Consider the following 56,868-nt stretch of genomic DNA (forward strand, 5'->3'; position numbering starts at 1 on the left):
AACTCGCCCAATTCGACCACTTGGCCCGCGTGCACGGGTTCCCAGCGTTCGGCGCGCTGCCCGGCGGTCTGCGGATCGCAGAACAGTCGGGCGTCCGGGTTGGCGTCGATCAGCGCCTCGATCCGCGTCGGGTCGATGTGGTCGGGGTGCTGGTGGGTGACCGCGATCGCGTCCAGGCCGGTGATGCCCTCGAATCCGTGCGAGAAGTTGCCGGGGTCGAACAGCACCTTGCGACCGTGCGACTCGACGAGCAAGCAGGAGTGGCCGAAGTGGGCTATGCGCATGGGTTCATGCTATTGGCCGCGCGCCGATCCGCACGCCACCCCGACCGTGCTCGGAACGCCCCCGACGACTACGCTTCCGTTGTAACCCCCGCATACCACTCGAGGAGTAACGCGTGGCACGAGTCGTGGTCGAAGTGATGCCGAAGGCCGAGATCCTGGATCCGCAGGGACAGGCCATCGCCGGTGCGCTCCCGCGTCTGGGATTCGCCGGGATCACCGATGTGCGGCAGGGCAAGCGGTTCGAGCTCGACGTGGACGACAGCGTCAGCGACGCCGAACTCGAGCAGATCGCCGAGGCGCTGCTGGCCAACACCGTCATCGAGGAGTGGAAGGTGGTCCGCGTCTCATGAGCGCGCGGATCGGTGTCATCACCTTCCCCGGCACCCTGGACGACGTCGACGCGGCGCGCGCGGTCGGGCGCTCCGGGGCCGAGGCGGTCAGCCTGTGGCACGCCGACGCCGACCTCAAGGGTGTCGACGCGGTCGTCGTGCCCGGCGGCTTCTCCTACGGCGACTACCTGCGCGCGGGCGCGATCGCCCGTTTCGCCCCGGTGATGGGCAAGGTCGTGGAGGCCGCGCGCGGCGGTCTGCCGGTGCTGGGCATCTGCAACGGCTTCCAGGTGCTGTGCGAGGCCGGTCTGCTCCCGGGTGCGCTGACCCGCAACGAGGGCCTGCACTTCCTCTGCCGCGACGAGTGGCTGACGGTGGAGTCGGTCGACACGGCCTGGACCTCCCGCTACGAACCGGGCGCGCAGATCCTGATCCCGCTGAAGTCCGGTGAGGGCCGCTACCAGGCGGCACCGGAGGTGCTCGACGAACTCGAGGGCGAGGGTCGGGTGGTGTTCCGCTACTCGGGCGAGAACCCGAACGGTTCGCAGCGCGGTATCGCCGGCATCGCCTCGGCCGACGGCCGTGTCGTCGGTCTGATGCCGCATCCCGAGCACGCCACCGAACCGCTCACCGGCCCGAGCGACGACGGCATGGGGCTGTTCCTCTCGGTGCTCGACGCGTTGGTCGTCAGCGCCTGAGTCACTGTCGAACACGGCCCGATCGGTGAATCCGATCGGGCCGTTCGGTTTTTTCTGCCCGCCGGAATGGTGTGATCCACGACATATGCACCGCCCTTCGGTACGCCGGCGTTTCGCTGCCGGCGCTCACTGAACGTGTTCATTCGGTACTCTGCTGATTGTTCGGGCGAATTTCTTGGCGGGTGGAAAAATGACGGCGATCGTAAGCGGATATTCCACGCTGCATGGCGCTCTGCGGGCTGCGGAGCGACGTTGGTTGCATCATCTCGATGACGCATTGTGCGCGAAACAGCTTTCGGCGGATCAGTGGACAATGCTGTGCAATTTGTCCACCGATGTCGGGGTGACGATGACGGAATTGGCCGCGCGGTCGCAGTTGCCGCCCTCCTCGGCGACGCGGCACGCGGACTATCTCGCCGAACGCGGCCTGATCTTCCGGGTAGCCGCCGAGGAGGACCGCAGGCGCATCCTCATCGGCCTGAGCAGCCTCGGGGACGAGTTGGTCGCCGCCGTGCGGGCCGAGGAGACCCATGTCGAGCAGGCCCTGCGCGCGCGGATCGGCGTGCGTCGCTATACCGAGTTGATGCGCCTGCTCGATCTCGTGGCCGCCGGACTGGGCTAGTTATCCCGTCCATTGTTTTGCCGACACGGTTTCGTTGACTCATCCACCGGAGTCGTGATTCGTCCGATGAATGCCGGGCGGAATTAACCGGCACGCGTGCTGGAAAATTCGGACACGGTGTTCACGGCCGATCGCGCGGGGTTGTGCGGAAAGCCGGCCGAAAGGGTCAACCGGACAATCGTGTCAGGATAACTGGGGTCTTGCGTTGCCGGATTTGCGCTGATTCGCAATTCTGAGAATTGCACAGCGGATCATGCATGAAGGCGAAGCGAATACCGCGCGGATCCATTCCACCGCGATCCATCCCTCGCGCGCGAGGAGTACGCCCGGCCCGCACCCCGAGCACCGCCCTAGGATTGCCGGCATGCCGGTATCGACAACCTCCGCCACCGCCGCCGGGCTCTGCTCGTTCATCGACGAATCCCCCTCGCCGTTCCACGTGTGCGCGACCGTCGCCCGCGAACTCGACGCGCGGGGATTCACCCGACTGGCCGAAGCGCAACCCTGGCCCGACGGCGAAACGGGCCGGTACTACGTCGTGCGCGGCGGATCGCTGGTCGCCTGGTCCACCGCCGCCGCCACCGCCCCGATCACCCCGTTCCGGGTCGTCGGCGCGCACACCGACAGCCCGAACCTGCGCGTCAAACAGCACCCCGACCTCGTCGTGGCGGGCTGGCGAGTCGTCGGCCTCGAACCCTACGGCGGCGCACTGCTCAACTCCTGGCTCGACCGCGACCTCGGCCTGTCCGGCCGCCTGAGCGTGCGCGCCGGAAACACGGTGCGCGAACACCTGATCCGCGTGGACGACCCGATCCTGCGGGTGCCCCAACTGGCCATCCACCTGTCCGAGGACCGACGCGGGGTCACCCTGGACCCGCAGCGTCACGTCAACGCCGTCTGGGGTGTCGGCACGGAACCGCGCTCGTTCCTGCGCTACGTCGCCGAGCGGGCCGGTGTGCCCGCGGGCGACGTCCTCGGCTGGGAACTGATGACCCACGACCTGACCCCGAGTCGGATCGTCGGCGACGGCGACGACCTCGTCAGCGCGCCCAGGCTCGACAACCAGGGCACCTGCTACGCCGGGTCGCACGCCTTCCTCGCCGCGGTCGACGACCCCGGCGCGGCCATCCCGGTGCTGGCCATGTTCGACCACGAGGAGGTCGGCAGCCAGTCCGACCGCGGCGCGCAATCGGATCTGCTGCCCGCCGTGCTGGAGCGGATCGCGCTGGCGCGTGGCGGCGGGCGCACCGAATACCTGGCCGCGCTGGCCGGTTCGGTGTGCGCCTCCGGCGACATGGCCCACGCCACCCACCCCAACTACCCGGAACGCCACGAACCCGCCCACCGCATCGAGGTCAACGGCGGGCCGGTGCTCAAGGTCAACCAGAACCTGCGCTACGCCACCGACGCCGCGGGCGCGGGCGCGTTCGCCCTGGCCGCCGCGCAGGCCGGAGTGCCGTTGCAGCGCTACGTGCACCGCGCGGACCTGCCCTGTGGATCCACCATCGGTCCGATGACGGCCGCGCGCACCGGCATGTCGACCGTCGACGTCGGCGCGCCGCAACTGGCGATGCATTCGGCGCGGGAATTGATGGGCGCGCACGACGTCCCGGCCTACGCCGCCGCCCTCGCCGCGTTCCTCACCCCCGCCGAGTAGCGATCAGTCGAACCAGTCCGGATCGCCCGCGCCGATCAGTTCGGCGAGTAGTTTCCGGTCCCGCACGGCCTCGCGCAGCACCGCGCCGAGGCCGCGCAACGCCTCCGGGTCCGAGCCGTAGGCGACGAACATGCCCGCCTCCGGATCGAAACGGACGCGGTCGGCGGCCTCGGGCAGTCGCGCTCGGATCGCCGAGCGTGCCACGCCCGCCCAGTCGTAGCCGCCGCCCTCGTAGCCGGCGGCGGCGAACACGTCCTGGGTCGCGACCATGTGGTCGTCGGTCAGCATCAGGCAGTACTCGCCCGGCCGGTGGTCGTACTCGAAGAACACCAGGGGAGCGAAGGTCTCGCGATCGGTCACGCCAGGCACTGTAGGTCCCGGGACTGACAGGCGTGGTGCCTACGACTCGTTCGGCTGTCGACGCGGCCGACAGGCGTGGTGCCTGCGACGCGATCGGGCTGTGTGGACGCGGTGGATCGGGTCAGGCGGCCGACGCGTGGTCGACGCGCGCGGGGCGGTAGGTCGCGACCGCCGCGACGAAGATCGCCAGCGTGACCAGGACGTAGCTGCTGCCGATGATCTGTTGCCACCAGGCCCACTCGAGTTCGAGATCCTTCGAGTGCGGCAGCAACCAGTGCGGCCCGATGAGGAACAGCACGGTCAGCGCGCCCACCGTCCACAGGTACCACCGCCGCCTGCGGCCGAGCGCTATGCCGTCGGCGACGACGAGCAGCGCGGGCGCGACCCACACCCAGTGGTGCGACCAGGAGACCGGCGAGACCAGCAGGACCGCCGCGGCGTTCACCAGCAGCGCCGCCACCGTCGCGCCTGCCCCGATCAGCCGGTGCATCCACACCGCGGCCAACGCGACCGCCACCGCGGCCAGCGCGATCCACAGGACGGTGGCCAGCGAGTCGGAGACGCCGAGTCGGAAGGTCATGCCCTTGATGGACTGGTTGCCCGCGAAATAGGGCGGGCCGATGCGGCCGGTGTCGGCGAGCGTGTCGAACCAGTACTCCATCGAATCGCGCGGGAACAGCAGGAATCCGACGCCGACGGCCGCCGCGGCCGAGACCACCAGGGTGCCCGCCGCCTTCCAGTCCCGGCGCAGCAGGAAGTAGAGCAGGAAACCCGCGGGGATCAGTTTGATCGACACCGCGACGCCGATGAGCATGCCGCGCGGCCAGAACGGCTTACGCACCAAGCAGTCCAGGGCGATGGCCGTCATCAGCACCAGGTTGATCTGGCCGAATCCGAAGGTCTGGCGCACCGGTTCGAGGAAGAAGGCGAAGCCGACGGCCGCGAACAGCACGCTCAGCGTGGTGTAGCGGTCCAGCGACGGACGGATGCGGGTCAGCACCAGCCACAGCGCCAGGCTCAGGCACGCGATGTTGGTCACCACCACGACCCATTCGGCCAACAGCAACGGCATCAGCGCCAGCGGCGCGAAGAACAGCGCGGCCAGCGGGGGATAGGTGAAGGGCAGTCCGATGTTCTCCACCGGCGGCAGCGGCCCGTACAGTTCGCCGCCGTCGAGCCAGACGCGGGCGCCGTTGCGATACACCTGCAAGTCGATGTATCCCGACCACCAGTGCACCAGCAGCGAGACCGCCGCCGCGACGGTGAACAACGCGATCGCGCAGGCCAACCAGCGGGAGCGGTATCGGGCGAGCGGACCGTCTCCGGGGCCGTCGACACCGTCGGCCGCGGGTTCGGCGGCGACCTTCCCCTCCGGCGAATTCGCCACGCCCGCTCGTTCGGTCACGACCGACAGCGTATCGGGGCGGTGTGGGCGGCGGGAGCGCGGTCCGGCTCCGCAATCGTCGGACCGGATACGGGAACATCACCGTGACAGGCCGGTCCGCGCGGGGATGTGACCGGGCTCGCAACCTCGGGCAACGCGGCAGCGATCACGCGGCGGGCATCGAGTTGTGCACAGGCGGCGCGGTTGTCCACAGGGCACGCCGTCCCGCGGCCCTCCGCTGCGTGCCCGCGCCGAGCCCCCTCTAGACTGGCTGCAGGCATCTCGCCGCACCCCAGTGACGCCGCTCCTCCGTGACAGTGCCGGCTCGCCGCCGCTGCCCGGCCGAAAGGACCTTGGTACTCCGTGACTCCGCAGGTCGACACCGTCAGCGCAGCCGCAGCAACACCCGATGCCCCCCAGCCCTACAAGGAACTGGGCCTCAAGGACGACGAGTACGCCCGCATCAAGGAGATCCTGGGCCGCAGGCCGACGGACGCCGAGTTGGCGATGTACTCGGTGATGTGGAGCGAGCACTGCTCCTACAAGTCCTCGAAGGTGCACCTGCGCTACTTCGGTCAGACCACCACCGACGAGATGCGCTCGAGCATGCTCGCGGGCATCGGCGAGAACGCCGGCGTGGTCGACGTCGGCGACGGCTGGGCGGTCACCTTCAAGGTCGAGAGCCACAACCACCCGTCCTACGTCGAGCCCTACCAGGGCGCGGCCACCGGTGTCGGCGGCATCGTGCGCGACATCATGGCGATGGGCGCGCGGCCGATCGCGGTCATGGACCAGTTGCGTTTCGGCGCGGCCGACGCGCCCGATACCCGGCGCGTGGTCGACGGGGTCGTGCGCGGCGTCGGCGGCTACGGCAATTCCCTCGGGCTGCCCAATGTCGGCGGTGAGACCGTCTTCGATGCCTCCTACCAGGGCAATCCACTGGTGAACGCGCTGTGCGCGGGCGTCATGCGGGTCGAGGACCTGCACCTGGCCTTCGCCTCGGGTGCGGGCAACAAGATCATCCTGTTCGGCGCGCGCACCGGCCTGGACGGCATCGGCGGCGTGTCCGTGCTCGCCTCGGACTCCTTCTCCGGCGACGAATCCGGCGGCGGCCGCAAGAAGCTGCCGAGCGTACAGGTCGGCGACCCGTTCACCGAGAAGGTGCTCATCGAGTGCTGCCTCGAGCTCTACGCCGCCGACCTGGTGGTCGGCATCCAGGATCTGGGCGGCGCCGGACTGTCGTGCGCGACCTCCGAACTCGCCGCGGCGGGCGACGGCGGCATGCGCATCGACCTGACGAAGGTGCCGCTGCGCGCGGCCAACATGACGCCCGCCGAGATCCTGTCCAGCGAGTCGCAGGAACGCATGTGCGCGGTCGTCACCCCCGAGAACGTGGACGCCTTCATGGCGGTCTGCAAGAAATGGGACGTGCTGGCCACCGTCATCGGCGAGGTCACCGACGGCGAGCGCCTGGTGGTCACCTGGCACGGCGAGACGGTGGTGGACGTGCCGCCGCGCACCGTCGCCCACGAAGGCCCGGTCTACGAGCGACCGGTGCGCCGCCCCGACGAGCAGGACGCCCTGATCGCCGACAGCGCCGACACCCTGGACCGGCCGAAGACCGGTGACGAATTGCGCGCCACGCTGCTGAGGATGATCGCCAGCCCGCAACTGTGCAGCCGCAAGTGGATCACCGAACAGTACGACCGCTACGTGCGCGGCAACACCGTGCTCGCCGAACACGCCGACGCGGGCGTCATCCGGATCGATGAGAGCACCGGCCGCGGTATCGCGCTGGCCACCGACGCCTCGGGCCGCTACACCAAACTCGACCCGTACGCGGGTGCGCAACTCGCGCTGGCCGAGGCGTTCCGCAACGTGGCCACCACCGGGGCCACCCCGAAGGCCGTCACCAACTGCCTGAACTTCGGTTCGCCGGAGGACCCGGGCGTGATGTGGCAGTTCCAGCAGGCCGTGCGCGGATTGGCCGACGGCTGTGTCGCGCTGGGCATCCCGGTCACCGGCGGCAACGTCAGCTTCTACAACCAGACCGGTCAGGTCCCCATCCTGCCCACGCCGGTGGTCGGCGTGCTCGGCGTCATCGATGACGTGCACCGCCGCATCCCCACGGGTCTCGGGCTCGAACCGGGCGAGACGCTGATCCTGCTCGGCGAGACGGCCGACGAGTTCGGCGGCTCGATCTGGGCCCAGGTCGCCCACGATCATCTCGGCGGTGTGCCGCCGAAGGTGGATTTCGCCCGCGAGCAACTGCTCGCCGACATCCTCGCCTCGGGGTCGCGCGACGGTCTGATCAGCGCCGCGCACGACCTGTCCGAGGGCGGGCTCGCCCAGACGGTCGTGGAGGCCGCGCTGGCCGGTGAGACCGGTTGCCGGATCCTGCTGCCCGAAGGGGCCGACCCGTTCGTCGCGCTGTTCTCCGAGAGCGCGGGCCGGGTGCTGGTCGCGGTGCCGCGCACCGAGGAGACCAGGTTCACCAAGATGTGCGACGCGCGCGGTCTGCCGTGGACGCGCATCGGCGTAGTGGACCAGGGGTCGGACGAGGTCGAGGTGCAGGGGCAGTTCTCGGTGCCGCTCGCGGAGTTGCGCGAGGCGTTCGAGGGCACGCTGCCGAAGCTGTTCGGGGCCGACGCTCTTTGAGCGCGTCCGGGGCTCGAGAAGTCTCGGATCGTGTCCGCGGCGACGCGGACGGAGTCGTTCGCGTCGTCGAACGGTTCTTCCATCCCGACTACGTCGGGATCATCGTCGCCACGGTGTTCTTCTCCTGGTCGCTGTCCCCGTCGCTACTACCCCGGGACTGGCTGATCGAAGGGCTGGTCAGCGGTGTCAACGGGGCCATCGGCTACGGCGTCGGCTGTCTGCTGAGTTGGGCGTTCCGCAAGGCGGTGCTGCCCTGGCTGCGGCGGAAGGTCACACTGCCCGACGCGTGGCGCGAGCGCTACGAGCGTCGGCCGTCGTGGCTCTCGGGTGCCCTGAAGACGACGATCGTGGTGGCCTGCCTGGTCATCGCGGTGGTGATGCTGCTGATCTCCGCGCGCTGGCAGCGCGAGATCTTCGACCTGATGGGCATGGAGACCGGTACCACCCCCGGCTTCCTGCGTACGGGGTTGCTGAGCGCGGCGGTGGCGGCCGTGCTCATCGGGGCGTTCCGGTCGGCACGCCGCTTCGTGCGCTGGGTGTCGGCCGAATTGATGAAATGGGTGCACATCCCACGGTCGATCGCGCAGCCCGCCGGGTTCCTGATCGTCGCGGTGCTGGCGATCCTGCTGTTCAACGGCGTGCTCAGCAAGCTGTTCTTCGACGTCGCGAATTCGGCGTTCAGCGTTCGCAACAGCAACACCTCCGAGAACGCCGTGCAGCCGCAACAGCCGGAGCGTTCGGGGAGTCCGCAATCGCTCGCGCCGTGGGACACCCTCGGGTCGGAGGGCCGCTGGTTCGTCTCCTACGGTCCGGACGCGGCCGCGATCCAGGGCGTCACCGGACGGCCCGCCCGCGAACCCATCCGCGTGTACACGGGTCTGGAGTCGGCCCCCGACCCGGAGGCGCAGGCCGATCTCGCCGTCGCCGAACTGGAACGCACCGCGGCCTTCGAGCGCGAGGCGCTGGTCGTGGTGACCACCACGGGCACCGGCTGGGTCGATTCCAGCAGCGCGGAATCGGTGGAGTTGATGTTCGGCGGTGACACCGCGATCGTCGCCACCCAGTACTCGTATCTGCCCAGCGTGCTGTCGTTCCTGTCGGACAAGGACAAGGCCACCACCGCCGGGCGACTGCTGTTCGACAAGGTCTACGAGCGCTGGTCGGCCCGCCCCGCCGAGGACCGGCCGAAACTGCTGGTCTACGGCGAGAGCTTGGGTTCGCAGGGGTCCGAGGGCGCCTTCTCCGGATTGGCCGACATCCGCAACCGCACCGACGGCGTCCTGTGGGTCGGCCCGCCGAACTCCAACCGTCTGTGGCGCGAATTCGTCACCCGGCGCGATCCCGGCACGCCGGAGATCCTGCCCGTCGTCTCCGACGGCTTCGCGGTGCGCTTCGCCGACAAGGGCCTCGACCTGGGTGCACCCGGTGCGACCTGGCTGGACCCGCGCATCGTCTACCTCCAGCACGCCTCCGATCCGGTGGTGTGGTGGTCGCCGGATCTGCTGTTCCGCGAACCGGATTGGCTGCGCGAACCGCGCGGTCCCGACGTGTCCTCGCGGATGTCGTGGTATCCGATCGTCACGTTCTGGCAGGTGGCGGCGGATCTGCCGCGGGCGCAGAAGGTGGCCGACGGACACGGCCACAATTACGGGTCGCTGGTGCTCGACGCCTGGGCCGCCGTCGCGCAGCCACCGGACTGGTCGGCCGACGTCGCCGCCCGCGCCCGCGCCTACCTGGCGGAATCCGCCGCCCGCGAACACGAACTCAAATAGCCGCGCACGGGCGGTGATGCCCACCCGACGGGTCGGGACCCCTCGTTCACCCGGCTCGCCGGGTGGGCATCGATTCGGTTGGTCAGACGGTCTTGAACGGATCGTGTTCGGAGACCAGCTTCTCCAGTCGGGCCTGATCGACCCGTACGGTCAACGACGCGGCCTCGTGTTGATCGCGCACCACCTTGGCCAGGGTGAAGGAACTGGTCACCAGGAACAGCACCGTCATCCCGAGGAAGCCGCGCTGCCAGACGTCCAGCGGGAGATAGAAGATGCCGACGCCCGCCCCGAACAAGCTGATGCCGAACGCGATCGCGGCCTGCGCCACATAGGCCGAGGTGCTGCGCGGCCGGGCGTTTGGTGTGCTCATGCCCACCAGTGTGCGGTCGCGACCCGGCCCGGCGGGCGCGTGGAACTACTCGAGCGGGCTGGGTAGTTGTCGCGCGATATCCGGGCTCCGACGGTGTGATCTGCGGCCCACCGCACCGCGTGGCGACCCCGCCTACCCGACCCGCGCGCGGACCGGCCCGCCATACTGTTCGGATGTTCGGCTCGGCAACGACCCTCGCGACGCTGCGGACCCGCGGCGTCGCGCTGGTGCGGCGCGCCGAGGACATCATCGACCTCAACTACGTGGGTCTGGTGGTCGCGACACTGTTCTTCGCCCTGTCGGTGACGCCTTCACTCGTGCCACGCGACTGGATGTTCCAGGGCCTGATCAGCGGGATCAACGCGGCGCTCGGCTACGGACTCGGCTGCCTGCTCGAGTGGGGTTACCGGGTGTGGATCCGGCCGCGCGTCCCGCTCGGCCCGCCGCCGCCCTGGGTCGCCTACGCGGTGAAGACCGCCGTGCTCACCACCTGCGCGCTGGCGGCGGCGCTGATGTTGGTGCAGTCGGCGCGCTGGCAGCGCGAGATCACCGCGCTGATGGGCATGGTCGGCACCGAGACCGCCGCCTACCTGCGCACCGGCGGGCTCAGCCTCGCGGTCGGCGCCGCGGTGGTCGCGGTCTACCGCACGGTGCGCGAGATCGTGCTGTTCCTGGCGCGTCAGCTCAACCGGTGGGTGAAGATCCCGCGCGAACTCGCACCGACCGCGGGCGTCCTGCTGCTGGTCGTGCTGACGGTCACGCTGTTCAACGGCGTCGCCTCCCGCGCGTTCTTCGCCGTCGCGAATTCGGCGTTCAGCGTCCGCAACGACCACACCTCGCCCAACGCCGTGCAGCCCCAGTTGCCGGAGCGTTCGGGCAGTCCGCAGTCGCTGGCACCGTGGGAGACCCTCGGGTTCGAGGGGCGGTGGTTCGTCTCGCACGGGCCGACCAGGAGTCGGATCGCGGCGGTCACCGGAGCGCAGGCGCTGGAGCCGATCCGGACCTACGTCGGGCTCGAATCGATGCGCGAGGGCGTCGACCAAGCCGCACTGGCGGTCGACGAACTCGAGCGCGCGGGCGGATTCGATCGGAGGGTGCTGGTCGTGGTCACCACCACGGGCACCGGATGGGTGAATTCGATGGCGGTGGGGGCCGTCGAGTACATGTACGGCGGGGACACCGCGATCGTGGCCACCCAGTACTCGTATCTGCCCAGTGTGCTGTCGTTCTTGTCGGACAAGGAGAAGGCGGCCGCCGCGGGCCGCGACCTGTTCGACGCCGTGTACCAGAGGTGGTCCGCGCGCCCGCAGGACAAGCGGCCGAAGCTGTTCGTCTACGGGGAGAGCCTGGGGTCCCAGGGCTCGGAGGCGGCCTTCGACGGGCTCGCGGACCTGCGCGCCAAGGTCGACGGCGCGCTGTGGGTGGGACCGCCCAACTCCAATCGCCTGTGGGATCAGCTCATCTCGCGCCGCGACCCGGGTTCGCGGGAGGTCGAGCCGATCTACGCCGACGGTCTGGTGGTCCGATTCGCCTCCGACAGTGACGATCTCGCGCGACCCGACACCGAATGGCGACCGCCGCGCATCGCCTACCTCCAGCACGCCTCCGACCCGATCGTCTGGTGGTCGACGGATCTGATCTTCTCCCAACCGGATTGGCTGTCCGAACCGCGCGGCTCGGATGTGTCCACGCAGATGCGCTGGTGGCCGTTCGTGACGTTCTGGCAGGTCGCCGCCGATCTCACCAACGCCCAGGGCGTCTCCGACGGCCACGGGCACCGCTACGGCAGCCTGGTGCTCGACGGTTGGGCCGCCATAGCGGAACCGCCGGGCTGGAATCCCGAACTGGCCGAACGCATCCGGTTCCAGTTGGAGTCGGCCGAGGACTACGAGCGGGAGACCAAATGAGCCGGTTGCGGCTCGCCGCCGCCGTGGTCGCGCCGCTGCTGTGGAGCAACGTCGTGCGCCCGGCCCTGCCGCTGGACCAGCGCGGACGCACCGCGGTCAACGCCGCGTTCGCCACCGGCTACGCGGCCGTACTGGGCGGTGCGCCGCGCTGGTGCGCGCCGCGCGGTCTGCGCTACGGCGCGTTCGCAGCCGCCGGGGTCACCGCGGGTTACGCGCTCGCCGTCGCCGTTCCCGCGCTGCGCGCCGGGCTGGCCGTCTTCGCCGCCCGCGACGCGGACACCGACCCGCTCGAATGGGTGACCGTGCACATCCCGCTGGGCACCGTCTACAGCGAGGAACTGATCTTCCGCGCCACCCTCGACCCCTTGCTGGACCAAGCCCTCGGCTCCCGACTCGGCCCCGTCGCCGCCGCCGGTGTCTTCGGCCTCTGGCATATCGCCCCGGCCCGAGCGGCCGGCGACAACGTCCCGCTCACCGTCCTCACCACCGGCGCGGGCGGCCTGCTGTTCGGCCTGCTCGCCCGCCGCGCGGGCAGCGCCACCGCCCCGGCCCTCCTGCACCTGGCCCTCAACGCGGGCGGAGTGCTCGCCCCCCGCCTCGCCCGCGCCCTCCTCGCGCCCGACACCCCCGCCGATCGGACGGACCAGCTGTGATGTCCGGGGAGGTTGTCCCGCCCCGGGCATCACGACCAGCGGGAGTGGGCGACACAGGCATCACTGGTGTGCGGAGCCCGAGTGCAGGAAGGTCAGCAACCTCGTCACGTAGCCTCGTTCGTCCGTGTCGGCGCACGGGCCGTCGACCGCGGCGTCCGCACCGCTGCCGCTGGGCAGGCCGGGGTATACCGAGAGGGCGACGACCGCCCCCAGTTCCGCGCCGATGTCCAGGACGGCCGATCCGGTGCCGTTGAACTGGACCATCGGCCCGTTGAAGCAATCGGGCACCACCTCGGCGCTGCCCGAGCTCGGACTGTCGACCAGTGCCAATCCCTCGGCCCGCGCGGGCGCTGTCGCGACAGCGGTGGCGGCGGCCAGGACGAGACCGGTGGTGAGAAGTCGTTTCATGCGAATTCCTCTGCGACCGAAGCATTCCGATACATCACGTCGGAGAACTCACAGTAGGCAGCGGCAAAGGTGAAACGTAATCATTTCGGAATAGTGCGCACTGTGATGCGCGCCACATAGGAACGAAGAAGGGCTCGCTGAGCGGCCGGCGCCGTTTGAGCCCACCGAGAGCCGTCGATGGGCTCGCGCCGGCGATTCGACCGGCACCCTGAGAATCGGAACCGCCCGCGACAGCGGCAATGCGCCGTCCGCGCCTCGGTAGGCTCGGCCGGGTGGCTGGACGTGGAAGTGTGGACGCGGGGGAGTTGCGGGCGGCGGTGGACGCGGTGAGCGCGTGGTTGCTCGACGGCGCGGCGGAAAAGCCGGGGCGCAGCGTCCTGGGGGCGGCGGTGCGGGCGACCGCGCGGACGTTGGCCTCGATCGCGCCCGGACATTCGGTGGAGGTCAGGGTGCCGCCGTTCGTGGCGGTGCAGTGTGTGCAGGGTCCGCGGCACACCCGGGGGACGCCGCCGAACGTGGTGGAGACCGATCCGCGCACGTGGTTGCTGCTGGCGACGGGGTTGCTGGAGTTCGACGCGGCGGTGGAGTCGGGGGCGGTGTCGGCGTCGGGAAGCCGGGCGGGGGAGATCGCGCAGTGGATGCCGATCGCCCGCCCGGCCCGTCCTTGACCGCTCAGGCGCGCGCGGGTTCGCGTCCGTCGCCGACGTAGGCGGCCCACAGATCCCGGTACGGTCCCGCTTCGGCGAGCAGGTCGGTGTGGGTGCCGACCTGGAGCAACCGCCCCGCCCCCACGACCGCGACCAGGTCGGCGTCGGCGGCGGTCGCCAACCGGTGCGCGACGACGATCGTGGTGCGACCCGCGGTGAGCACGTCCACGGCGGCGCGCACCCGCGCCTCGGTCGCCAGATCGAGGGAGGCGGTCGCCTCGTCCAGGATCAGGATGTCGGGTTCGACGAGTTGCGCGCGGGCCAGTGCGAGCAGTTGGCGTTGACCGGCCGACAGGTTGCGTCCGTGTTCGCCGATCGGTTGGTAGTACCCGTGTTCGAGCGCGGCGATCATCTCGTGCGCGCCGACCGCCCGCGCGGCCCATTCGATATCGGCCGGTCCGGCGTCGGGGCGTCCGTAGGCGATGGCGGCGCGCACGGTGTCGCCGAACAGGAACGGTTCCTGCGGCACCACGCCGAGCCGTTTGCGGAATTCCGGCAACCGGTAGTCGCGCAGGTCGGTTCCGTCGACGAGGACCGCGCCCGCGGTGGGGTCGTAGTACCGGGCGATCAGTTTGACCAGCGTGGATTTCCCCGCGCCGGTCTCGCCGACCAGCGCGACCGTGTGCCCGGCCGGGATGCGCAGGTCGACGTCGGAGAGGACCGGTTCGGCGTCGGCGTCGTAGGCGAATCCCAGTCCGCGCAGGACGATCTCGCCGCGCAGTCCGTCGACCGGTCGCGCCGACGGCGAATCAGGGGTGTCGACCTCGGTGCGGAACAACTCGCCGAGTCGGTTCACCCCGACCACGGCCTGCTGATAGCTGTCGAAGACCTGCGAGAGTTGTTGGATGGGCGCGAACAGCAGGTCGATGTAGAGCAGGAACGCGATGAGTGTGCCGACGGTGATGACGTCGGCGCGGACCTGGTGCACACCCACGGCCAGCACGGCCGCGGTCGCGCACACCGACAGCAGTTCGATGAACGGGAAGAACACCGCCATCAGGACCTGACTGCGCAGGCGCGCGTTCCGGTAGGCCCAGGACCGCCGCTCGAATTCGGCCTGGTTGCGGGCTTCCCGGCGATACGCCTGGGTGACCTCGATGGTGTCGACGTTCTCCTGGAGGTAGGCGTTGACCGCGCTGACCCGTTCGCGCGCCAGGTTGTAGGCGGGGGTGGAGGCCCGCCGGAACAGCACCGTCGCGACCGCGAGCAGCGGCAGCAGGATCAGCACGACCGGCGCGAGGTCGGCGTCGACCACCAGCAGCGCCACCACGACGCCCGCGATGGTCATCGAACTGGTCAGCGCGGTGGCAAGGCCGGTCTGGAGGAAGGCCGAGAGACCGTCGACGTCGGAGGTCATCCTGGTCATGATCCGGCCGCCGAGTTCGCGTTCGTAGTAGCGCAACCCGAGGCGTTGCAGGTGCGCGAACGCCTTGACGCGCAGTCCGTAGATCAGCCGTTCACTGGCTCGTCCGGCGACCCGCACCTGCGCGATGGTCAGCAACCAGTCGAGTACCGCGACCGCCAGTGCGGCGCCCGCCGCGATCAGCAATACGTCGCGCGCCCCGGCCAGAACCCCGTGGTCGATGCCGTAGCGGACCAGGAACGGGACCAGGATCTGGGCGAAGGCGTCCAGCGCGACCAGCGCCAGACCGGCCAGCAGCGGTGCGCGGAACGGACGCAGCAGACGACCCAGATCGAATGCGCGGTCGGGCGTGTGCGAGAAGCTCTCGGGCACCTCGGGTTCGCCGCGCAGCGGCGGCAGACTCTCGATGAGCGCGCGCACGTCGCCGCTGGGCGGCGCCGAACTCATCATGCCGCCGCCGCCCGCGCGCCCGAGTCCGGTGGGCGCGCCCGCCGCGCGTTGGGCGAAGGCGGTGGCCGCCTGTTCCAGTGCGCGGGTGGTGGAGTCGTCATCGATGCCCGCGGGTTCGACCCACAACGGCGCGGTGGGTTGCCGTGTCCGGGTGGCGTGCGCGTCGCCGATGCCGTCGACCTCGGGCGGGGTGAACAGGGCGCGGAACAGGTCGCCGGATTCGCGCAGGTGTTCCAGGGTGCCGGATTCGGCGACACGCCCGCCGTCGAGCACCACGACCCGGTCGGCGAGGCCGAGGGTCGAGATGCGGTGCGCCACGACGAGGGTGGTGCGGCGGCGCACCTCGCCCGCGATCCTGGCGAAGATCTGCTCCTCCACCCTGGCGTCGATGGCCGAGGTGGCGTCGTCGAGGACCAGCACGGGCGCGTCGGTGAGCAGGGCCCGCGCGAGCGCGATCCGCTGGCGCTGACCGCCGGAGAGTCGCTGTCCGCGTTCGCCGATCCTGGTGTCGAGGCCCTCGGGCAGGTTGCGGACGAACTCGTCGGCGGCGGCCAGGTGCAGCGTGTGCCAGACGCGGTCGTCGTCGGCGTCGGGGTCACCGTAGGCGACGTTGGCGCGCACGGTGTCGGCCATCAGTTGGGTGTCCTCGAACACCATCGCCACCCGGGCCCGGACGTCGGGCATCCGCTTGATGTCGACGCCGTCGAACAGCACCGCGCCCGCGTCCGGATCGACCAGGCGCGGGATCAGGTGCGCGAGGGTGGATTTACCGCTGCCCGCACCGCCCGCGATCGCCACGGTGTGCCCGGATTCGACGGTGAGATCGAGGCCGTCGAGCACGGTGGTGGCGTCGAAGGCGAAACGGACGCCGCGGAATTCGATGCTCGGCGGGGTCGTGTCGGTGGCGGGCGCGGCGGCCGACACCGTGGGCGGCGCCGGCGCTTCGATGACTTCGCGCACCCGGTCCAGCGAGGCACGGCCCTGCTGGCTGACCGACAGCAGCATCGAGAACTGCCGGATCGGGCTGACGAACGCGCCCAGATAGGTCATGAACGCCAGGAAGGTGCCCAGTGACACGGACTGCCGCAGCGCGAGCAAACCGCCGACGACCAGGATCAGCGCCTGGCCGATCGCGGGCACGGCCTGCATGGCCGGGGTGAAACGGCTGGTGATGCGCGTCACGCGCAGGCGCGAGCGGTACAGGTCACGCGCCGCGCCCGCGAGTCCGTCGAGTTCGTGGCGTTCCTGCCCGAAGCCCTTCACCACGCGCACGCCCGCGACGGCCGCCTCCACCCGGATCGCGACCTCGGCGGCCCTGGCCTGGGTGTCCCAGTTCGCGGGGAACAGTTCGCGCTGGCTGCGGCGGGTGATGAACCACAGCGCGGGCACCACCAACAGCGCGATCACTGTCAGCGCCGGTGACATCGACGCCATCAGCACCAGCACCGCGATCAGCAGCGTCACGTTGCCGAACACGATCGGCAGCAGTTGCAGGAACATCTGGATCAACGTGACGTCGGTGATCGCGCGGCTGACCACCTGACCGGTCTGCAACCGCGCCTGCGCGCGCCCGTCCAGACGCAACAGCGCCGCGAACAGGTCGCGGCGCAGGTCGTGCTGTACGCCCAGGGACAGTTTCGACGAACTGACCCGGCGCAGATAGGAGCAGCCGAACCGGATCAGGCCGAGCGCGAGCAGCAGCGCCGCCCACGGCACGACCGAGGCGGCGGTGGTGGTCAACGTGTCGACCACGTGCCGCACGATCAGCGGCAGCGCCGCGGTGAGCAGGGCGGCGGCCACCGCGCCCACCGCTGCCCCCGCCACCAGGCGCGGATGCGCCAGGCAGCGGCGGGCCAGATAGCCCAGCCAGCCGCCCGACGCCGGACTACAGGCTTCCGGGTCGCTCATCGGGCGTTCACGAGCGAGTTCGCGGCCTCGAACTGGTTGGCGGGGCGGTCCAGTCCGTAGTGTCCGCGCAAGGTCGTCTCGGTGTATTCGGTTCGGAAGAGGCCACGCTGTTGCAGGATCGGCACCACCTGATCGACGAATCTGTCCAATCCCGAGGGTAGTACCGCGGGCATGATGTTGAATCCGTCGGCGGCGCCCGCGGCGAACCACTCCTCGATGGTGTCGGCCACCTGCACCGGGGTGCCCGCGAAGGTGCGGTGCCCGCGCCCGCCGCCCAACCGCGCGATCAGCTGACGCAGGGGGAGCCGTTCGCGCCGGGCCAGGTTCACGATCAGGGTGAAGCGGCTCTTGGCCCCCTCGATCTCGTCCTCGGTGGGCAGCTCCGCGGGCAGTTCGCTGTCCAGGTCGAGGTCGTCCACCGGCAGCCGGAACCGTTCCGCCAGTTGCCTGCGGGCGAATTCCGGCGAGATCAGGCGCGCGAGTTCGTCGTCCAAGGCACGGGCCTGCTCCTCGGTGTCCCCGATCACCGGCACGATGCCGGGCAGGATCTTGATGGTGTCCGGGTCGCGGCCCGCCGCCGCGGTGCGCCGCTTGAGATCGGTGTAGAAGGCGATGCCGTCCTCGAGGGTCTGCTGCGCGGTGAACACCGCCTCGGCGTAGCGGGCCGCGAAATCCTTGCCGTCCTCGGAGGAACCGGCCTGCACCAGCAGCGGGTAGCCCTGCGGCGGGCGCGGCACGTTCAGCGGGCCCTCGACCTTGAAGAACTCGCCGACGTGCCCGATCGGGCGCACCTTGGCGGCGTCGGCGTGCACGCCGATCTCCTTGTCGCCGATCACGGCGTCGTCGGCCCAGCTGTCCCACAGCTTGGTCGAGACCTCCACGAATTCGGCGGCCTTCTCGTAGCGGACGCGATGATCGGGGGTGTCGTCCAGACCGAAGTTGCGCGCGGCGTCCGCGCCCGCCGTGGTGACGATGTTCCAGCCTGCGCGTCCATTGCTGACCCAGTCCACCGAGGCGAACCGGCGTGCCAGGTTGTAGGGGTCGTTGTAGCTGGTGGAGGCGGTCGCGATGAGACCGATGCGGCTGGTCTGCACGGCGACGGCGGTGAGGATCACCGTCGGCTCCAGCTTGCCGCCCGGTCGCCTGCCCGGATCGCCCATCAGCACGGGGGAATCGGCGAAGAAGATCGAATCCAGTTTGCCGCGTTCGGCGGTGCGGGCCAGTCGCACGTAGTGGTCGATGTCGATGTGGGCGTGCGGGTCGCTCTCGGGCAGCCGCCACGCCGCCTCGTGATGGCCCACCGACATCAGGAAGGCGTTGAGGTGCAGTTGTCTACTCACGGTGTTTCCTTTCGTGCCGTCACGCGGCGGCGGGCGCGACGCCGAGCGCCGCGAGCAGGGTGCGGCGCACCCGCTGGAATTCGGGCAGGGTCGGATCGGTGCGCGAGGACAGGTCGATCGGCACGTCCACGCCGATGCGGCCCTCGTCCAGGACCAGCACCCGCTCGGCCAACGCGATCGCCTCGTCCACGTCGTGGGTGACCAGCAGCACCGTCGGCTTGTGCCGGGCGACGAGTTCGCGCAGCAGTTCGTGCATCTTGATCCGGGTCAGCGCGTCCAGCGCGCCGAACGGTTCGTCGGCCAGCAGCAGATCCGGTTCGCCGACCAGCGCGCGGGCCAGCGAGACCCGCTGCTGCTCACCGCCGGACAACTCGTTGGGCCAGGCGCGTTCCCGGCCCGCCAACCCGACCTCGGCCAGGGTGCGCACCGCCGCCGCGCGCTGCGAGCGCGGCTGACCGTAGCGGACGTTGGCCAGCACCCGCTGCCACGGCAGCAGCCGCGAATCCTGGAAAACCACCGCCGTTTTCGCGGGCACACTCAACTGCCCCGACCCCTCGACGTCGTAGTCGAGACCGGCCGGCGCGCGCAGCAGTGTGCTCTTGCCCGACCCGCTGCGCCCGAGCAGCGCGACGAACTGTCCGGCGGGCAGATGCAGGTCGACACCGTCGAGCACCGTGCGGTCACCGAAGCGGCGGGTCAATCGCCGCACCCGCACGCCTACCCCGCGATCGTCCGTCGCCACGACAGCACCTTTCGTTCCAGCAGGCGGATACCGGCGTCGGAGACCAGACCGAACGTGCCGTAGACGGCGAGCCCGACCAGGATCACATCGGCTTGGCCGTAGTTCTGGGCGTTCTGCATCATCTTGCCGAGACCAGCGCAGTCCGCCACCCAGATCCACCACGGCCACCGTCGTCCGCGTCGCCGCGACGTGCACCGAGATCACCACCCCCGAGCCCGCCACCGTCTCCGGCAACTCGACCAGCAGCCCGGCCTCCACCAACGCCCGCGTCTGCCACGTGACGGTCGCCGGCGACAACCCCACCCACTTCGCGACCGCGCTGCGCGGCAACGGACCGGCCGCGAGCACCGCGCGCAGAACCGCCCCCGCGCTGCTGTCGCCCCTCGCCGTCACCTCATCACCACCTGCCGCGAGGTCACGCTACAAACCCACCCCCCACCCGCGAACCCTTAACCGCACCCTGATCCCAAGCCTTGGCCCCGCCTCCCGCGATCAGCCAGGGGGGATGGTGCCCGGGGGTGGGGTGGTGGGGGAGTTGGTGCGGCGGGTGAGGCCCTTGTGGTCGTAGTAGCGGGAGACGGTGGCGCCGAGGATCAGGCCGAGGCAGAGGCCCAAAAGGGTCATCCAGGCGGCGCGGGCGAGGCCGGCTTCGAGTTGGGCGTCGAAGTAGAGGATGGAGCGGATGCCGAGGAAGACCTGGTGCATGGGTTCGAAATTGGACAGCCAGCCGAAGTAGCGGGGTGTCGCTTCGATGGGGACGGTGCCGCCGGAGGAGGGCAGTCCCAGGATGATGAACAGGATCAGGTTGACCAGCAGACCGGCCGAGCCGATCGCGGCCAGGATGGACAGGCCGGTGACGCCGACGGCGAGGATCGCGAACGCGCCGTAGAGGTACAGGGCCAGTGGTTCCTCGAGCGGCATGCCGAGCGTGTGGGCGACCAGCACGTAGATCCCGGAGACCAGCGCCGCCACGACCGCCATCACGCCCCATTTGACGAGCAGGGTGGTGAAGCGGGAGATCGGGGTCGGGGGATAGTGCACGTACCAGGGGCCGTATTCGGTCGGGACGAATCCGAGTCCGGCGTCGACCATGGTGTGGATGGTCATCGACCCGACCACGCCGACCAACAGCAGCAGCAGCGCGTAGAAGAACGCGGTGAGTCCCTGTCCGGTGCCGCTGGGCAGCGGATGGAATTCCTCGACGACGAGGTGGAGCGGACTGGCCAGGGTCACGGCCGCCGCCCCGCTGATCTCGGGTGCGGGCGCTCCGGCGGGCGTCGCCGCGAGCTGGGATTTCACCTGGTCGGTGAGTTGCGCCCCGACCTGTTGGTTGACGCGGGGGAAGACCTGCGCGCCGATCCGGCTCACGATCGAGGTCGCGAACGCGCCGGTGCGCGGATTGGTCTGCAAGGTTATGATCGGCTGCTCCACCTGACCGGCGACCACGCTCGCGACCCCGAGGATGCCGAGGCGTTTGGTGAAGTCGCCCGGGATGACGATCGCGCCGTAGACCTCGCCGGAGCGCATCTGCCGCTCCGCTTCGGCGATGCCGAGTTCGCGCAGATCGATCTGATCGGCGGGCACGGCCTCCCGCAAACCCGCGGCGACCTGGTTCCCGAAGGTGACCTGCTGCCCCTGCGGGCCGAGCGCGTCACCGACGTCCTGGTTGACCAGGGCGATCGGGAAGTGGTGCAGGTTCTTCTCCGGATCGATGACGTAATCGAGGTACATGATGCCCAGCAGCGTGGTCAGCAGGGCGAGAACGACCACCGGCGCACCTGTCGTGCGGAGCCAGAATCGGGGTCCCGAGCGCTGTCGTCCGTCGCGTGCCGTGCTCCCACTGTCCGTAGTCGTCACAGGCGGCGACGCTAACAGTTGGTCGGTCCCGAATCGGGCAACATCGCCGGGCGATTGCTGTGCGCTCGCGGCGGCGGTGATCGCGGCATCGCTTTCACCCGTAGAATGACCTATGCCCCCAGCCCGCCCGAACAGGGAGCAAACGGTGACCAACGCCGACATGACGGTGTCCAGCGATTCTCTGCCACTCACCGCCGTCGGAACCGCGCTTTCCGCCGGTCCCGATGTCGAGGAGAACGAGCCCCGCGAGGAGTGCGGAGTCTTCGGAGTCTGGGCTCCGAGCGAGGATGTGGCCAAGCTCACCTACTACGGCCTGTATGCGCTGCAACACCGTGGCCAGGAGGCCGCGGGCATCGCGGTCTCGGACGGTTCGCAGATCCTGGTCTTCAAGGATCTGGGTCTGGTCAGCCAAGTCTTCGACGAGCAGACCTTGGCCGCCATGCCGGGCCACATTGCCGTCGGCCACTGCCGCTACTCCACCACCGGCGGGGTCACCTGGGAGAACTCCCAGCCGATCTTCCGCACCACCTCCGTCGGGTCGGGGCTCGCGCTCGGCCACAACGGCAACCTGGTGAACACCGCCGAATTGGCCAGCCGGGCCCGCGAATACGGCCTGCTCGGCAATTCGCCGGCGAGCGGACGCGCCCAGCCCGCCGCGACCTCCGACTCCGATGTGGTGACGGCGCTGCTGGCCCACGCCGCCGCCGATTCGAGCATCGAGCAGGCTGCCATGGAACTGCTGCCCACGCTGAAGGGCGCGTTCTGCCTCACCTTCATGGACGAGCACACCCTCTACGCCGCGCGCGACCCGCACGGTGTGCGTCCGCTGTGCCTGGGCCGCCTGGACCGCGGGTGGGTGGTGGCCAGCGAGACGGCGGCCCTGGACATCGTCGGCGCGGCCTTCGTCCGCGAGATCGAGCCGGGCGAACTGCTGGCGATCGACGCCGAGGGCGTGCGGTCGAGCCGTTTCGCCAACCCCGAACCCAAGGGCTGCGTCTTCGAGTACGTCTATCTGGCCCGCCCCGACACCACCATCGCGGGCCGTTCGGTGCATTCCACCCGCGTGGAGATCGGCCGCAGGCTGGCGCTGGAGAGCCCGGTCGAGGCGGACCTGGTCATCCCGGTCCCGGAATCGGGCACCCCCGCCGCCGTCGGCTACGCGCAGGGTTCGGGTGTGCCGTACGGGCAGGGCCTGATGAAGAACGCCTATGTCGGGCGCACGTTCATCCAGCCGAGCCAGACCATCCGCCAACTCGGCATCCGACTCAAGCTCAACCCGTTGCGCGAGGTCATCCGGGGTAAGCGGTTGATCGTGGTCGACGATTCGATCGTGCGCGGCAACACCCAGCGCGCGCTGATCCGCATGCTGCGCGAGGCGGGCGCGCTGGAGATCCACGTCCGCATCGCCTCGCCGCCGGTCCGCTGGCCCTGCTTCTACGGCATCGACTTCGCCTCCCGCGCGGAGTTGATCGCCAACGGCGCGGGCGCCCACGACAGCTACGAGGAGATGATCGAGGGCGTGCGCCGCTCCATCGGCGCCGACAGCCTCGGCTACATCTCCACCGAGGGCATGATCGCGGCCACCGAGCAACCGCGATCGCGCCTGTGTTGCGCGTGTTTCGACGGCAAGTACCCGATCCCGCTGCCCGCCGAGGCCGCGATCGGCAAGAACGTCCTCGAAGGTGTGCTCACCGGACAGTCCGAGGCAATGCTGTTGGGCGAGAACGCGAATGCGAGTGCCCTGAGCCGACCCTGATCGCGCGGTGAGTCGATCCGGTCCCGACCCTCTCACACTGTGCGGGACCGACCCCTCGCGCGGCCGTGGGCCGGCACAATGAATTCCTGGCCGCGCGAGCCCGGAAACCGTGGATACGCGGCTCTCACCGAGCGGGAGAGTCGCGGGTAGCGGCTGAGCCGTGAACCGGCTCCGGTAGCGTGAGCAGGCATCTATCCGCCGATTCGGTTTGGAGCTTTCCCCGAAAATGACTGAACAGACCCCCAGCGGCGCTTCCTACGCCGCGGCAGGCGTGGACATCGAAGCCGGTGACCGCGCAGTCGAGTTGTTCGGACCATTGGCGAAGAAGGCGAGCCGTCCCGAAGTGCAGGGCGGACTCGGCGGATTCGCCGGTTTGTTCGCACTCAAGGGCGGTTACCGCGAGCCGTTGCTCGCGGCCTCCACCGACGGCGTCGGCACGAAGATCGCGGTCGCGCAGGCCATGGACAAGCACGACACGGTCGGTCTCGACCTGGTCGCCATGGTGGTCGACGACCTGGTGGTCTGCGGTGCGGAGCCGCTGTTCCTGCAGGACTACATCGCCATCGGCAAGGTCGTCCCGGAGAAGGTCGCCGAACTGGTCTCCGGCATCGCCGAGGGCTGTGTGAAGGCCGGGTGCGCGCTGCTCGGCGGCGAGACGGCCGAACATCCGGGTCTGATGGATCCCGACGACTACGACCTGTCCGCCACGGGCGTCGGAGTGGTCGAGGCCGATTCGGTGCTGGGCCCCGAGCGGGTCCGCCCCGGCGACGTGGTGATCGCCATGGGCTCCTCCGGCCTGCACTCCAACGGCTACAGCCTGGCCCGCCGGGTCCTGCTCGAGATCGACCGCATGTCGCTGACCGGGCACGTCGAGGAGTTCGGCCGCACGCTCGGCGAGGAACTGCTCGAGCCGACCCGCATCTACGCCAAGGACTGCCTGGCGCTCATCGCCGAGACCGACGTGCGCACCTTCGCCCACGTCACCGGCGGCGGTCTGGCCGCCAACCTGGGCCGGGTACTGCCCGCGGGCCTGATGGCCGAATTGGACCGCGGCACCTGGAATCCCGCGCCGGTGTTCAAGATGATCGCCCAGCGCGGCCGGGTGGACCGGGTCGAGATGGAGAAGACCTTCAACATGGGCGTCGGCATGGTCGCCGTCGTCGCGCCGGAGGACGTGGACCGCGCCCTGGCGGTGCTGACCGCCCGGCACATCGAATGCTGGACGCTCGGTTCGGTCAAGAAGGCCAAGGACGACGACGCGGTGCGCGCGCTGCTGGTGGGCGAACACCCGCGCTTCTGACCGGGAGGTCGGCTGAGACGAAGAACCCCGTGGGCGCCGCCCACGGGGTTCTCGCGTGTGTCGGATCGGCCACAATCCGGTGTTCCCGCACGGGAACGGCAGAAATCACACCGGCGTCCCACATCGGATGTGGGACGCAGATGCCGTTCGGCAAGCCTCTAAGGCGATGTCCGCGCCACGGCTGTCAACGTTTGAAGGGGGAGGCCCGTCGGCCTCCCCCTTCACGCGTAGAAATCCGTGGTCAGCGGCGCCATTCGTCGTAGTCGTCGTCCTCTTCCCACCGGGATGAGGACGCGTCCGCGTCGTGCTCATCGGACAGCACACCACCACTCCGTGGGGAGTTGGGGCTACCCGACAGCTCGCGCTGAAGGCTCGCGAAGTCGGTCGGCGCTGAGCTGTACTTCAGCTCACGTGCGACCTTGGTCTGCTTTGCCTTAGCCCGGCCACGGCCCATGGCTGACCCCCTCGCGTCACTGCGGGGCGGCCTGGGGTTTGTTGGCGGCCCCGTTCGAATTAATACTCTTCCTGTCAGACACTTTAGCGTGTGTCCGGCGGTCGCGCTTCCAGGAGTGGGCGAAGAGCTCGGGAAGGGCCGCCGTTTGCCGGCCCTTCGCCGTCGATCGTGCTATTCGGACTAGCCGAGGATTCCGGGGACGGCCCTGATCACCCCCACTCGGGCCGCGCCGCCGAGCACGGGAAGGGCCGCCAATTCCGCGTGCGCGTCGGTCCAATCGATACCCATTCGATGCAGAATGGCCAGCGTCAGCGGTATGCGCGCGCGGTCGTGGCCGTCCTCGATCTTGTAGGCGAAAGCCCGACCGTCGGGCAGCGCACCCGCGTGCACACCGTCCGCGCCGATCTTGCAGAACAGGCCGGGCGTGGCCGACATCGTCAGCAGGTCGGGACCGTTGGTGCCGGAGATCACGCGCGGATTCGCCCGGATCGCCTCCGCCACCCGGCGTCCCGGCGTCCCGGGATCGCCGGTGGCCATGGCGGCGAAGGCGCGGGCGAGGTTGATCAGCGAGACCGGGATGATCGGCAGGCCGCACCCGTCGATGCCCAGATCGGTCTCGGGTTCGCCGGTCAGTTCGGTGACGGTGGCGATCACCGACTGTTGCAGCGGATGTGCGCGATCGAGGTAGCCCTCGGTGGGCCACCCGTTGATCGCGCAGGTGGCGAGCATCGCGGCGTGCTTGCCGGAGCAGTTCATGTAGATCCGGCGCGGGCCGTCGGCCAGCGCGGCCGCCCGCGCCCTGTCCTCGAACGGCAGGTCGGGCGGGCAGGCCAGGTCGTCCTCGGTGAAACCGAAACGGTCCAGCAGCCGACGGACCAGCGCGAGATGGTCGGGCTCGCCGAAGTGCGAGGCGGTGGCGATCGCGAGTTCGGCCTCGTCGACCGGTTCGAAGCCATTGCGCAGCAGGGTGATCGCCTGCAACGGCTTGTTGGTCGAGCGCGGGAAGATCGGCAGGTGCACCTCGCCGAGTTCGCGCGTGGGCTCGCCGTCGGCGTCGAGCACCACCACCGACCCGCGGTGCACGCATTCGCGGAACCCGGACCGCACCACCTCGACCAGTTCGACGCCCATCAGCTCGCCTCCGCCGCGAGTTCGCCGGAGCGCTGTGCGGCGTTCGCGTGCCTGCGGGCGTGCCGGTCGATCTGCATCCGCACGTCGTCGGAGAGCGTGGGCTCCTCGGCGAGCAGTACCGCGAGTCGGTCCATGTCCGTGCCGTGGAACAAGTCGCGCACGGTGATCCCGTGCGCGGGGGTGTGCACGATCTCGACGGTGTCGCCCGCCCCGATCGTGCCCTCGGTGAGCACCCGGAAATACGCGCCCGTGTCACCGCGCCGAGCGAACCGCTTGACCCACTGCCGCTCCCGCGACCAGTGGCCGAAGGTCGCGCACGGCACACGCGGCGCGCTCACCTCGAGCAGCGTGTCCCCGATGGCCCAGTGCGCGCCGAGCACCGCGTCACTGACCGCGATGCCCTCGATGCGCAGGTTCTCCCCGAACCAGCCCCACGGCAGTTCGCGGCCGAGTTCCTCGCCCCAACGGCGCGCGTCGTGGTCGGCGTAGGCGTAGACGGCCTGGTTGGCGCCGCCGTGGTGGGCGGTGTCGCAGACGTGGTCGCGGTCGAGTCCGAGCGCGCGGACCGCCACCCGGTCCGGCCGCGGCCGCTTGTCGATCGCCGATTTGCCGACGCGGCCCGGCACCGCGAGATCGGCGTGCACCGTGCAGACCGCGAGCACGCGGCCGGGACCGCCGGCGGACGTCGGGTCAGGGGAGGACATGGGATTTCCTCTCGTCACGGGTGGTCGGGAGGTTCGACGCCGAACGTTCGCGAGCGCGGGGGGAACGTTCGGGGACGGCGGCGCGAAGTCACCGCCCGCGCAGGCGGTCGACGGCGAGCCTGCCGGCCTGCGGGGTGTCGTCGGCCTCGACGGAATCGGGGTCGATGGAGGCGGCCGCGGGCCCCGCGACCAGTTCGGTCTCGGGGGGGACGGCCCGCTTGACCAGCGCCAACGCGATCGGACCGAGTTCGTAGTGGTCGACCACGGTGCCCAGGCGACCCACCGCGCGACCGCCCGCGGTGACCTCGCCGCCGGGTTCGGGGCGCGCGTCGGCGGAACCGTCGAGGTGCAGCAGGACCAGCCTGCGCGGCGGCTTGCCGAGGTTGTGCACCCGCGCCACCGTCTCCTGACCGCGATAGCAACCCTTGTCCAGGTGCACCGCGCCGAATTCGGTGACCCCGCCGATCCAGCGGGCCTCGTGCGGGATGGTGCGCTCGTCGGTGTCCAGGCCGATCCGGGGGCGCAGTGCCGCCACGCGCAGCGCCTCGAAGGCCCAACTGCCCGCGGGTTCCGCGCCCGCCGCCGTCAGGCGCGTCCACCAGTCGGCGAGGGAGGCGCGCGGCACGATCAGGTCGAACGAGTCGGGGGTGGGCCACGGCATCCGGCGCAGGAAACCGCCGCCGGGCAGCGGGACCGCCGCGTAGACGCCGGGCAGTTCCGCGACGCCGAGCGTGTCGAGCAGGGTGTCCACCCGGGGGCCGAGCAGGCTCAACACCGCGTGATCGCCCGCCTCGCGCGGTTGGGCGTCGGCCCAGAAGACCATCCTGGTCAGGAACGTCAGCAGGTCCGCACCGCGTTCGGCCTCGGTGTCGATCCAGACCGTGCCGTCGAGGTCGGTGAGGACGAAGTGGTGCAGCACCCGGCCGTTGAGGTCGAGGTCGAGGTTCTCGGCGGACTCCCGGTCGCCGAGGCCCTCGATGTGCTGGCTGGTGATGGTGTGCAGCCAGCTCAGACGCTCGCCGCCGCCGATGGCCAGCACCGCGCGATGCGAGCGGTCGACGATCGCGACCCGCTCCACGGCGGCTTTCTGCTCTCCGAACGGATCGCCGTGATGCCACGCGACCGCGGCGTCGGGGGATCCGGGCGCGGCCGGGACGGCCCCCGCAACGGTGAGCAGCGGACTGGGTGCTACGACGACCGACACGTGATCCACTCTAGGCGGGGTCGCCGACACGTGCCGAGAACCCCGTCCGCGGTGGGCTCGGGGCGCGGTGGCTCCATTGCGCCGCGCGGCGTCGGCGATGTCCCATTCGTCCCATCGGCGGCGGCCGGAACCGCGGCGCGCACGTCAGCGTCGGGCATCGGCGGAGACGAGGTCCGCCGTCGGCCGCCCGGGCGACGCGTCCGCGCCGATCCGGGGCCCTCGGAAGGCGCGGAGCGGCGGACGAGCGGGGCCGACTGGCCTACGCTCGACGCATGGTAGATCGGGTTCTAGTGACACTCGACGGCGAAGTCCGAGATGCGGACGCGCCGTTGCTGTTTGCCGACGACATCGGGGTGCTGCGCGGCGACGGTGTCTTCGAGACGATTCTGGTGCGCGACGGCACCGCTCGCGCGCTCGAATTCCATCTCGGCAGACTACGCAGGTCCGCGCAGGCGCTCGATCTGCCGGAACCCGAACTGGGCCGCTGGCGCGAGGCGGTGGAGACCGCGGCCAAGGAGTGGGGCAGCGAGCGCGAAGGCGTGCTGCGCCTGGTGCTGACCCGCGGCCGGGACTCCGAATTCTCCGGCGGCCGATCCAGTGTCACCTCCGGCGACCTCGCGGCGGCGGTCCCGGTACCCACCTCCTACGTCCTGGTTCTCCCGGTGCCCGAACGGGTGGCGCAGGCGCGCGCGGAAGGCGTGAAGGTGGTCAGCCTCTCGCGCGGGATCTCGATCGATCTGGCCCAGGCCGCGCCGTGGCAGTTGCTGGGCGCGAAAACCCTGTCCTACGCGACGAATATGGCGGCGCTGCGGTTCGCGCACCGGATGGGCGCGGACGACGTCATCTTCACCAGCACCGAGAACCGGGTATTGGAAGGGCCGCGGTCCTCGGTGGTGATCGCGCGGGACAAGACCTTCCTCACCCCGCCCGCGAAGAACGGTGTGCTGCCGGGCGTCACCCAGCGCGCGCTGTTCGTGGAGGCGGAGAAGGCGGGGTGGGAGTGCCGCTACGAACAGTTGTTCACGGCCGATCTGCTGACCTGCGACAGCATCTGGCTACTGTCCAGCATCACGCTGGCGGCGCGGGTCAACTCGTTGGACGGGTTGCGGATGATGGCGCCGGACAACGCGGAGGAGATCACCGCGCTGGTGGACAAGGGGATCGAACGGACGGGCACGGTCGGCGACTGGTGAGTTCCACGCGGTGCGGCGGGCCCCGATTCGGGGTGGGAAGCGGGGCTTTCGCACCAACGATTCGCTCTCTGGCTAATTGATGGCATCTCGTGTCCTAAAGCACGTTTTTCGGGGGTAGCGCCCGGCGTACGCTTTACTACGACATGTCGTAGATCGGCTGGAGGGTCGTCATGAGCGAACGCGGAGCGCGAATCATGCCCTGTCGTCACCCCGAGGTGACGGCATGAGCGTCCTGGACATCTCGCGCTGGCAATTCGGCATCACCACCGTCTACCACTTCATCTTCGTCCCGCTCACGATCGGACTCGCGCCGCTGGTCGCGGGCATGCAGACCGCCTGGGTGGTCACCGGCAAGGACCACTGGTACCGGCTGACCAAATTCTTCGGCAAACTCTTCCTGATCAACTTCGCCCTCGGCGTCGCCACCGGCATCGTCCAGGAATTCCAGTTCGGCATGAACTGGAGCGAATACTCCCGCTTCGTCGGCGACGTCTTCGGCGCGCCCCTCGCCCTGGAAGCACTCGTCGCGTTCTTCCTCGAATCGACCTTCCTCGGGCTGTGGATCTTCGGCTGGACCCGACTGCCCAAACTGCTGCACCTCGGCGCGATCTGGCTGGTCGCCATCGGCGTCAACGCCAGCGCCTACTTCATCGTCGCCGCCAACTCCTTCATGCAGCATCCCGTCGGCGCGCGCTACAACCCCGAACGCGGGCGCGCCGAACTCACCAGCATCTGGGAAGTGCTCACCAACAACACCACCCTCGCCGCGTTCCCCCACGTGGTCGCCGGCGCGTTCCTCACCGCGGGCACCTTCGTCGCGGGCATCTGCGGATGGTGGATGGTGCGCAACGCGCGCAGCGGCGACCAAGCGCGGATGGCCGAAGCGCGCACCATGTGGCGACCCGGCGGCCGCGCGGGCATGTGGGTGATCCTGGTCGCCGGTGTCGCGCTGTTTTTCACCGGCGACGTGCAGGGCAAACTCATGTTCGAGCAGCAGCCGATGAAGATGGCCTCGGCCGAATCGCTGTGCCACACCCAGACCGACCCGGACTTCTCGATCCTCACCGTCGGCACGCACAACAACTGCGACAGCGTCACCCACGTCATCGAAGTCCCCTACGTGCTGCCGTATCTGGCCGAGGGACGCTTCGACGGCGTCACCCTCGAAGGCGTGCAGGACCTGCAACAGGCTTACGTGGAGAAATTCGGCCCCGGCGACTACCGGCCCAACCTGTTCGTCACCTACTGGTCCTTCCGCGCCATGATCGGCCTGTCGGCGGGCTCGATCCTGCTGTGGGCGGTCGGCATGTGGATGACCAGGCGCGGCCGGATCACCGACAAACGCTGGTACTCGTGGCTGTGCCTGCTCGCCATCCCCACCCCGTTCCTGGCCAACAGCGCGGGCTGGGTGTTCACCGAGATGGGCCGCCAACCGTGGGTCGTCGTCCCCAACCCCACCGGCGACCAGAACCTGCGACTCGCGGTGCAGGACGGCGTCTCCGACCACGCCACCGGCACCGTGATCACCTCGCTGGTCGTGTTCACCCTGCTCTACGCCGCACTCGCGGTGGTGTGGTTCTACCTGATGCGGCGCTACGTCATCCACGGCCCCGACGACCCGCCGCGCACCCCGCCGAGCGGACCCGACATCTCCGACGACACCCCCGACCGGCATCGCGGATCGGAAGAACCCGCCGTCGAACAACTCTCCTTCGCCTACTAGGAGCCGACGATGAATCTGCAAGAGTTCTGGTTCCTGCTCATCGGCGTCCTGTTCACCGGGTATTTCGTACTCGAGGGCTTCGACTTCGGCGTCGGCATGCTCATGCCGATCCTCGGCAAGGGCAGCGACACCCGCCGCCGCGTCGTCCTCAACACGATCGGGCCGGTCTGGGACGGCAACGAAGTGTGGCTGCTCACCGCGGGCGGCGCGATGTTCGCGGCCTTCCCCGAGTGGTACGCGAGCCTGTTCTCCGGGTTCTACCTGGCGCTGCTGCTGGTGCTGGTCGCGCTGATCGTGCGGGTCTGCGCCATCGAATACCGCAGCAAGATCGACGATCCGCGCTGGCGAGCCTGGTGTGACGCGGGTATCGGCGTCGGTTCCTGGGTGCCCGCGTTGGCCTGGGGCTGGGTGTTCGCCAATGTCGTGCACGGGGTTCCCCTGGAGCAGGACAAGAACATCGGCGGATCGCTCGCCGACCTGTTCGGCCCCTACGCCCTGCTCGGCGGACTCACCACCGGACTGCTGTTCGCCCTGCACGGCGCGATCTTCCTCACCCTCAAGACCGGCGGTGTCGTGCGCGCCGACGCCCAGCGCATCGCGCGGGTGCTGCTGATCCCCACGGTGGTCGTGGTCGGCGCGTTCGGCCTGTGGACCCAACTCGCCCACGGCGTCGGCTGGACCTGGATCGCGCTCGGCGCGGCCGTCGTCGGTCTGGTCCTCGCGGGCGGCGGCGTCCTGATCCACCGCGACGGCTGGGCCTTCACCGGCACCACCCTGGCGATCGCCTCGGCCACCGTGCTGCTGTTCGGGTCGCTGTTCCCGAATGTGCTGCCCTCCACCATCAGCGACGCCTTCAGCCTCACCGTCGACAACGCCTCCTCGACCCCCTACACGCTGAAGGTGATGAGCTGGGCCGCGGTCATCGTGACGCCCGTGGTGCTGGCCTACCAGGGCTGGACCTACTGGGTGTTCCGCAAACGCCTCACCGTGGAACAGATCCCGGCCCCCGTCGGACTCCCGTTCGGTCCGGCGCGGGACTGACATGGCCCGCCCGCCCGTCGACCCCCGCCTGTGGCGCTACGCGCGCTCGGTGCGCGGTCACCTGGCGCTCAGCGTCGGGCTCTCGGTGGTGATCACGGTGTGCATCGTGGTCACCGCCGTCACCCTCGGTCGCGTGCTCGCCGGCGTCATCACCGACCCGGCGCAGCGCGCGCTCGGGGGGTGGAGCGTCGAGATCGCGGTCCTGGCCTGCGCGATCGTGGTGCGCGCCACGGCGAGTTGGGCGCAGGCCCGCTCCGCGCACCGGGCAGGCGCGCGGGTGGTCACCGAACTCGAATCCGCCGTCCTGGTCGCGGGCGCCGAACTGACCCCGCGCGAACTCGACAGCCGCCGCGGCGAACTCGCGGTCGTCGTCGGCTCGGGACTGTCCGGACTGCGCGACTACATCACCGGCTACCTGCCCGCGCTGCTGCTGGCCTGCCTCGTGCCGCCGATCGTGCTCGTCGTCATCGCGCTGCACGACCCGATCTCGGCGGGCATCGCCGTGGTCACCCTGCCGCTCATCCCGGTCTTCATGGTGCTCATCGGACTGCTCACCCAAGGCCGCGCCGAAGCCACCCTCGCCGCCACCACCCGACTGTCGGACCAAATGCTCGACCTGTTCGCCGGCATGCCCACCCTGCGCGCCCTCGGCCGCGAAGGCGACACCGCGGGCGGGCACACCATGCTGCCGCGCGTGCGCGCGCTCGGCGAAGCGCTGCGAACCCGCACCATGCGCGCCCTGCGGATCGCGTTCCTGTCCTCGATGGTGCTCGAACTGCTCGCCACGCTCAGCGTCGCGCTCATCGCGGTCTCCATCGGGTTGCGCCTGGTCTACGGCGGGATGGACCTCTACGCCGGACTCGTCGCCCTCGTCCTCGCCCCCGAGGTCTACCTGCCGCTGCGGTCGGTCGGAGAACGCTTCCACGCCGCCCAGGACGGAATGGCCGCGGCCGACCGGGCTTTCGCCGTGTTGGATCGGCCCCGCGCGTCGAGCGAGCGCGGACGCGCCGCCATTCCGGCCGAGGGCATCCGCGTCGACCTCGACGGCCTCACGGTGCGCGCCCGACACGGTCACGCGCCCGCCGACCTGTCCGCGGTGCTGCGCCCCGGCGCGGTCACCGTGCTGGCCGGGCCGAACGGCAGCGGCAAATCCACCGCGCTGCAAGCGATCCTCGGACTGCTCCCGCCCGACGCGGGCGCGGTGCGGATCGCCGGCGTCGACATCGCCGACCTCGACACCGACCTGTGGTGGTCCCGGGTCGCCTGGCTCCCGCAGCGGCCCGTGCTCGTCCCCGGCACGTTGCGCGAGAACCTGGAGATCTTCGGCGCGCGAGTGGTAGAACCACGCCGCGGTGCCGCGCGCACCGTCGACCCGCTCGAAGCCGCCTGCACCGCAACCGGATTCGATACCGTGCTGGCCGGGCTGCCCGAACGGTGGAACACCGTGGTCGGCGCCGGGGGAGTCGGCCTGTCCCTCGGCCAGCGCCAACGCCTCGCGCTCACGCGCGTCCTGGCCGCCGACCGACCCGTCCTGCTGCTGGACGAACCCACCGCCCACCTCGACGCCGACTCCGAAACCGCCGTCCTCGCCGCCCTGCGCGCGAAGGCCGCCGACGGCGCGACGGTGGTGGTCGTCGGCCACCGTCGCACCGTCCTCGCCGCCGCGGATGTGGTCGTCGAAGTGCGTGCGGCCGACCTCGGGGTGGTGGCGTGATGTCTTTCGTCGGGCGTTGGGCCATTCGCGGTGGGCGGGTCGAAGTGCGCGCGGCCGATGTCGAGGTGGTGGCGTGATGTCTCTCATCGGGCGGTCGATTCTTCGAGGTGGGCGGGGGCGGGTCGAAGGGCGCGCGGCCGACGTCGGGGTGGTGGCGTGATGTCTTTCATCGGGCGCTCGGCTACTCGCGGTGCGAGTGGGCGGAAGGACACTCCGGCTGCGCGCGTAGCGGGGGTGGGGCGCGGCGGCGGACGAGAGCTGTCGTGGGTATCCGATGTGCGGGGGATGTGGCGATTGCTGGACCTGTCGCCGTGGCGGGTACTGGTGGCGGTGGCCTGGGGGACCGCGGCGTTGGGCAGCGCGCTCGCGTTGGCGGCGCTGTCGGCGTGGTTGATCGCCCGGGCCTGGCAGATGCCGCCGGTGCTCGACCTGAGTGTGGCGGTGGTCGCGGTACGGGCGCTGGGCATCTCGCGCGGATTGGCGCGCTACCTCGAGCGGTTGGCGACCCACGACGTCGCGCTGCGGTCCATGACGACCGCCCGCGCCACCGTCTACGGCACGCTCGCGCGGTCACCCGCATGGCTGCGGCGGCGGGTGAGTTCGCCCGCCGGAGCAATCGAAGCGGGGCCGTGGACAGCCGAACCCGGGGCGGCGGTCGGCTCGGGCGTATTTGATCGTCGTCCACCGATCGACGGTTCGGGGGTGCCCGCACCCGATCGAGCAAGCCGTCGGGGCGAACCCGAGATGCCTTCGTTCGAGCGTTCCGCACCCGACGCTTCCGCGTTGCGGCGCGGGGATCTGCTGGTGCGGATCGGGACCGATATCGACGATCTCGGCGCGTTCGTGGTGCGGGTGCTGGTCCCGGTGGCGGTCGCGGTGCTGCTCTCCGGTGCGGCCGTCGGACTGCTCGCCACGATCTCGGTGCCCGCTGCCGCGATTCTGGCGCTCGCCCTGCTGGTGACCGGCGTGGCCGCGCCGTGGCTGTCGGCTCGCGCGGCCCGGGACGCGGAACTCGCCGTGCGCGCCGACCGCGCCGAATTCACCGCGCGGGCCGTCACCGTCCTGGACCACGCCGCCGAACTGCGCGTCGCGGGCCGCCTGGACGACGCCGTGCGCGAAGCGCGAGAGGCCGGTGAGCGGGCCGCCGTCGCCGAGGACTCCGCGGCCGCCCGCAGCGCCTGGGCCGTGGCCGCGACCCCTCTCTCGATCGGGGTCAGCGTGCTGGCCGCACTGCTCATCGGCATCACCCTGTACGGCCCCGACGGCGGCGCACTCGGCACGATGACGCCGATGGCGCTCACCATCCTGGTCCTGCTCCCGCTGTCCGCCTTCGAGGCGGTCGGTCCGCTCCCGGCCGCGGCCCGCGCCTACACCACCGCCCGCGCCGCCTACCGTCGCCTGAGCGACCTCGCGGACGAAGAGCCCCGCGTGACGAACGCTTCGGCCCGAGCGACCGACGAAACGGCCCGCTCGGCCGAGCTGTCACGCTCCGACCGGTTCGAGTCCGCTCTGCCCGAAGTCGTCCGTCTCTTCCCCGACCTGCCCGAGGGCAGGCGGATCGCCGTCGTCGGTCCGAGCGGTGCGGGCAAGACCACGCTGCTCATGCGGTGGGCGGGGTTGTTCGGCGTCCGGCGGACCGACACCACCTTCTTCGCCGAGGACGCTCACCTGTTCGGCACGTCGGTCTTCGAGAATCTGCGCGTGGCACGGGGCGATCTGACGGAGGCCGAGGCGGAGAAGGCGCTGCGTGCGGTGGGGCTGGGCGACTGGCTCGACACGCTGCCCGCCGGTCTCGGCACCGAACTGGTGGGCGGCGCGGCGGCGGTGTCGGGCGGTCAGCGCCGCCGGATCCTGCTGGCCCGCGCGCTGCTCGCCCCGGCGCGGGTGCTGCTGTTGGACGAACCCACCGAACACCTGGAGGCCGAAGCGGGCGCGACCCTGGTGCGCGACCTGCTCGACCCCGCGAGCGGCTTGGTCGACCCGGACCGCGTCGTGGTGGTGGTCACCCACCAACTGCCCGCCGACCACCGCGCCGACCTGGTGCTGAGCCTGGATGCGCACGGCGGCGTCGACGTCGCCGACCAGCGGATTCCGCCCTCCGGAAAATCCGTTGCACACCCCCCGCGCCTTTCAGTACCGTCGTCGGTACACAAGGAAGGAGGTGGTTCGAAGAATGGTTATCCAACGGACACGTGAGGTGGCTGTCCGCTAGCGCCACCGCTGCAGGTGGATTCCGCCGCGCGAGCGCCAGCGAATCCAAAGCAGCCACCCGGCCCCCGAGCCCCCGGTCCGTCCGACCGGGACCCGTGCGTATTGCATCGCACCGGTATGGCTCGGGGGTCGTTCCGTTTCGAAAGCGACCCGCCGATTCCGCCTGTCCCGACCTGCGGTGTCGAGGCTAATCTCGAGCGGTGACCGTTCAGCCGATGTAGCGGTGCAGGCGGGCGGAGAGGCGGGGTTGGAGGGGGCCGTCGGCCACCACTCGCTCCTCGACGTAGGCGAAGTCGCCGCCTTCGACGATGCCGTAGAGGCGTTTCGCGCCGCCGACCACGATGCCGGACTGGGAGCGGATCACGACGTCGGTGGCCAGTTCCCAGGACGACTGGGTCAGCGCGGTGCCGTAGAACAGTTCGACGATGCCGGTGCTGTGGGTGAGCAGCAGTTCGATGACTTCGTCGCTGCCGTCGACGCCGACCCGCCAGAATCCGCTCTCGCGCAGATCGGGCCCGCCGTAGGACCCGTCGGCTTCGATGACCCAGGAGCGGGAGTCCCAGGCGAGGAAATCGCCGCCGTCGTGGGAGACCACGATCTGCTGGCCGAAGCGGTAGTCGCCGCGGTCGGGATCGTTGCCTTCGCCTTCACCGCGCCACACGCCGACCATCGGCAGCAGCGCCAGCATGGCGGAGCTCAGGTCGGGGCCCAGGCGCAGGTTGGCCGTGTCCTCGGGGAGGGGGAGGTCCGGCAGGACCGGAATGTTGCGCGCGCCGGTGGACTTCGCCCGTTCGGCCGCCTCGGCCACCGCCTCGTCGCCACTGCGACGGGCGGAATGCCCATTGCCGTTCATGTGCTCGCTCGCTCGCTCGGCCGGATCGGATCCCTCGCTCGCGAGATCGCTCATGACTCGGTGAACAGCCGGTAGAAGACGTAGAGGCCGAACCAGCCGATCAGAACGGCGACGGCCACCAGCAGAATCTCGAAGAAGAGGACCACATCCGGAGTCTATCGACTCTTGCTCGTTCCGACACAACGGCCCCGGCGCTTCCGAGGAAGGGCCGGGGCCGTGGATGCCGGAGACCTACTTGGCGACCGCCACGTCCACGCTGTGGACGCCCGCGCCTTCGGGGCGGACCTCGGCCGAGCCGTTGCCCGCCGAGGACAGCGCGCGCACGGTCCAGGCGCCGGGAGCGGCGAAGAAGCGGAAATCACCGGTGCCCGAGGCCACGACCTCGGCGGTGAAATCACCGTTGCCGTCGAGCAGGCGCACGAACGCGCCGCCGACCGGCTGACCGTCGGTGCTCAGGACACGGCCGGTGATGACCGTCTCCTTCTCCACGTCGACGCCTGCGGGGATGGTCTGTCCCTGGGTGGGTGCTGCGCACATGTGATTACTCTCCCAATTCGATCGGGGCCCCGACGAGGGAGCCGTATTCGGTCCAGCTGCCGTCGTAGTTCTTGACGTTCTGGTGGCCGAGCAGTTCCTGCAGCACGAACCAGGTGTGCGAGGAGCGCTCGCCGATGCGGCAGTAGGCGATGGTGTCCTTCTCGCCGTCGAGGCCGGCTTCCTTGTAGATCTCGGTGAGTTCGGCGTCGGACTTGAAGGTGCCGTCCTCGTTCGCGGCCTTGCTCCACGGCACGTTGATCGCGCTGGGGATGTGGCCGGGGCGCTGGCTCTGCTCCTGCGGCAGGTGGGCGGGAGCCAGGATCTTGCCGGAGAACTCGTCGGGGGAACGCACGTCGACGAGGTTCTTGGTGCCGATGGCCGCGATGACCTCGTCGCGGAAGGCGCGGATGGTCAGGTCGGGGGCGGCGGCCTTGTACTGGGTGGCCGGACGGCTCACGGCGTCGGTGGACAGCGGGCGCCCGTCGAGCTCCCACTTCTTGCGGCCGCCGTCGAGCAGCTTGACGTTGTTGTGGCCGTACAGCTTGAAGTACCAGTACGCGTAGGCGGCGAACCAGTTGTTGTTGCCGCCGTACAGCACGACCTCGTCGTCGTTGGAGATGCCGCGCGCCGAGAGCAGGTCGGAGAACTGCTCCTGGTTGACGAAGTCGCGACGAACCTGATCCTGCAGGTCCTTCTTCCAGTCGAGCCGGACGGCGCCCTCGATGTGCCCGCCGTCGTAGGCGGAGGTGTCCTCGTCGACCTCGACGAAGACGACGCCGGGGGCGTTGAGGTTCTCTTCGGCCCAGTCGACGGAGACCAGGACATCGGAGCGAGCCATGTTGTTCCTTTCGGGGTGGTGACGTGCAGGGTTCAGTTCGATGCCGGGGATTCGGCGGGACCGGTCCGGCGCAGCCGGGTGACCAGCGGGTAGAGCTTGCAACCCAGGCAGATCCCGAACGCCGCGTTCAGGAACGCGGCGAACAGGGCGAAGCCGACGAAGATCGCGCCGACGACGGTGGAGCCGGCCAGGAATCCCAGCAGGCCGACGGCGCTGAAGACCAGGCCGAGCAATTGGGCGAACCGCAGCGGGGTGGCGGGTTCGGTTTCCGAGGTGGGGGCCAGACGCGGCGCGACGAACGCGGCGAAGAGCCGACCGTAGGGGTGGCGGCGCGGGCCGTTGAGCGCGCCGAGGGCGAACACGACGCCCTGGGCGGCCAGCAGCACGGCGGCCAGGAGGGGGGACGCGATCGCGACGAGCAGGATCACGACCAGGACGGCGGTGGTGACCCAGGCGGCGAAGCGAGGTCCGCGGACGTCGACCCGATCGGGATCGACGGTGGTGGTGTCGGTGGTGGACGGCATCGGTACTCCTGCGCTGAACATCTCTTCTGATGAGGGGATATCGGCCAGTTCACCGGGGGATCGGGTGATCACTCGCTACGGCGAACGGCGGTCGGCGTCAGGGAATTCGGACGGCCGACCGGTCAGCGGCACAGGCAGCAACAACCACCGAGCCGACACAGATCCACTGTGCGGCGTCGGGTGAGCATGAGCTCGTGGTCGGATTGCACGTCGAACAGTTTACCCAACTCGGCGGGGAAATGGACCCGGGGTCGGAAAGGTGACCCCGCGGGCGAGGTCAGGCGGGGTCGGCGACCGTCAAGGGGGCCAGAGCCGTGCGCAGGTCGCCCGCCTTGGGGACGCCGGAGATGCGGAAGCGTTCGCGGCCCTGTGCGTCGAAGACGAACGTGGTGGGCAGCGACAGGACGTTGAGTTCGCGCGCCAGCGTCGGTTCGGCATCGATGTCGATCTCGATATCCCTGGGGGGCAACGAGGTTTCGGACAGTTCCTCGGTGACGCCCGCGACCACGCGCCGCACGGCGTCGCAGGGGCCGCACCAGTCGGCGGAGAAGTGCAGGACCGCGGGCACCGACCCGGTGACGCCCGCGCCCGCGAGCAGTTCGGTGCGCGCCGAGACGACCTCGGCGACCTTGTCGGTGCCGCGCACGGCCCCTTCGCGGGCGCGCAGCGCGAGACCCAGTGCGGTGGCCGCGACCAGCATGACCGCCAGAATTGTGATTTCCATCATGGTCTTTGCAATCTGTCCAGATCGATCGTGATGTTCTCGGCCTTGCCCTCGACCTGGATCTGCCCGCCGAGGGCGAACACCTTGGTCGGTTCGATGCCGAAAGGGAGTTCCTTGGTATCGATGATGCGCGAGAACCGCGCGAGCACGCCGGGCCGGTCCGGTTCCGGCACCACGACCGAGGTCGGCAGGTCGGGTCCTGAGCCCTTGTAGAAGCCGGTCGCGGTGATCTCCACCTGATTGCCCACCAGGCGCAGATCGGCCTGCACGCTGACCTTGTCGCCGGTCAGTTGCGCGCCGCTGCCGCCCTGACCGACGGGTGTGCCCGGCAGCGTGCCGGTGAGGATGAGTTTGCCGTCGGCGGTGGTCATCCCCGACCCGCCGGACCCGCCGGTGCCGTCGGATTTGTCGGCGGGCCGCGAATGGACCTGGAGGTCCGGGATGTTGAACAGCCTGCCCAGTTCCACCGGTTCGATCACCATGCGGGCGTCGAGTTTCTCCACCGGGACCTTGCGCACCCGGCCGTCGGACAGGTCGCGGAACGGCAGTCGCACCCCGGTGAGGTTGGCCTCGACGTAGATCTGTCCCGCGATGTCGGTGCGCACCGCCTGGGCGCGGATGCCGACGCTCTGGTAGCGCCCGGCCAGCGCCTGGCCGAGGAAGGGGAACCCGTGGATGGTGACTTCGGGGTCGGCGCTCAGGTCGGCCCCGACGCGCAGCGCACGGGACACGCGGTACTCCGAATAGGCCGCCGCGCCGAAATCGACGACGACCGCCAAGCCCGCGAGGACCAGCAACCCGATGATCAGCTTGCGCATGTCGGAGACACTACTTGGACACTACTCGGCGTCGGCCGAGTGCCCGAATGCTCGCCTCGACTGTTGACTTGTCACCCGGACCGCGAGGTCATCGGGGTTCACGCGCTAATCTTGCATCCGAATCACCTGTGATCAGCGACGTGGCCGAGCAGTGTTGCTGTGTGTCCTGCGGAGCTACTAGATAGGAGGAGTGCCATGGAGCTGCTCCTGCTGACTTCCGACCCCGACCCCGAGTCGGTGTTGCCCTCACTGGCCCTGTTGGCGCACAACGTGCGCCCGGCGCCGACCGAGGTCGCATCGCTGCTCGAAGCCGGCACCGCGGATGTCGCACTCGTAGACGCGCGCACCGACCTGGCGGCCGCGCGCGGCCTGTGCCGACTGCTCGGCAGCACCGGGTCGTCGGTGCCCGTGGTGGCGGTGCTGACCGAGGGCGGTCTGGTCGCGGTCAACGCTGACTGGGGTCTGGACGACATCCTGCTGCCGGGCACCGGTCCCGCCGAACTCGACGCGCGCCTGCGCCTGCTGGTCGGGCGCAACGGCGGTGTGGCGAGTCCGGAGAACACCGGCAAGATCACGCTGGGTGAGCTGGTCATCGACGAGGGCACCTACACCGCGCGACTACGCGGTCGCCCGCTCGATCTGACCTACAAGGAATTCGAGTTGCTGAAGTACCTCGCGCAGCACGCGGGCCGGGTGTTCACCCGCGCGCAGCTGTTGCAGGAGGTGTGGGGCTACGACTTCTTCGGCGGCACCCGCACCGTGGACGTGCACGTGCGGCGGTTGCGCGCCAAGCTCGGCAGCGAGTACGAATCGCTGATCGGCACCGTGCGCAACGTCGGCTACAAGGCGGTCCGTCCCGCGCGCAACGCGCCGAAGGGGGAGGCTCCGGTCTTCACCGAGGAGGACGCCGTCGAGGGCGAGGAGGCCCCGTTGGCTCCGACGCCCGCGAACGGTTCCGCGCAGTAGGTCGACGCGCCGCGGGGCGGGGCCGGTACGACGAGAGGGAGAGTGTCGATGGCGGACGTGCGGACGCGCTGGGCCGAGGACGTGGACGCCGGGACGGCCGAGGCGGTGCGCGCGCTGCTGGAGCGGGCGCGCGCGGCCGACGGGGTGGCCCCGGTCTCCGAACAGGCGGTGCTCTCGCTGGGCACGGCGGGCGCGGCCCGGCATCTGCTCGCCGAGGGGCCCGACGGCCCGGTCGGTTACGCCGCTCTGGTCGAAGGGCACGACGAGCATCCGGCGATGGCCGAGGTCGCGGTCGACCCGTCGGCGCGCGGGGCCGGGATCGGCGCGGGGTTGGTCGCCGAGGCCCTGGCGGAGGGCGGTGCGGGCACGCGGGTGTGGGCGCACGGCGACCTGCCCGCGGCCAAGGCCGTCGCGGCGCGGCTGGGTTTGCTGACCGCGCGCGAACTGTGGCAGATGCGTCGCTCTCTGGTTACGCCGGAGCTACCCGAGCTGCTCGTGCCCGCGGGGCTGACGCTGCGGACCTACGCCGGTCCGGCCGACGACGCGGAGGTGTTGCGGGTCAACAATGCGGCGTTCTCCTGGCATCCCGAACAGGGCGGTTGGTCGGATCGGGAAATAGCCGCCCGCCGCGCCGAATCATGGTTCGATCCGAACGGTCTGTTCCTGGTCGCCGACACCGACAATCCCGACCGCATTCTCGGATTCCATTGGACCAAGGTGCACACCGAGGAGACACCGCCCGTCGGGGAGGTGTACGTGGTGGGCATCGACCCCGCCGCGCAGGGCCGGGGCCTGGGACGCCTGCTGACCCTCGCCGGTCTGCGACACCTGCGCGAGCGCGGGCTCGCCGAGGTTCTGCTGTACACCGAAGCCGACAACACCGCGGCCGTGCGCACCTATACCCGACTCGGTTTCGCACCCGCCCATATCGATGTCGCCTACGCGATGCCCGAGGCCGCCGGAAGTGCGCCGAGCGAATGGGAAACGGGGACGGCGGAGGCCGTCCAGTAAAACTGCGGCAAATCTCACGGAGACCGCAGCCGATAGCGCCGGCCTGTTCATTCTCCGTTCACCGGGACTGGTCCAACTGTCAACCGGGCGACCTTACGTTACTAAAGGGCAGCGCATTTGCTGCCTGGTGCGCAAGTTCCCCGCGAACGGCACCACAACACCCGCCCGGGCCGGTGAGGGACCGGGCGTGTCGGACGTGATTCCCGGAGGAATAGTGAAGCTCAAGCGCAGCAGCGCCCTCGTCGGTGTGCTGGCCGCCGTCGCCATGCCGTTGGCCGCCTGTGGCAGCGACGACAACTCGTCGGGTGACGCAGGCAACGCCGCCAACAGCAGCGTCGCCTGCGGCGGCAAGCAGTCGCTCAAGGCCAGCGGTTCGTCCGCGCAGAAGAACGCCATGGAACGCTTCATCGCCGCCTACGAGGCCAACTGCGACGGCGCCACCCTGAACTACACCTCGAGCGGTTCCGGCGCGGGCGTCAACGAGTTCATCGGCGGCCAGACCGACTTCGGCGGGTCGGACTCGCCGCTGAGCAACAGCAAGCAGGAGCCCGCCAAGGCCCAGGAACGCTGCGCCTCGCCCGCGTGGAACCTGCCGACCGTCTTCGGCCCGATCGCCGTCACCTACAACATCGACGGCGTGAGCGACCTCGTGCTCGACGGCCCGACCGCCGCCAAGGTGTTCAACGGCGCGATCAGCACCTGGGACGCCCCGGAGATCAAGGCGCTCAACCCGAACGCCAAGCTCCCCTCGGACAAGATCGCCGTGATCTTCCGCTCGGACGAGTCGGGCACCACCGACAACTTCCAGCTCTACCTCGACGCCGCCTCCGACGGCGCGTGGGGCAAGGGCGGCGGCAAGACCTTCAACGGCGGTGTCGGTGAAGGCGCCAAGGGCAACGAAGGCACCTCGGCCGCGATCAAGAGCACCAAGAACTCGATCACCTACAACGAGTGGTCCTTCGCCAAGTCGCAGAACCTCTCCGTCGCGCAGATCGTCACCTCCGCCGGCAAGGAACCGGTGAAGCTGTCGGTCGAGTCGGCGGGCAAGGCCATCGACGGTGTGAAGATCAAGGGCGAGGGCAACGACCTGGTCCTGGACACCACCTCGTTCTACAAGCCGACCGTGGCGGGCTCCTACCCGCTCATGATGGCCACCTACGAGATCGTGTGCTCCAAGTACAGCGACCCGGAGACGGGCAAGGCCGTCAAGGCGTTCCTGACCTCGGCCACCACCAACGGCCAGAAGGGCCTCGAGGACAACGGGTACATCCCGATCCCCGAGCAGTTCAAGACCCGTCTGACCACCGCGATCAACGCCATCTCCTGATCGCGACATCATGACCGTGCACCCTGAACAGGTGACCGCAGCGGGCTCGTCGGACTCGACGGGCCCGCAGGCGGCTGGAGATACTGCGACCATGTCGAGCGAAACCCATCAAGACGTGAGCCTCTCCGAGGAGCAGCCCACCGAGCAGCCCTCGGCGAAGCGTCAGCCGCACAGTCAGCGGGCCGAGACCATCTTCCGGGCGCTGGCCGTCGCGGCCGGTGCGATCATCGTCGCGTCCATCGCGTTGATCGCACTGTTCCTGCTGATCCGCGCGGTCCCCTCGCTCAGGGCCGACCAGGTGAACTTCTTCACCAGCACCGAATTCAACACCACCAATGCCGACGATCTGCGTTTCGGCATCAAGGACCTGTTCATGGTCACGGTGTTGAGCTCGATCTTCGCGCTGGTGATCGCGGTTCCCATCGGTGTCGGCATCGCACTGTTCCTGACCCACTACGCGCCGAAGCCGATGGCGCGCCCGTTCGCCATGCTGGTCGATCTGCTGGCGGCCGTGCCCTCCATCGTCTTCGGTCTGTGGGGCTTCCTGGTCCTGGCCCCCAAGCTGGGCCCGGTGCAGGAATTCCTCAACGAGAACCTCGGATGGTTCTTCCTCTTCTCCGAGGGCAACGTGTCCATCGGCGGCGGCGGCACCATCTTCACCGCGGGCGTGGTGCTGGCGGTGATGATCCTGCCGATCATCACCTCGGTCTCCCGTGAGGTGTTCAACCTCACCCCGGTCAACCACATCGAGGCCGCGCAGGCCCTCGGCGCGACCAAGTGGGAGGTCGTGCGGATGACCGTGCTGCCCTACGGTCGCAGCGGTGTGATCGCGGGTTCCATGCTCGGCCTCGGCCGCGCGCTCGGTGAGACCATCGCGGTCCTGGTCGTGCTGCGCACCTCGGCGCAGGCGGGCGGATGGTCGCTGTTCGACGGCGGCTACACCTTCGCCTCCAAGATCGCCTCGGCGGCTTCGGAGTTCAGTTCGCCGCTGCCCACCGGCGCCTACATCGCGGCAGGCTTCGTGCTGTTCGCGCTGACCTTCGTGGTCAACGCGCTGGCCCGCCTGGCCTCGGGCGGAAAGGTCAATCAGTGATGACTACGTCCTCGACGCTCGACAAGCCGGTCAAAGCCCCTACGTTCCGCGACGTGAGCACCGGCCGCAAGATCAAGAACAATGTCGCGACCGGTTTGGTCGCGCTGTGCTTCGCCATCGCGCTGGTCCCGCTGGTGTGGGTGCTGTGGATGGTCGTCAGCGAGGGCATCACCGCGGTCGCCTCGCTCGACTGGTGGCAGAAGTCGCAGAAGGGCATCCTGCCGGATCAGACCGGCGGCGGTGTCTACCACGCGATCTACGGCACCATCGTGCAGTCCGCGCTCGCGGCGGTCATCGCGGTGCCGCTGGGCATCATGGCGGCGATCTACCTGGTCGAGTACGGCCGCGGCAGGCTGGCCAAGGTCACCACCTTCATGGTCGACATCCTCGCCGGTGTCCCCTCGATCGTGGCGGCCCTGTTCATCTTCGCCCTGTGGATCGCCACCTTCGGCGCCCCGCAGAGCGCCTTCGCGGTGTCGCTGGCCCTGGTGCTGCTGATGCTGCCGGTGGTGGTGCGCAGCACCGAGGAGATGCTCAAGCTCGTCCCCGACGAGTTGCGCGAAGCCTCCTACGCGCTGGGCGTGCCCAAGTGGAAGACCATCGTCCGGATCGTCGTGCCCACCGCGGCGCCCGGCATGATCAGCGGCATCCTGCTCGCTCTCGCCCGCGTCATGGGTGAGACCGCGCCGGTGCTGGTGCTGGTCGGCTACGCCAAGTCGATCAACACCAACATGTTCGACGGCAACATGGCCTCCCTGCCCCTGCTGATCTACCAGGAGCTGGCCAACCCGGAGGCCGCGGGACGCGAACGTGTCTGGGGCGCGGCCCTGACCCTGATCCTGCTGATCGCCCTCCTGTACGCCGCGGCGGCGGTTGTCAACAAGTTGCTCACCCGCAACCGATAAGCGAAACGGAAGACTCGCATGGCCAAGCGCATCGACGTCAAAGATCTGAACATCTTCTACGGCAAGTTCCACGCGGTCGCCGATGTGGATCTGACCGTGCTGCCCCGCAGCGTCACCGCCTTCATCGGCCCGTCCGGTTGCGGCAAGTCCACCGTGTTGCGTTCGCTCAACCGCATGCACGAGGTCACCCCGAACGCCCGCGTCGAGGGTGCGGTCCTGCTCGACGGCGAGGACATCTACGGCTCGGGCGTTGACCCCGTCGGCGTGCGCCGCACCATCGGCATGGTGTTCCAGCGGCCGAACCCGTTCCCCACCATGTCGATTCGCGACAACGTGGTGGCCGGGCTGAAGTTGCAGGGTGTGCGCGGCAAGAAGGAACTCGACGAGGTCGCCGAGCGCTCGCTGCGCGGGGCGAACCTGTGGAACGAGGTCAAGGACCGTCTGGACAAGCCCGGTGGCGGCCTCTCGGGTGGTCAGCAGCAGCGTCTGTGCATCGCGCGGGCGATCGCGGTCTCGCCCGACGTGCTGCTGATGGACGAGCCCTGTTCGGCGCTGGACCCGATCTCCACCTTGGCGATCGAGGACCTGATCACCGAGCTGAAGAAGGAATTCACCATCGTCATCGTCACGCACAACATGCAGCAGGCGGCACGCGTGAGTGATCAGACCGGCTTCTTCAACCTGGAGGCCCAGGGCAAGCCCGGCAAGCTGATCGAGATCGACGACACCGAGAAGATCTTCTCCAACCCGGGCCAGAAGGCGACCGAGGACTACATCTCCGGTCGTTTCGGCTAGACCCCGGATACCGGATCGGCCCGCGTGGGATATCCCGCGCGGGCCGATCTCGTTGTCCTACCGGGCGTTGCGGGCGCGGGTCGGAGTTCTCGGTGCCCGGGACGCCGAACGGCCCCGGACCGAACGGTCCGGGGCGGGGGCACACGTGTCTGTTCCGAATTCGCGGCGTCGTCCGCCGGGCGCTCAGACCTCGGCGTCGGGGTCGGGCGGCAGCACGCCGGTGACCAGGAAGATCACCCGGCGGCCGATCTCCACCGCGTGGTCGGCGAAGCGCTCGTAGTAGCGGCCGAGCAGGGTCACGTCCACCGCGGCGGCGACGCCGTACTTCCAGTCGCGGTCCATCAGCAGCGTGAACAGGTGGCGATGCAGGTCGTCCATCGCCTCGTCGTCCTCGTTGAGCTGGGCGGCGCGCTCGGGGTCGCGGTTCTCCAGCACTTCGCGCGCGCCTTCGCCCATGTGCACCGCGATGCGGCCCATCTCGGCGAAGTAGCCGTTGACGGCCTCGGGCAGCGCGTGGTTCGGGTGACGGCGGCGCGCGACCTTGGCCACGTGCAGCGCGAGCGCCACCATACGGTTCACGTCCTGCACGATCTGGATGGCGGAGACCACCTGGCGCAGATCACCCGCGACGGGGGCCTGCAACGCGAGCAGCGCGAAGGCCCGCTCCTCGGCCTCGGAGATCATCTCCGCGATCCGGTCGTAGTCGCCGATGACGGATTCCGCGGCGCTCAGGTCGGCCTGGAGCAGAGATTGGGTGGCCCGATCCATGGCCGAGCCCGCGAGACCGGCCATCTCACCCAGCAGGTGCGCGAGATCGGCCATTTGCTCGTTGTAGATGACACGCATGGACCCAGACAGTAATCCTCGGCGTTGTCCGCGTCACGAACAGTCGGTTAATGCGCGATGGCAAACCCCGGGGAAAGCTACTCGCAAGTCTCGTCGGCGGCGTTCACCGCTTCCAGGTCCGCGGGCAGCGCGGTCGGCGTCGAACCGGTCGAACTGGCCGTCGGCACGTTGTTGATCGGGTCGCCCACCGGGGTCGGCGTCTTGACCGTGCCGCTGAAGTCCTGCCCGATGACGACCTCGACGATCGAACCGAGTTCGCTGTCGGCCTCCAGGGCCGCGCCCGGTATCGAGGTGGCGACCGTGGCGGCCTCGGCCTCGTGGCCGGAGCCGTAGCGGATCCGGGTGGAGGAGGAGTTCCCGCCGGAGTAGTTCCCGGTGCTGTAGATCTGGAAACCCTGGGCGGCCAGTTTGTTCGCGGCGGTGTTGGCGGCGCCGGTGATGCCGGAGCCGTTGGAGACCAGCAGCGAGATGTTGTTCGGGTCGACCGCGGTGTACTTGGGCGGCTCCGGCGGCGTACTGGCGCCCGGCGCGTCGGCGGTGGCCGCGGGGGATTCGCCCGGCAGCGGACGGTCGTCGCGCACGGCGCTGAAGATCGCCTTGATGTCGGATTCGCGCGGGATCTCGTTGCCGTAGGAGGTGGTGCCCGCGGTGGGGATGGTGAGGAAGGTGATCGCGCCCGCGTCGACCTTCTGCAACGAGCGGCCCAGATTCAACAGATCCGAGGAGTTCACGTTGTCGACGAAGGTGTGCTCGGTGAAGGACTGGATGAAGCCGTTGAGCTTGCCCGGATCGAACAGCACCCGACCCGACATGGCCCCGCGCAGCAGCGAGGACATGAACCGCTGCTGCCGGTTGATCCGGTCGTAGTCGCTGCGTTCCTCGCCGTAGACGTGGCGGGCGCGCACGTAGTTCAACGCTGTCTGGCCGTTCACCCGCTGTTTGCCGGCGCTCTCCAGAACGGTGCCGAGGACACCGTCGATGATCGGTTTGGTCGCGCACACGTCGACGCCGCCGATCCGGTCGACCATCGCCTCGAAGCCGGCGAAGTCGATGCCGATGAAGTGACCGATCGACAGACCCGTCATCTTGCGCACGACGTTCACCAGACATTTGGGTCCGGCGAGCGCGTAGACGGCGTTGAGCTTGTCGCCCATCGCCGAGGGCCAGACCTCTTTGGTGTATTCGGCCTTGTCGTTGTCCCAGCCGTTGCACTGCGGTCGGGTGACGTCCAGGTCGCGCGGGAAGGACACCGCGACCACGCGTTTCCGGTTCTTCGGGATGTGCACCAGCATGACGGTGTCCGCGCGCGCGCCCTCGGCGTCGTCCAGGGTGCCCGCGCCGATCTCGCCGTTCACGCCAGCCCTGGTGTCGGTGCCGACGATCAGGAAGTTCTCGTCGCCGAGTTGGGCGTTGCCGTCGACCACGTCCTCGGGGTTGTCGTCCAGGGCCGAGATCTGGGTGAAGGCGTCGTTGGTGGAGCGCAGGTAGCTCCAGCCGCCGCCGGTGATGAGCAGGACCATCACGGCCAGCACGGCCGCGGTGACCCGCCCGGTGGTGCGGAGTCTGCGGGTGCGGCGCTGCTTGCCCGCCGCCAACCGCGACAGCGGTTTACCGACGGGCGCGGGCGTGGCCTTGCGCGCCGACTTGCGCGGTTTCTCCGAGTCCTTCGGCGGCTCCGGCGGATCGGCGACCGGGAGGACGTCGGTGACGGCCTCGGTGGTGGCGACCGGACGCGGCGGCGCGGGCGGATTCTTGGGGGCGGGCTGGTTCTTGCCCGCGATGTCGTCGACCACGATCGACCCGGTGCCCGGTCGCGACGGACCCGGACGGCGCGGCGGATTCTCGCCCGGACGGGGCGGCGGATTCTCGCCCGGACGGGGCGGCGGATTCTCGCCCGGACGGGGCGGGGTGGGGCCGGGGGCGCGGTTGGCGCCCTGCGGACGCGGCGGCGCGGCCGGTTCGGGGCCGCGGGGCGGCTGCGCGGGGGCCTGGGACGGTCGCGCGGGCTCCTGGGAGCGCCGTCTGCGGCCCGTGCGCTCGTTGTCGACCTTCTCGACCAGATCCTGGACCGTCAGCGGTGCGGAACCCGCGTCGGCCGGCGCGTCGTGGCGTGAACGACGGGTGGTGCGCGCGCTGTCGGGGTCGGTGTTGTCCGCCGTGGGATAGCGCTCCCACGGGGCGCGACCTCCGGGCCGTGGCGATTGCCCGTGCCGATCGTCACCCACCAACGAACCTCACTTCTCGTCTCTGCGTTTCCCGGCCCCGCCGCCGTCGAAAATGAATCCGGCAACCGTGACCGATCCGCCAATGATAACGATTCCGCCACGACGCGCAGGCCCAGCGGTGGGCCGGGCTCCGCGCGCGGTCGGCAGTTGTCCGTTGCAGCTCAGTAGCTGGATATTAGCGATTGATTGGCGGATAGGGGCGGCGCACGGCGTTCGGCGCGCACGCGTGTTCGGCCCGCGCGGGCTCGCTCCCGAGGCGCGCGAGTGTGCTCGAGATACACCGGCGTGCTCGAATCGTGATCCGACGGGCGGTGCGCGGTGGGCGCTCAGCCGCCGCTGTGCATCACATCGGCGGCGGTCGGCACGGCGGTGTCGTCGGGATCGTCGAGCCAGCCGTGCGGCAGGGCGACCTTGCCGGGCGAGCCCTGCCGTCCGCGCGGACCCTCGGCGTCCTTCGGGAAAGGGGCGGCGGGGTCGAGTTCGGCGATCAGCTCGCGCAGCCGCTCCAGGCTGGACACCGTCGCGAACGCGCGGCGCAGATCCGCGCCGACCGGGAACCCCATCAGATACCAGGCCATGTGCTTGCGCAGGTCGCGCATCGCCTTGTCCTCGCCGAGATGATCCGACAGCAGCGCGCCGTGCCGGTACAGCACCTCGCCCACCCGGCCCAGATTCGGCGGCTCGGGCAGCGGCTCACCGCGCAACGCGGCCTGCAACTCGGCGAACAGCCACGGGCGACCCAGGCAGCCGCGACCGACCACGACCCCGTCGCAGCCGGTCTCGGCCATCATCCGGACCGCGTCGTCGGCGGAGAAGATGTCGCCGTTGCCCAGCACCGGGATCGTGCGCACCGCCTCCTTGAGCCGGGCGATGGCCGACCAGTCCGCCGCGCCCGAATAGCGCTGCGCCGCCGTGCGCGCGTGCAGCGCCACCGCCCGCGCGCCCTCGCCCTCGGCGATTCGGCCCGCGTCCAGGTAGGTCAGGTGGTCGTCATCGATGCCGATGCGGAACTTGAACGTCACCGGGACGCCCGCGGGCTCGGCCGCCGACACCATCGCCTGGACGATGCGGCGGAACAGGGCCCGCTTGTAGGGCAGCGCCGCGCCGCCGCCGAGCCTGGTCACCTTGGGGACCGGGCAGCCGAGATTGAGATCGATGTGATCGGCCCAGCCCTCGCCGACGATGACGCGCACCGCCTCACCGAGGGTGGCCGGGTCGACGCCGTAGAGCTGCATCGAGCGCGGATGCTCGTCGGCGTCGAAGGACATCATGTGCAGCGTCTTCTCGTTGCGCTCCACCACCGCGCGCGCGGTGATCATCTCGCACACGTAGATCGAGGTGGGGCTGCCGAATTCGCGGCACAGCTTGCGGAAGGCCAGGTTGGTGATGCCCGCCATGGGCGCGAGCACGACCGGCGGATCGACCGGATACGGCCCGATCCGCAGCGTGGTCCTCGCCTCGGTAGTCATCGTCACGTGCTCCAGTGTCGCATTCCCACTCGGTGTGATCGTTGCCACGGGCAGGGACGACAGCGCGCCCGCACCGGAAGCCGGTGCGGGCGCGCTGGGAGGTGGGGCGGCGGGTCAGCCCGCGACCGCTCCCGCGAGTTCGCGCTTCTTGGCCTCGCGGGCCAGCATCTTGTCGCGCTGCTCCTCGAACTTGAGGACGTCCTGGCCCAGCTTGTCCAGGAACAGGCCGAGCCGCTCGCGGACCTGCTCACCGCGCGGGGTGAAGTCGGTGCGCTCGAAGATGTTCCACTTCTTCAGCACCGGTTGCACGACCTCTTCGAGGTGCTGACGCAGGTCGTAGATGCCGTGCTTGGCCATCAGCACGCCGTTGCGGCGGAAGTTGGGCATCCCCGCGCCGGGCATCTGGAAGTTCTCCAGGATCAGCGTGATGGCCTCGATGGCCTGGTCGGGCGACAGGTCGAGGGCGGCGCCGCACATGTTCCGGTAGAAGATCATGTGCAGGTTCTCGTCGGCGGCGACGCGCTGGAGCATCCGGTCGGCGATCGGGTCCTCGCAGACCTTGCCGGTGTTGCGGTGGCTCACGCGGGTGGCGAGTTCCTGGAAGGTGACGTAGGCCACCGAATGCAGGAAGCCCGCGTCGGCTTCGGTGGGGGAGGCGAACCCGTTGGTCATGTGGACCATGCGCGCTTCCTCGAGCGCCACCGGGTCGACGCCGCGGGTGACCACGAGGTAATCGCGCATCACGATGCCGTGGCGGTTCTCCTCGGCGGTCCAGCGACCGACCCAGGTGCCCCAAGCTCCGTCCTGGGAGAAGTTCTCGGCGATCTCACGGTGGTAGGAGGGGAGGTTGTCCTCGGTGAGCAGGTTGGTGATCATGGCCGCCTTGGCGACCTCGTTCAGCCGGGACTGCTCGGGATCCCAGTCCACTCCGCCGAGCGCCGCGAAATTGCGACCCTCGTCCCACGGGACGTAGTCGTGCGGATGCCATTCCTTCGCCAGGGAGAGGTGCCGGTTGACGTTTTCCTCGGCAACCGGCTCCAACTCCGTCAGAAGCTCGAGTTGAGTCAGATCCCTTGCCATGTAGTAACCCTTCGGTGAGTTGCGTGCGCGCTTGCGGGTCGGTCCCCCGAACAAGACCGTGCCGATGCGGCCATACCTTACGGCACCGTAGGTGTGATGCGAAACGCATCGGACCTACGGTGACGTCGAGAGATGCGATTTCACGTCCTCGTCGACGTCCGGCAACGCTGTCGAGTGTAGGTGGTGTGGCGGCCGTGCGGTGGTGGTCGTCCGTGCGGCGTGCTACCCACCCCGGCGGGTACGCGACGTGGGGTCTATCGCGACGGGGGAGTCCGCGTTACCTCCGGTGTCCCGTCGGGGACGCCGTCGGGTCCGACTGATTCCTATCTTCTATGGGGACGTCTGTCGCTCTCGCGCCGGGCCCGTGCCCGTCGGGTACCCGTTCCGTCCCGTCCCAGTCGCTCCTCCTTACTTCTCTTGTGTGCCGTTCCCGAGTGCGGTCGCGGCCGGGAGGGGCGCGGGTGTCGGATTACGCTACGCCGCACCGGATGTCGGGGCCTGCTCCTGGGGCCGGCGCGCGGCCGGGCGGGGGCGGACACCGTCGTGTCCGGGGTTCGCGGGGCGGCTCGGGGGTTCGTCCCCTGCATTCGTGTCCGGCGCGCGGTGTCGGGTAGGCTGTCCAGCCGAGCCCCTTTAGCTCAGTTGGTAGAGCTGGTGACTTTTAATCACTAGGTCGTAGGTTCGAGTCCTACAGGGGGCACTCGTCAGGCGGGGGCGGTACGGCGTCGTACAGAGCCCCGTGAGTTCGTTCACCCGCCTCCTCGTGGAGCCGGTGACACCGTGTCGTCCCGGATGTCCGCGCGGCGGTGCGGTTCTCGCCTCCCCCGGTCGCGTTCGCGACGCGAACCCTCGATATCATCGAATGATGTTGTCCGGCAATGGTTTCGGCCTCGCAGGGGGCGATCCGTCCGTCGCTCGGCGAATCGTGCGCGCCTGCCGGACGGGGCGTCCCGGTCCGGGCCGCGGACACGCTGTTGTCCTGATGTCCGCCGCGCGGGAGTCGCCCAATTCGATTATCGATCAAGCACTCTCGCTTGTTGCGTGATGTTTGCTGCATTGGAAATCGATCGGGATCGGCTGACTGACTCGTCGGTTTGCCGCATGTCGGAAGACGATTGCGGGTACGGTGACGACTTGATGAATTCCGCGCCGTCGGTGAAACGTGCGCGGGTCGCGGAATTCGGCTCATCGTTGTTCTGCCCGAACGTGTCGCGAGCGGTACGGCCGATCGTGGCACCCCTGGACTCGACGCCGTGGGAGGCCGATCCTTGAAGAAAAAGTAATGCCCGGGTGCGCACCCCCTGCGGCGCACCCGAGCAGACGAATTGTACCAGCTGGTGTGTTTCAGGATTCCCGCAAGTTTTCGTACCGAAAGTTTGAAACTGGGCGAAAACCCGGTTTGAAGTATTGATAAAACTCATAACTTCGCGCCAAGGGTTCGTTCCCTTCGGGGGGTGCGTTTGGCGACGAGTAGGCTTCGGAGGCGTTTCGAGCATGGCACGGCAGCAAGAGCGGGCCCGCCGGACACGCGCGGCGATCATCAGGTCCGCCGCCGTTGAGTTCGGGAAGAGCGGCTATGCCGCTGCATCGCTCAACCGCATATTGGAAGGGTCGCGCGCCACCAAGGGGGCGATGTACTTCCATTTCGATTCCAAGGAAGATCTGGCGCGCGCGGTACTGGAGACGGCGGTAGAACGCTACCGCTCCTCGGCCGAACGATGGCTCGCGCGAACCGATCTCGGACCGCTCGACACCCTGCACGGGATGGTCGACGAGACGGCGCTGCGTCTCGAGCACGACATCATCGTGCAGGCGGAGTACCGGCTGATCATCGAGCCGGACTTCTACCGCGACGTCCAGGCGGGCGGCGGCCGGATACTCGGCCGCGCGACCAGGGTCCTGGCCGTGCGGGCGATCGAGCACGGGCAGTTGCGCCCCGATGCCGATCCCGATCGGTTCACCCGCACGCTGACGGCCGCGCTGGCCGGACAGCGCTACATGGTGGACCTGTTGGGCGGCACGGTGGATCTGCGCTCGCGGTTCCGGGAGGCCCTCGAGGTGGTGATCGAATCCATGGCCACGCCCGAGTGGGCCGATCGCTTCCGCGCCGACGGCTGGCGGACCGCGGCGAGACTCGAGGAGCTCGGATTGGTCTTGTAGCCATTCGGGGCTCTGACCAGCCGATTTGGAAAGCTCGGGGAAGCTGTCATAAGCTATGCGAGCTCCCAACGGAACACCGTTGAAGCCGGTCCGGAGAAATCCGGGGCGAGCCCCCTTCGTCTAGCGGCCTAGGACGCCGCCCTTTCAAGGCGGTAGCGCGGGTTCGAATCCCGTAGGGGGTACGGTCTCAGGATCGTTGGTAGCACGCAAGGCCCTGTGGCGCAGTTGGTTAGCGCGCCGCCCTGTCACGGCGGAGGTCGCGGGTTCGAGTCCCGTCAGGGTCGCAGATAAGCGCCGGAGAGATCCGGCGCTTCGCGTATGGCATTCAGAACGGGTGCCTGCGGCCAGGTAGCTCAGTTGGTACGAGCGTCCGCCTGAAAAGCGGAAGGTCGCCGGTTCGATCCCGGCCCTGGCCACCAAAAGCCCTCCGACAAATACCAGGTCGGGGGGCTTTTTCGCGTCTGCACCCCGAACGGGTATGTGACGATCCTTACCGTGATTGACCGCCCGAAACCGGCGCTTGGTGCACGCGGGGTGCACGGCCTGGCCCTGGTTGGTGGTGGCCTGCGCACTCCGGGGGCTGGCTTCCCCGCCTGCCCCGTAGGGCCTGCCCTTCTCGCGTAGAGGCTCCGGGGTCAAGGGGGAGCGAAGCTCATCACGGAGTGACGCCGTAGGCGCCCTTGACGCTGGAGGGGCGCGGGAACACACTGCAGGCCACCATCAACCAGGGCCACGCGGCCGGAGGTCGCGCCTCATTCCGCGGCTCGAAACCGGAACATCCCTTGGTAGTGGCTGATCGGGAGTTGCCGCGAGCGGTCGACTGGGCTGGGTGCCGGCGGATTCGTGATCGACTGCGGGAGGTAAGTCGGGGACGGCCGGCAGCGTGCCCAGCACTGTGCTGTTGTTGCTAAGGCGGCCAGATGGATCACGCGCGGTGCGGGCAGTGTGCCGCGACGCGCCGCCGCTCCGGGCGCTGAGGAGGTACGACGAAGCGCCCGTCCGTGCGTTCGTAGCGCGGCGCGGCGCGCTGTGCGCGCCGCGCTCTTGATCCTATATGGCGAAATTCAGCAACAACACGCACAACGGGCCGGGCGCAGTGAACGGCTCAAGCCGTGAATGAATCAGCGCAGAGAGCATCGGATAGCTCGGACATCCCGGTGATGGTGGCCGCTGGCTGGTAGTCGGCGAATCGCTCAGCCTTGCCGGGCTTGTTCGCGAAGCCGATTGCCGGGATGGTCGCGGCGTTGGCCGCCTGGAGGTCAGTGATCGAATCACCGGTGAACGTGGCTTGGTCGGGCTGGAACCCGAGTTCTTCGAGGGCGGCGCAGAGTAGATCAGGTGCAGGCTTGAGCGCCGTCGCTGCCGACGTTCTGGCGAAGATGCCGGCAACCTGCTCCCGGAGGTCATGCGCACGGAGATATGCGTCGATCGCAGCAACAGAGTTGTTGCTGACGACAGCGACTCGGTGGCGCTTGCCTCCGGCTCGGATCACCTCGTGAGCGTGCGGTGTCGGGTCGGCAACGGCAACAGCACGGACCTCGAGACGGGTCAACTCACGTTCGGTACTTACGGCAGTAGCGGGCGAGACTTCCGCGGCGTACTGGAGGATTTCGAATGGGTCGGCCGTGGCGCTGAGGTCGGATGGAAGTTCGGCGCCCAGTGCATCGCTGAGCTGGCGGGCTACTTCCCGGCTCGACAGTCCGGCGAAGACAGAACAGACAGGGCCGTCGAAGTCGAGTAGCAGGAGGGGCCGGGCGGCGACCAGCTTCCGAAGAGTGCCGGTCACGGTTCGTACTTCCGGGCGACGGTCGTCCAGATGCTGTCGAACCACATCTGAGACTGTGCGACGAACTGGGAAGGTGTCGAGTCTGGGTCTACGTCGCGAGCGTGGTGGAACAGCGTGGCGTCTTTGCCCATCAGGTCCCACATGGGCACCTCTTCACCGTTGAGAGGTACGACGTGTTCCCGGACCGGGTAGTAGCCGGAGAATGCCTGTTCGCCGTTGAGGATGTAGAGCTTGAACAGCGGCACAGCCGGGTAGGTTCGAATCTCGGCAGAGGCATTCGCGACCAGGCCCAACCGAGACAGCTCGGAAACGGAATCAACGATGGCACCGCCGTGCCGGTCCATGATCTTCGTCGCACGCTTGCGGAAGGCTGGGCTGTCCTCGAGGTTCGCCACGGTAGCGGGGAGGCTCCACGGACGAGAGCTGTCGGGGACGAGAAGACGGATCGAGAGGCTCTCGGGGCGTAGCCGGCCTTCTCGGATGCGGTCGAGTGGTTCGGCTATCGCACCGTGCAGAGTCTCACCGGAGAATCCAGCGAAGTCGACCGTGATACTCGGCGACTCAAACGCTTGTTCGATGTGCGGCCGGAGGCCAACGGGCCGCTCAGTCCGCTCGCGAACGTATGTGCCGCTTCCAGGGCGGGTGACGACCAACCCTTCCTCGCGAAGGGCGCGAATCGCTGCCTCGGCGGTGGCCTTAGCCACACCGAACCGCTCCACCAATTGCGGCCCGGACGGCAGCTTCTCGCCGGGGGCGAACTTCCGGGTGAGGATCGCAGCCCGGAGCAGGTTGGCGATCTGTTGCGATGCCGGCCGGGGATCGTCGGGGTCGATGGTTTCCATTCGCCCAGCTTAAGCCCTATTCCCTAGGCGGGCCAGGTAGCTATTGACCTCCCTAGGGTGGTCCTGTAGATTTGAAGCTACCTAGGGAGCCTAGGGGCAAGTAGAGGGCAAGTCATTCCAGAGAAGAGGCCCGGTCATGGCAACTCAGTTCGCATCAATTCCCGTTGAC

The 56,868-nt window shown here is 69.3% G+C and carries 49 protein-coding genes, 4 tRNA genes and 1 pseudogene (1 of these 54 only partly in view); 27 read left to right on the plus strand and 27 right to left on the minus strand.

Annotation, left to right across the window (positions count from 1 at the left end; translation table 11 throughout):
• On the minus strand, positions 1-284 hold the beginning of the coding sequence (locus tag ON30_RS03060) for an MBL fold metallo-hydrolase (RefSeq protein WP_040704015.1). 361 nt of this gene lie to the left of the window's left edge; only the first 284 of its 645 coding nucleotides appear in the window; the start codon lies at positions 282-284; its stop codon lies off the left edge, out of view.
• 113 nt (positions 285-397) lie between these two features.
• Between ON30_RS03060 and purS the strand changes: the two genes are divergently transcribed.
• The 4 genes from purS (at position 398) to ON30_RS03080 (ending at position 3,590) form a co-directional block, all read left to right on the plus strand.
• Complete coding sequence (gene purS / locus ON30_RS03065; RefSeq protein ID WP_040704017.1) at positions 398-634, plus strand: phosphoribosylformylglycinamidine synthase subunit PurS; 237 nt, start codon at positions 398-400, stop codon at positions 632-634.
• On the plus strand, positions 631-1,311 hold the full coding sequence (gene purQ, locus ON30_RS03070; RefSeq protein WP_040704019.1) for a phosphoribosylformylglycinamidine synthase subunit PurQ: 681 nt from the start codon (positions 631-633) through the stop codon (positions 1,309-1,311). The genes purS and purQ overlap by 4 nt, the downstream gene beginning before the upstream one ends.
• A 190-nt stretch (positions 1,312-1,501) precedes the next feature.
• Positions 1,502-1,933, plus strand: a complete 432-nt coding sequence (locus tag ON30_RS03075; protein ID WP_040704021.1) for a MarR family winged helix-turn-helix transcriptional regulator — start codon at positions 1,502-1,504, stop codon at positions 1,931-1,933.
• A gap of 364 nt (positions 1,934-2,297) precedes the next feature.
• Positions 2,298-3,590, plus strand: a complete 1,293-nt coding sequence (locus ON30_RS03080) for a M18 family aminopeptidase (RefSeq protein ID WP_040704022.1) — start codon at positions 2,298-2,300, stop codon at positions 3,588-3,590.
• Positions 3,591-3,593: 3 nt separating this feature from the next.
• On the opposite strand, the gene ON30_RS03085 is transcribed toward ON30_RS03080, so the two are convergent.
• Together ON30_RS03085 and ON30_RS03090 are read right to left on the minus strand one after the other, a co-directional pair.
• Entirely contained in the window at positions 3,594-3,950 is a 357-nt protein-coding gene (locus ON30_RS03085) for an immunity 51 family protein (protein ID WP_040704023.1), read from the minus strand.
• 121 nt (positions 3,951-4,071) lie between these two features.
• Positions 4,072-5,355, minus strand: a complete 1,284-nt coding sequence (locus tag ON30_RS03090; protein WP_051028875.1) for a glycosyltransferase 87 family protein — start codon at positions 5,353-5,355, stop codon at positions 4,072-4,074.
• Positions 5,356-5,697: 342 nt separating this feature from the next.
• Between ON30_RS03090 and purL the strand changes: the two genes are divergently transcribed.
• On the plus strand, positions 5,698-7,992 hold the full coding sequence (gene purL, locus ON30_RS03095) for a phosphoribosylformylglycinamidine synthase subunit PurL (protein WP_040704024.1): 2,295 nt from the start codon (positions 5,698-5,700) through the stop codon (positions 7,990-7,992).
• Entirely contained in the window at positions 7,989-9,764 is a 1,776-nt protein-coding gene (locus ON30_RS03100; RefSeq protein ID WP_051028876.1) for an alpha/beta hydrolase, read from the plus strand. Before purL ends, ON30_RS03100 begins: the two co-directional genes overlap by 4 nt.
• An 82-nt stretch (positions 9,765-9,846) precedes the next feature.
• Here the strand turns inward: ON30_RS03100 and ON30_RS03105 are convergent, their stop codons facing one another.
• Positions 9,847-10,134 (minus strand): YiaA/YiaB family inner membrane protein, encoded by a 288-nt coding sequence (locus tag ON30_RS03105; RefSeq protein ID WP_040704025.1) that lies wholly within the window; start codon positions 10,132-10,134, stop codon positions 9,847-9,849.
• Between the two features lie 173 nt (positions 10,135-10,307).
• On the opposite strand from ON30_RS03105, the gene ON30_RS03110 reads away from it, so the two are divergent.
• A complete protein-coding gene (locus ON30_RS03110) occupies positions 10,308-12,041 on the plus strand; it encodes an alpha/beta hydrolase (RefSeq protein ID WP_040704027.1) in 1,734 nt (577 codons plus the stop codon).
• Positions 12,038-12,694, plus strand: a complete 657-nt coding sequence (locus ON30_RS03115; RefSeq protein ID WP_051028877.1) for a CPBP family glutamic-type intramembrane protease — start codon at positions 12,038-12,040, stop codon at positions 12,692-12,694. Before ON30_RS03110 ends, ON30_RS03115 begins: the two co-directional genes overlap by 4 nt.
• Before the next feature lie 60 nt (positions 12,695-12,754).
• Here the strand turns inward: ON30_RS03115 and ON30_RS03120 are convergent, their stop codons facing one another.
• Positions 12,755-13,102 (minus strand): hypothetical protein, encoded by a 348-nt coding sequence (locus tag ON30_RS03120; RefSeq protein WP_040704028.1) that lies wholly within the window; start codon positions 13,100-13,102, stop codon positions 12,755-12,757.
• Between the two features lie 239 nt (positions 13,103-13,341).
• Between ON30_RS03120 and ON30_RS03125 the strand changes: the two genes are divergently transcribed.
• A complete protein-coding gene (locus ON30_RS03125; RefSeq protein WP_051028878.1) occupies positions 13,342-13,770 on the plus strand; it encodes a sterol carrier family protein in 429 nt (142 codons plus the stop codon).
• Between the two features lie 4 nt (positions 13,771-13,774).
• Here ON30_RS03125 and ON30_RS03130 read toward each other — a convergent pair whose 3' ends face one another.
• The 6 genes and pseudogenes from ON30_RS03130 to ON30_RS03145 form a co-directional block, all read right to left on the minus strand.
• Positions 13,775-17,530 (minus strand): ABC transporter ATP-binding protein, encoded by a 3,756-nt coding sequence (locus ON30_RS03130; protein ID WP_040704031.1) that lies wholly within the window; start codon positions 17,528-17,530, stop codon positions 13,775-13,777.
• Positions 17,527-18,870: an LLM class flavin-dependent oxidoreductase gene (locus tag ON30_RS03135; protein ID WP_040704032.1), complete on the minus strand. Its 1,344-nt coding sequence runs from the start codon at positions 18,868-18,870 to the stop codon at positions 17,527-17,529. The genes ON30_RS03130 and ON30_RS03135 overlap by 4 nt, the downstream gene beginning before the upstream one ends.
• A gap of 19 nt (positions 18,871-18,889) precedes the next feature.
• Positions 18,890-19,612, minus strand: coding sequence for an ABC transporter ATP-binding protein (locus ON30_RS03140; protein WP_040704034.1), 723 nt, complete (start codon positions 19,610-19,612; stop codon positions 18,890-18,892).
• Positions 19,588-19,761, minus strand: a complete 174-nt coding sequence (locus ON30_RS38325; protein WP_245553918.1) for a hypothetical protein — start codon at positions 19,759-19,761, stop codon at positions 19,588-19,590. The genes ON30_RS03140 and ON30_RS38325 overlap by 25 nt, the downstream gene beginning before the upstream one ends.
• A 103-nt stretch (positions 19,762-19,864) precedes the next feature.
• Positions 19,865-20,005 (minus strand): annotated as a pseudogene (locus tag ON30_RS42615) (hypothetical protein); the annotation flags it as partial.
• Positions 20,006-20,104: 99 nt separating this feature from the next.
• Entirely contained in the window at positions 20,105-21,469 is a 1,365-nt protein-coding gene (locus ON30_RS03145; RefSeq protein ID WP_281004709.1) for a YhgE/Pip domain-containing protein, read from the minus strand.
• 145 nt (positions 21,470-21,614) lie between these two features.
• Between ON30_RS03145 and purF the strand changes: the two genes are divergently transcribed.
• On the plus strand, positions 21,615-23,225 hold the full coding sequence (gene purF, locus ON30_RS03150; RefSeq protein ID WP_040704036.1) for an amidophosphoribosyltransferase: 1,611 nt from the start codon (positions 21,615-21,617) through the stop codon (positions 23,223-23,225).
• Between the two features lie 226 nt (positions 23,226-23,451).
• A complete protein-coding gene (purM, locus tag ON30_RS03155) occupies positions 23,452-24,525 on the plus strand; it encodes a phosphoribosylformylglycinamidine cyclo-ligase (RefSeq protein WP_040704039.1) in 1,074 nt (357 codons plus the stop codon).
• 241 nt (positions 24,526-24,766) lie between these two features.
• On the opposite strand, the gene ON30_RS37100 is transcribed toward purM, so the two are convergent.
• From ON30_RS37100 to ygfZ, 4 genes are all read right to left on the minus strand, one after another.
• Entirely contained in the window at positions 24,767-24,979 is a 213-nt protein-coding gene (locus ON30_RS37100) for a DUF3073 domain-containing protein (protein ID WP_083911106.1), read from the minus strand.
• 180 nt (positions 24,980-25,159) lie between these two features.
• Positions 25,160-26,110, minus strand: a complete 951-nt coding sequence (locus ON30_RS03160; RefSeq protein WP_040704041.1) for an asparaginase — start codon at positions 26,108-26,110, stop codon at positions 25,160-25,162.
• Positions 26,110-26,814: an MOSC domain-containing protein gene (locus ON30_RS03165; RefSeq protein WP_040704043.1), complete on the minus strand. Its 705-nt coding sequence runs from the start codon at positions 26,812-26,814 to the stop codon at positions 26,110-26,112. Before ON30_RS03165 ends, ON30_RS03160 begins: the two co-directional genes overlap by 1 nt.
• 88 nt (positions 26,815-26,902) lie before the next feature.
• Entirely contained in the window at positions 26,903-28,018 is a 1,116-nt protein-coding gene (gene ygfZ, locus ON30_RS03170) for a CAF17-like 4Fe-4S cluster assembly/insertion protein YgfZ (protein WP_083911110.1), read from the minus strand.
• 272 nt (positions 28,019-28,290) lie between these two features.
• Between ygfZ and ON30_RS03175 the strand changes: the two genes are divergently transcribed.
• The 5 genes from ON30_RS03175 to cydC all read left to right on the plus strand — a co-directional run bounded on the left by ON30_RS03175 (position 28,291) and on the right by cydC (position 35,885).
• Positions 28,291-29,211: an aminodeoxychorismate lyase gene (locus ON30_RS03175; protein ID WP_040704047.1), complete on the plus strand. Its 921-nt coding sequence runs from the start codon at positions 28,291-28,293 to the stop codon at positions 29,209-29,211.
• 223 nt (positions 29,212-29,434) lie between these two features.
• Positions 29,435-30,934, plus strand: a complete 1,500-nt coding sequence (locus ON30_RS03180) for a cytochrome ubiquinol oxidase subunit I (RefSeq protein WP_040704049.1) — start codon at positions 29,435-29,437, stop codon at positions 30,932-30,934.
• Positions 30,935-30,943: 9 nt separating this feature from the next.
• Entirely contained in the window at positions 30,944-31,975 is a 1,032-nt protein-coding gene (cydB, locus tag ON30_RS03185; protein WP_040704051.1) for a cytochrome d ubiquinol oxidase subunit II, read from the plus strand.
• A gap of 1 nt (position 31,976) precedes the next feature.
• Positions 31,977-33,689 (plus strand): thiol reductant ABC exporter subunit CydD, encoded by a 1,713-nt coding sequence (gene cydD / locus ON30_RS03190; RefSeq protein WP_040704052.1) that lies wholly within the window; start codon positions 31,977-31,979, stop codon positions 33,687-33,689.
• Positions 33,690-33,974: 285 nt separating this feature from the next.
• Positions 33,975-35,885 (plus strand): thiol reductant ABC exporter subunit CydC, encoded by a 1,911-nt coding sequence (cydC, locus tag ON30_RS03195; RefSeq protein WP_051028880.1) that lies wholly within the window; start codon positions 33,975-33,977, stop codon positions 35,883-35,885.
• Between the two features lie 223 nt (positions 35,886-36,108).
• Here cydC and ON30_RS03200 read toward each other — a convergent pair whose 3' ends face one another.
• The 6 genes from ON30_RS03200 to ON30_RS03230 form a co-directional block, all read right to left on the minus strand.
• Entirely contained in the window at positions 36,109-36,807 is a 699-nt protein-coding gene (locus ON30_RS03200; protein ID WP_040704053.1) for a heme-binding beta-barrel domain-containing protein, read from the minus strand.
• Positions 36,808-36,984: 177 nt separating this feature from the next.
• Positions 36,985-37,290: a DUF1416 domain-containing protein gene (locus ON30_RS03210; RefSeq protein WP_040704054.1), complete on the minus strand. Its 306-nt coding sequence runs from the start codon at positions 37,288-37,290 to the stop codon at positions 36,985-36,987.
• Positions 37,291-37,294: 4 nt separating this feature from the next.
• Positions 37,295-38,128: a sulfurtransferase gene (locus ON30_RS03215; protein WP_040704055.1), complete on the minus strand. Its 834-nt coding sequence runs from the start codon at positions 38,126-38,128 to the stop codon at positions 37,295-37,297.
• 32 nt (positions 38,129-38,160) lie between these two features.
• Positions 38,161-38,652: a DUF4395 domain-containing protein gene (locus ON30_RS03220; RefSeq protein WP_040704128.1), complete on the minus strand. Its 492-nt coding sequence runs from the start codon at positions 38,650-38,652 to the stop codon at positions 38,161-38,163.
• A gap of 277 nt (positions 38,653-38,929) precedes the next feature.
• Positions 38,930-39,379 carry a thioredoxin family protein gene (locus ON30_RS03225; RefSeq protein ID WP_040704056.1) on the minus strand — a complete coding sequence of 150 codons (450 nt, stop codon included), beginning with the start codon at positions 39,377-39,379 and terminating at the stop codon, positions 38,930-38,932.
• On the minus strand, positions 39,376-40,194 hold the full coding sequence (locus tag ON30_RS03230; RefSeq protein ID WP_040704057.1) for an LmeA family phospholipid-binding protein: 819 nt from the start codon (positions 40,192-40,194) through the stop codon (positions 39,376-39,378). Before ON30_RS03230 ends, ON30_RS03225 begins: the two co-directional genes overlap by 4 nt.
• Before the next feature lie 195 nt (positions 40,195-40,389).
• On the opposite strand from ON30_RS03230, the gene ON30_RS03235 reads away from it, so the two are divergent.
• From ON30_RS03235 to pstB, 6 genes are all read left to right on the plus strand, one after another.
• Positions 40,390-41,160, plus strand: a complete 771-nt coding sequence (locus ON30_RS03235; RefSeq protein WP_040704058.1) for a winged helix-turn-helix transcriptional regulator — start codon at positions 40,390-40,392, stop codon at positions 41,158-41,160.
• Positions 41,161-41,208: 48 nt separating this feature from the next.
• Entirely contained in the window at positions 41,209-42,171 is a 963-nt protein-coding gene (mshD, locus tag ON30_RS03240) for a mycothiol synthase (RefSeq protein ID WP_051028881.1), read from the plus strand.
• 214 nt (positions 42,172-42,385) lie between these two features.
• Complete coding sequence (gene pstS, locus ON30_RS03245) at positions 42,386-43,498, plus strand: phosphate ABC transporter substrate-binding protein PstS (protein WP_040704059.1); 1,113 nt, start codon at positions 42,386-42,388, stop codon at positions 43,496-43,498.
• A gap of 91 nt (positions 43,499-43,589) precedes the next feature.
• Positions 43,590-44,591 (plus strand): phosphate ABC transporter permease subunit PstC, encoded by a 1,002-nt coding sequence (gene pstC / locus ON30_RS03250; RefSeq protein WP_051028882.1) that lies wholly within the window; start codon positions 43,590-43,592, stop codon positions 44,589-44,591.
• Positions 44,591-45,496, plus strand: coding sequence for a phosphate ABC transporter permease PstA (gene pstA / locus ON30_RS03255; protein ID WP_040704061.1), 906 nt, complete (start codon positions 44,591-44,593; stop codon positions 45,494-45,496). Before pstC ends, pstA begins: the two co-directional genes overlap by 1 nt.
• Before the next feature lie 18 nt (positions 45,497-45,514).
• Positions 45,515-46,291: a phosphate ABC transporter ATP-binding protein PstB gene (gene pstB, locus ON30_RS03260; RefSeq protein WP_040704062.1), complete on the plus strand. Its 777-nt coding sequence runs from the start codon at positions 45,515-45,517 to the stop codon at positions 46,289-46,291.
• A 183-nt stretch (positions 46,292-46,474) separates the two neighbouring features.
• On the opposite strand, the gene phoU is transcribed toward pstB, so the two are convergent.
• The 4 genes from phoU to ON30_RS03280 form a co-directional block, all read right to left on the minus strand.
• Positions 46,475-47,137: a phosphate signaling complex protein PhoU gene (phoU, locus tag ON30_RS03265; protein ID WP_040704063.1), complete on the minus strand. Its 663-nt coding sequence runs from the start codon at positions 47,135-47,137 to the stop codon at positions 46,475-46,477.
• 77 nt (positions 47,138-47,214) lie between these two features.
• Positions 47,215-49,362 (minus strand): LCP family protein, encoded by a 2,148-nt coding sequence (locus ON30_RS03270; RefSeq protein WP_040704064.1) that lies wholly within the window; start codon positions 49,360-49,362, stop codon positions 47,215-47,217.
• A 326-nt stretch (positions 49,363-49,688) separates the two neighbouring features.
• Complete coding sequence (gene dusB / locus ON30_RS03275) at positions 49,689-50,831, minus strand: tRNA dihydrouridine synthase DusB (RefSeq protein WP_040704065.1); 1,143 nt, start codon at positions 50,829-50,831, stop codon at positions 49,689-49,691.
• A gap of 114 nt (positions 50,832-50,945) precedes the next feature.
• Positions 50,946-51,911, minus strand: a complete 966-nt coding sequence (locus tag ON30_RS03280; protein ID WP_040704067.1) for an acyl-ACP desaturase — start codon at positions 51,909-51,911, stop codon at positions 50,946-50,948.
• Positions 51,912-52,538: 627 nt separating this feature from the next.
• On the opposite strand from ON30_RS03280, the gene ON30_RS03285 reads away from it, so the two are divergent.
• The 5 genes from ON30_RS03285 (at position 52,539) to ON30_RS03305 (ending at position 54,490) form a co-directional block, all read left to right on the plus strand.
• A tRNA-Lys gene (locus ON30_RS03285) sits at positions 52,539-52,611 on the plus strand.
• A 794-nt stretch (positions 52,612-53,405) separates the two neighbouring features.
• Positions 53,406-54,071 (plus strand): TetR family transcriptional regulator, encoded by a 666-nt coding sequence (locus ON30_RS03290; protein ID WP_040704069.1) that lies wholly within the window; start codon positions 53,406-53,408, stop codon positions 54,069-54,071.
• Between the two features lie 109 nt (positions 54,072-54,180).
• Positions 54,181-54,253, plus strand: a tRNA-Glu gene (locus ON30_RS03295).
• A gap of 28 nt (positions 54,254-54,281) precedes the next feature.
• Positions 54,282-54,355, plus strand: a tRNA-Asp gene (locus tag ON30_RS03300).
• Positions 54,356-54,413: 58 nt separating this feature from the next.
• Positions 54,414-54,490, plus strand: a tRNA-Phe gene (locus ON30_RS03305).
• 686 nt (positions 54,491-55,176) lie between these two features.
• On the opposite strand, the gene ON30_RS03310 is transcribed toward ON30_RS03305, so the two are convergent.
• Entirely contained in the window at positions 55,177-55,857 is a 681-nt protein-coding gene (locus tag ON30_RS03310; RefSeq protein ID WP_051028883.1) for an HAD family hydrolase, read from the minus strand.
• Entirely contained in the window at positions 55,854-56,699 is an 846-nt protein-coding gene (locus tag ON30_RS03315) for a GntR family transcriptional regulator (protein WP_051028884.1), read from the minus strand. The genes ON30_RS03310 and ON30_RS03315 overlap by 4 nt, the downstream gene beginning before the upstream one ends.
• Positions 56,700-56,868 lie beyond the last annotated feature (169 nt).

This window comes from Nocardia takedensis NBRC 100417 (genome assembly GCF_000308695.1).
In the GTDB taxonomy this organism is placed as follows: Bacteria; Actinomycetota; Actinomycetes; order Mycobacteriales; family Mycobacteriaceae; genus Nocardia; species Nocardia takedensis.

What these genes read in the sequence shown, in the direction of transcription:
- purQ (WP_040704019.1), top strand. Translation starts at nt 631, where the DNA reads ATGAGCGCGCGGATCGGTGTCATCACCTTCCCCGGCACCCTGGACGAC.
- ON30_RS03075 (WP_040704021.1), top strand. Translation starts at nt 1,502, where the DNA reads ATGACGGCGATCGTAAGCGGATATTCCACGCTGCATGGCGCTCTGCGG.
- ON30_RS03080 (WP_040704022.1), top strand. Translation starts at nt 2,298, where the DNA reads ATGCCGGTATCGACAACCTCCGCCACCGCCGCCGGGCTCTGCTCGTTC.
- ON30_RS03105 (WP_040704025.1), bottom strand. Translation starts at nt 10,134, where the DNA reads ATGAGCACACCAAACGCCCGGCCGCGCAGCACCTCGGCCTATGTGGCG.
- ON30_RS03110 (WP_040704027.1), top strand. Translation starts at nt 10,308, where the DNA reads ATGTTCGGCTCGGCAACGACCCTCGCGACGCTGCGGACCCGCGGCGTC.
- ON30_RS03115 (WP_051028877.1), top strand. Translation starts at nt 12,038, where the DNA reads ATGAGCCGGTTGCGGCTCGCCGCCGCCGTGGTCGCGCCGCTGCTGTGG.
- ON30_RS03120 (WP_040704028.1), bottom strand. Translation starts at nt 13,102, where the DNA reads ATGAAACGACTTCTCACCACCGGTCTCGTCCTGGCCGCCGCCACCGCT.
- ON30_RS03125 (WP_051028878.1), top strand. Translation starts at nt 13,342, where the DNA reads ATGCGCCGTCCGCGCCTCGGTAGGCTCGGCCGGGTGGCTGGACGTGGA.
- ON30_RS03130 (WP_040704031.1), bottom strand. Translation starts at nt 17,530, where the DNA reads ATGAGCGACCCGGAAGCCTGTAGTCCGGCGTCGGGCGGCTGGCTGGGC.
- purM (WP_040704039.1), top strand. Translation starts at nt 23,452, where the DNA reads ATGACTGAACAGACCCCCAGCGGCGCTTCCTACGCCGCGGCAGGCGTG.
- ON30_RS37100 (WP_083911106.1), bottom strand. Translation starts at nt 24,979, where the DNA reads ATGGGCCGTGGCCGGGCTAAGGCAAAGCAGACCAAGGTCGCACGTGAG.
- ON30_RS03160 (WP_040704041.1), bottom strand. Translation starts at nt 26,110, where the DNA reads ATGGGCGTCGAACTGGTCGAGGTGGTGCGGTCCGGGTTCCGCGAATGC.
- ON30_RS03165 (WP_040704043.1), bottom strand. Translation starts at nt 26,814, where the DNA reads ATGTCCTCCCCTGACCCGACGTCCGCCGGCGGTCCCGGCCGCGTGCTC.
- ON30_RS03175 (WP_040704047.1), top strand. Translation starts at nt 28,291, where the DNA reads ATGGTAGATCGGGTTCTAGTGACACTCGACGGCGAAGTCCGAGATGCG.
- ON30_RS03180 (WP_040704049.1), top strand. Translation starts at nt 29,435, where the DNA reads ATGAGCGTCCTGGACATCTCGCGCTGGCAATTCGGCATCACCACCGTC.
- cydB (WP_040704051.1), top strand. Translation starts at nt 30,944, where the DNA reads ATGAATCTGCAAGAGTTCTGGTTCCTGCTCATCGGCGTCCTGTTCACC.
- cydD (WP_040704052.1), top strand. Translation starts at nt 31,977, where the DNA reads ATGGCCCGCCCGCCCGTCGACCCCCGCCTGTGGCGCTACGCGCGCTCG.
- cydC (WP_051028880.1), top strand. Translation starts at nt 33,975, where the DNA reads ATGTGGCGATTGCTGGACCTGTCGCCGTGGCGGGTACTGGTGGCGGTG.
- ON30_RS03200 (WP_040704053.1), bottom strand. Translation starts at nt 36,807, where the DNA reads ATGAGCGATCTCGCGAGCGAGGGATCCGATCCGGCCGAGCGAGCGAGC.
- ON30_RS03210 (WP_040704054.1), bottom strand. Translation starts at nt 37,290, where the DNA reads ATGTGCGCAGCACCCACCCAGGGACAGACCATCCCCGCAGGCGTCGAC.
- ON30_RS03215 (WP_040704055.1), bottom strand. Translation starts at nt 38,128, where the DNA reads ATGGCTCGCTCCGATGTCCTGGTCTCCGTCGACTGGGCCGAAGAGAAC.
- ON30_RS03220 (WP_040704128.1), bottom strand. Translation starts at nt 38,652, where the DNA reads ATGCCGTCCACCACCGACACCACCACCGTCGATCCCGATCGGGTCGAC.
- ON30_RS03225 (WP_040704056.1), bottom strand. Translation starts at nt 39,379, where the DNA reads ATGATGGAAATCACAATTCTGGCGGTCATGCTGGTCGCGGCCACCGCA.
- ON30_RS03230 (WP_040704057.1), bottom strand. Translation starts at nt 40,194, where the DNA reads ATGCGCAAGCTGATCATCGGGTTGCTGGTCCTCGCGGGCTTGGCGGTC.
- ON30_RS03235 (WP_040704058.1), top strand. Translation starts at nt 40,390, where the DNA reads ATGGAGCTGCTCCTGCTGACTTCCGACCCCGACCCCGAGTCGGTGTTG.
- mshD (WP_051028881.1), top strand. Translation starts at nt 41,209, where the DNA reads ATGGCGGACGTGCGGACGCGCTGGGCCGAGGACGTGGACGCCGGGACG.
- pstC (WP_051028882.1), top strand. Translation starts at nt 43,590, where the DNA reads ATGTCGAGCGAAACCCATCAAGACGTGAGCCTCTCCGAGGAGCAGCCC.
- pstA (WP_040704061.1), top strand. Translation starts at nt 44,591, where the DNA reads ATGACTACGTCCTCGACGCTCGACAAGCCGGTCAAAGCCCCTACGTTC.
- pstB (WP_040704062.1), top strand. Translation starts at nt 45,515, where the DNA reads ATGGCCAAGCGCATCGACGTCAAAGATCTGAACATCTTCTACGGCAAG.
- phoU (WP_040704063.1), bottom strand. Translation starts at nt 47,137, where the DNA reads ATGCGTGTCATCTACAACGAGCAAATGGCCGATCTCGCGCACCTGCTG.
- dusB (WP_040704065.1), bottom strand. Translation starts at nt 50,831, where the DNA reads ATGACTACCGAGGCGAGGACCACGCTGCGGATCGGGCCGTATCCGGTC.
- ON30_RS03280 (WP_040704067.1), bottom strand. Translation starts at nt 51,911, where the DNA reads ATGGCAAGGGATCTGACTCAACTCGAGCTTCTGACGGAGTTGGAGCCG.
- ON30_RS03290 (WP_040704069.1), top strand. Translation starts at nt 53,406, where the DNA reads ATGGCACGGCAGCAAGAGCGGGCCCGCCGGACACGCGCGGCGATCATC.
- ON30_RS03315 (WP_051028884.1), bottom strand. Translation starts at nt 56,699, where the DNA reads ATGGAAACCATCGACCCCGACGATCCCCGGCCGGCATCGCAACAGATC.